We start from the raw sequence: 57195 nt of genomic DNA, 5'->3' as shown, positions 1-57195 counted from the left end.
CGGCAGAACATGCGCAAGCTGATGCTCGGCCACGCCGACAGTTTTCCCCTGGCGATCCATGAGGGCAGCACCTCGCTGTGGCATCTGGCGGAGGTTCTGAGCTGGCTGGACAGCAAGGGCGGTTACCCTCTCAAGCACCCGGTGATCGAGGTGGCGCGGGTGGCACAGCAGGTGAACACCGCCAAGGAGTCGAAGCGCATCGGCCCCCTCAGCGGTGAGCTGGTGGCCCTGCTGGGCTGACGGGGTAGGGCTTAGCGCCGGGCCACGTCGGAGAAGTAGAACTTGTCCAGGGTGTGCCGTGATTCGGTGTACTCGAACTGCCGTCCGTCCTGGAGAAAGGTCTGGTTGCTGACCACGATCACATGGCTCTGGCCGTCCAGGTCGAGCAGTTGCTGATCGTCCTTGCTCCGCGGGCTGGCCTCGATGGTGCGCTGGGCATAGCTGATGTTCAGTTGCAGGGTCTGTTCGATGTAGGCGTAGATCGAATGCTCGGCGATCTGCCGGTCCAGCCCCGGAATCAGCTCGGCGACAAAATGGTTGATGTCGAGAATCACCCGCTTGCCGTCGATTCGCCGCACGCGCTTGATCCGTGTGATCAGGCTGCCTTCTTGCGCCTGCAGATGGTTGCGCAGGGCGCCTTGCAGGGGGAACTGGCTGAACTCCACCACCTCGGTGCTGACGTCATCCCCCAGGCGTGGATAGGTTTCCTGGAAGCTGACGATGCCGCCCAGTTGGAACTCGATGGGATTGGGCGAGAGCACGAAGGTGCCCTTGCCGTGGATCTTCTGCGCGAAACCGCGCTCCTGCAGCAGTTCGATGGCCTTGCGCACGGTGCCGCGACTGGCCTGGTAGCTGTCCATCAGTTCGCTTTCCGAAGGCAGGCGGGCGCCACGCTCAAGACGTTCGGTGGTGATGCTGGCAAGCAGATCGCTGTAGATCTGGTTGTATTTGCTCATGGGATGGCTCTGTGCCGGACTGTGCTCAAGGCAGGCACCTTAAGGGCTGGACGGGGCATTTGTCCATGCGCCCTGGTGATGCTTTAGCGGGTGGAAAAAGCATGGGGCAGGGCCACGCCGGAAGAAAATTTCAAACTCGTCTGTACGAGTTATTGATTTAACTCGTACAGACGAGTAATTTGCCCCTCGGCGTGCTGCCAATAACAAAAATCTCAGGTGGAAGAACAAGCATGAGCCACGACTATTCAACGATCGCCAGCGAGTTGCTGCACAGCCTCGGTGGCGCCGACAACCTCGAACAGGCAGCCCACTGCGTGACCCGCCTGCGCCTGGCCCTCAAGGACCCGAGCCTGGTCGACAGCGCCACCCTCAACCAGATCGATCTGGTCAAGGGCTCGTTCTTCACCGGTGGCCTGTTCCAGGTGGTGATCGGCCCTGGCGAGGTAGAGAAGGTCTACGCGGCCCTGCGTGAGCAGACGGGGCTCGCGGTTTCCACCATTGCCGACGTGAAGCAGAAGGGCGCGGAAAAGACCAACGCCATGCAGCGTCTGGTGCGGGTGTTCTCCGATGTGTTCATGCCCATCCTGCCGGCCCTGATCATCGCCGGCCTGCTGATGGGGGTGAACAATCTGCTGGGCGCCAAGGGCATGTTCATCGAGGGCAAGACCCTGCTTGAGGCGTACCCGGGGCTGGATGGGCTCTGGAGCCTGATCAACCTGATGGCCAACACCTCCTTCGTATTCCTCCCGGCCCTGGTGGGCTGGTCGGCGGCCAAGCGCTTTGGCGGCAGCGAGATCCTCGGCATTGTCCTGGGGCTGATGCTGGTCCACCCGGACCTGCTCAATGCCTGGAACTATGGCAAGGCCGTGGCCGGGTTGGACGGCCAGAGCCTGCCGTACTTCGACATCTTCGGTCTGTTCCAGATCGAGAAGGTGGGCTACCAGGGGCAGATCCTGCCGATCCTGCTGGCGGCCTATGTGATGAGCGTGATCGAAAAATGGCTGCGCGCCCGGGTGCCCAACGCCATCACCCTGCTGGTGGTACCCATCACCACCATCGTGGTCACCGGCGTACTGGCCCTGGCGATCATCGGGCCGGTGACCCGGCACCTGGGAATCCTCATCACCGAAGGCGTGGTCACCCTGTTCGAGCTGGCGCCCATGCTCGGCGGCGCCATCTTCGGTCTGCTCTACGCACCGCTGGTGATCACTGGCATGCACCACATGTTCCTGGCCGTCGACCTGCAACTGATCGCCACCCAGGGCGGCACTTTTATCTGGCCGATGATCGTCATGTCCAACCTGGCCCAAGGCAGCGCGGCCCTGGCGGTGTTCACCATGAGCCGCAACGCTCGTGATCGCAGCATGGCCTCGACCTCGGCGATTTCCGCCTACTTCGGCATCACCGAGCCGGCGATGTTCGGCGTCAACCTGCGCTACAAGTTTCCCTTCTACGCCGCGCTGATCGGCTCGGCCCTGGGCAGCATCTTTCTCTCGCTGAACAAGGTCCAGGCCTCGGCCATCGGTGTCGGTGGGCTGCCGGGGTTCATCTCGATCATTCCCCAGTACATCCCGACGTTCGTGATTGGCATGGTCATCGCCCTGGTGGTGCCTTTTGTCCTGACCTGCGGCCTGAGCCTGAAGATCATCCGGCCCGGCTATCGCGTGGCCTGACCCGCCCTGTAGGCGCCGGCTCGCCGGCGAATGTCCTCGCACTTTCCAAAGGATTCCCCCATGCAAGACTGGCAGCGTTCGGTGATCTACCAGATCTACCCGAAAAGTTTTCACAGCCACCAAGGCCAGGCCACCGGTGACCTGCTGGGGGTGGTGGACAAGCTCGACTACCTGCACTGGCTGGGGGTCGATTGCCTGTGGCTGACCCCGTTCCTGCGCTCGCCGCAGCGGGACAACGGCTATGACATCAGCGACTACTACGCCATCGATCCCAGCTACGGCAGCATGGCCGACTGCGAGTTGCTGATCGCCGAAGCCGGCAAGCGCGGGATCAAGCTGATGCTGGATATCGTGGTCAACCACACCTCCATCGAGCACGCCTGGTTCCAGCAGGCCCGCAGCAGCCTGGACAACCCCTACCGGGATTTCTACATCTGGCGCGATGAGCCCAATAACTGGGAATCCAAGTTCGGCGGCTCCGCCTGGGAATACGAGGCCCAGACCGGGCAGTACTACCTGCACCTGTTCGATCACACCCAGGCCGACCTCAACTGGGACAACCCCCAGGTGCGCGCTGAAGTGTTCAAGATGATGCGCTTCTGGCGCGACAAGGGCGTCGGCGGCTTCCGCCTCGACGTGATCAACCTGATCTCCAAGCCGGCGGATTTCCCCGAGGATCAGAGCGACGGCCGCCGCTTCTATACCGACGGTCCCAACGTGCACCAGTACCTGCAGGAAATGCATCGGGAAGTGTTCGCCGGGCACGATCTGGTGAATGTCGGCGAGATGTCCTCCACCTGCCTGGAGCACTGCATTCGCTATTCCCATCCGGAGTCGAAGGAGCTGTCGATGACCTTCAACTTCCATCACCTGAAGGTGGACTACCCCAACCAGCAGAAGTGGCTGCGGGCCGATTTCGACTTCCTCGAACTCAAGCGCATCCTCTCCGACTGGCAAACCGGCATGCAGGCCGGTGGCGGCTGGAATGCGCTGTTCTGGTGTAACCACGACCAGCCGCGGGTGGTCTCGCGCTTTGGCGATGACGGCGAACACCGGGTGGTGTCGGCGAAGATGCTGGCCACCGCGCTGCACCTGCTCCAGGGCACGCCTTTCGTCTATCAGGGCGAAGAGCTGGGCATGACCAATCCGCATTTCGAGCGCATCGAGCAGTACCGCGATGTCGAGACCCTGAACATCCACCGCCTCAAGCGCGAGGCCGGTGAAGACCCGCAGGCCATCATGGCGGCGATCCAGCAGAAATCCCGGGACAACGGACGCACGCCGATGCAGTGGCATGCCGGGGCCAACGCCGGTTTCAGCAGCGCCGAGCCCTGGATCGGGATACCGGCCAACGCCAGCCAGATCAATGTCGAGGCGCAACTCGACGACCAGGATTCGGTGCTGCATCACTACCGTCGGCTGATCGCCTTGCGCCGCCAGGAAGCGCTGATCCAGCACGGCCTCTATCGCCAGCTGCTGCCGGAGCATCGGCAAGTCTGGGCCTATGTGCGCGAGGGCGAGGGCGAGCGCCTGCTGGTGGTGAACAACTTCTACGGCGCGCCGTGCCAGGTCGAGTTGCCGGAAGCGGTAATCGGCGCGGGCATGCAACAGCGCCTGCTGATCAGCAACTACCCGGACCACGAGCCCCGCAGCCGGCACGTGCACCTGCGGCCCTACGAATCCTTCGTTCTGCACCTGACCCTGTAGCAGCCGGCTGGCCGGCGAACCGGGCCAGGGGATCTTTCTGGCCCAGCGCATCCGCCGGCCAACCGGCGCCGACGAATTCGAACAACACAATAAAAATAATGGGTGGCTTATGAGAGCAACAATAAATCGCGGTCTGGCGGCGTCCTGCCTGTGCCTGGCCTTGCCTTTTCCGGCCCAGGCCCTGGAGTTTGCCGGCTACCTGCGCAGTGGCCTGGGCACCTCGGTCAACAGCGGCTCGCAGTCCTGCTTCCAGTTACCCGGCGCGCAGTCCAAGTACCGCCTGGGCAACGAGTGCGAGCAGTACGCCGAGCTGGAACTGCGCCAGGACCTGTACACCCTGGACGACGGCTCGGTGCTCAGCGTCGACGGCATGGCTTCGCTCTACAACCGCTACGACCGCAACCTGAGTTTCCAGGGCGAAAACGGCTCGGCGCGCATGCCGCAGATGTACGCCCAGTGGTCGAACCTGCCCAGCCTCAATGGCGGCTCGCTGTGGGCCGGGCGCCGTTACTACAAGCGTAACGACATCCATATTTCCGACTTCTACTACTGGAACCAGAGCGCCACCGGCGGCGGGGTCGAGGACGTGCGCATCGGCGATCTGAAGTACAGCTACGCCTTTTCCCGCAAGGACAATCTCTATCAGAAGCAGGCGGTGAGCCGTCATGACTTCAACGTCGCCGGCTTCCAGACCAACCCCGGCGGCGAGCTGGAGCTGGGCCTGAGCTACCTGGAAAAGCCCGATCGCCGTGGTGCCCACAATGGCTGGGCGATCACCACCCAGCATGTGCAGAAGGACTTTTTCGGCGGAAAGAACAAACTGGCCCTGCAATACGGCGAAGGCCCCGGTACCGGCCTGGGCTACACCGGCAACACCTACCTGGATGACAGCAACAAGAGCTATCGCCTGGTGGAGTTCTTCGACTGGCAACTGACCCCGCGCTTCGGCGGCCAGGTGGAGGCGGTCTATCAGAAGGACATTCGCCCCGACGGCCAGGATCAGAACTGGATCTCCCTGGGCGTGCGTCCGGCCTATGCCATCACCGAGCAGTTCAAGCTGGTGACCGAGTTCGGCCACGATCAGGTTGAGGCGCCCGGGGGCACCCGCAAGCTCAGTAAATTTACCTTCGCGCCCACCTGGTCACCCAAGGGACCGGACTTCTGGGCCCGGCCGGAGGTGCGGCTGTACTACACCTATGCCAGCTGGAACGAGGCCGCCAAGCGCGCGGCCAATGAGCTGGCGGCCGGTTCCGCGCTGTCCGACAGCGGTGTGTTCGGCAGCGCCCGGCACGGTGCGAACGTCGGTTTGCAGGTCGAGTACTGGTGGAAATAAGCGATGCTGTCGGGGCTCGCGCTCCATCGGCACTTCAAGGAATCATTAGCAGGTGACGTCATGGCCATAACCCAACCCTTGCAATTGCTCGCGCCCCTGTCCGGGGTGCTGCTGCCCCTGGAGCAGGTCCCGGACCCGGTGTTTTCCAGCCGGGTGATCGGTGACGGGCTGTGCATCGACCCGACTTCCCAGATCCTCTGCGCGCCGCTGTCCGGGGTGGTCAGCAACCTGCAGCGCAGCGGCCACGCGCTGAGCATCACCGGCGAGCAGGGCCAGCAGGTGCTGATGCACATCGGGCTGGACACGGTGAACCTGGCGGGCAAGGGCTTCACCTGCCTGATCGAGGAAGGTCAGCAAGTCACGGCTGGCCAGCCGCTGATCGAGTTCGACGCCGACTACCTGGCCCTGCATGCCCGTAGCCTGTTGACCCTGATGCTGGTGGTCAGTGGCGAGGCGGTGACGGGGCTGGTGTCCGGCAGCCTGCTGGTGGAGCTGGGACAGCCGGTGTTGCAGATCGAGCCCACCTCCGCAGAGGAAGGTGCCAAGGCCGAGGACGCTGAAGCTGAGGCGCTGTTTTCCAAACCGCTGATCCTCGGCAACCCCCAGGGCCTGCATGCGCGCCCGGCGGCTTTGCTGGCCCAGGCCGCCAAGGGCTTTGCCGCGAATATCTGCCTGCACCGGCGCCAGGACTCGGCCAATGCCAAGTCCCTGGTGTCGATCATGGCCTTGCAGACGGTGCAGGGCGATGTCTTGCAGGTCAGTGCCGCAGGTGCGGATGCCGAGCGGGCGCTCCAGGTTCTGGTGGAGCTGTTGGCCTCGGGTTGTGGCGAGAAAGTCAGTGCTGCGGCGCCGAGTCTTGCGCCGCTGGCGGCGCGGGATGAGTCGTTGGAGACGGTTCTGCGGGGAGTCTGTGCGTCACCGGGTTCGGCGGTCGGCCAGGTGCTGCAGGTGGCTGAACAGCGCCTGCAGATAAAGGAGTGGGCGGTGAACCCGCAGCAAGAGCGCGAAGTGCTTGAGCGGGCCTTGCGGGAGGCGGTCCGGGACCTGCAACAGCTGCGGGACAATGCCCGGGGGGGCGCGCAGCAGGAAATCTTTCGGGCCCACCAGGAGCTCCTCGACGATCCGAGTCTGTTGCAGCAGGCCGAGGCCCTGATCGTCACCGGCAAGAGCGCTGCCTTTGCCTGGAACCGTGCCATCGAGGCCACCGCCGAGCTGTTCAAGGGCCTGGGCAGTACGCTGTTGGCTGAGCGCGCGGTGGATCTGGCGGACGTCGGCCAACGGGTGCTCAAGCGGATGCTCGGGGTGCAAGAGCATGCCCTGAGCTTGCCGGATCAGGCCATTCTGATTGCCGAGCAACTGACCCCCTCGCAGACCGCCAGCCTGGACACGGCCAAGGTACTGGGGTTTGCCACCGTTGGCGGCGGCGCCACCAGCCACGTGGCGATCCTCGCCCGGGCCCTGGGCCTGCCGGCGATCTGTGGCCTGTCGTCCCGGGTCCTGTCCCTGGCCAACGGCACCCGGGTTCTGCTGGATGCCGATCGCGGCGAACTGCATACGGACCCGGACCCTCAGCGTCTGCAGCAACTGGAGTCCCTGCGTCAGCAGCAACGCCTGCGCCAGCGTCAGGACCTGGCCCAGGCCGCGCAACCGGCGGTGACCCGCGATGGTCATCATCTGGAGGTCACGGCCAACATTGCCTCTCTGGCGGAGGCCGAGCAGGCCATGAGTCTGGGCGGTGAAGGCGTGGGCCTGTTGCGTTCGGAGTTCCTCTACCAGGACCGCAGCCACGCCCCGAGCCCCGAGGAGCAGGCCGAAACCTATCTGGCCATTGCCCAGGCCCTGGGGCCGACGCGCAATCTGGTGGTGCGGACCCTGGACGTGGGCGGCGACAAGCCCCTGGCCTATGTGCCCATGGACAGCGAAGCCAACCCTTTTCTCGGCCTGCGGGGTATCCGCCTGTGCCTGGAGCGTCCCGAACTGCTGCGCGAGCAGTTCCGGGCGATGCTCGCCAGCGCCGGGCAGGCCCGCCTGCACATCATGTTGCCGATGGTCAGCCAGCTGGCGGAGCTGCGTCAGGCGCGCCAATTGCTCGATGACGAGGTCCGGGCCCTGGGCCTGGCGGAGCGGCCCAAGCTGGGGATCATGATCGAGGTGCCTTCGGCGGCCTTGATGGCGGATCGTTTTGCCCCGGAGGTGGATTTCTTCTCCATCGGCACCAACGACCTGACCCAGTACACCCTGGCCATGGACCGTGATCATCCGCGCCTGGCCAGTCAGGCCGACAGCTTCCATCCGTCAGTGCTGCGCCTGATCGCGCGCACGGTGCAGGCCGCCCATGCCCACGGCAAGTGGGTCGGCGTCTGCGGTGCAATGGCTTCCGAGACCCTGGCGGTGCCGCTGTTGCTGGGCCTGGGAGTAGACGAGCTGTCGGTGAGCGTGCCGTTGATTCCCGCCATCAAGGCCCGGGTACGGGAGTTGGATCTGAGCGAGTGCCAGGCCTTGGCAGCGCGGATCATCGATCTGGAAGACGCGGTTCAGGTACGTGAATGCCTGCAACGGCAGCAAGTCGCCGCCGACTCACTGATTCTGGAGAACTGAAGATGTTCGAGAAATTGCAACGGGCGTTCTGGAAGGCCCTGACTCCAGACCTGATCCCTGATCAGCCGAAGGCCCCCCAGGCCAAGGGCCGTGTTCTGAGTGACGCGATGCTGGCGGCACTGGGTGGTAGCGCCAACATCAAGAGCCAACAACCATTGGCCCTGACCCGCCTGCGCCTGGAACTGCATGATCCGCAGTTGCTGGACAGCAGCGCCCTGCGAGTGGCGGGGGTGCCGGCAGTGATGCCCCTGGCCGGTGGTGTGGTGCATCTGCTGTTGGGATTGCAGGGCTGAGGGGCTTGTTCGCCGGCAAGCCGGCTCCTGCAAGAGCAACGGGCTTGCCAGGGAGCAGGCTCCCGAAAACACCCATCGTTTCCCCGTCCCGCCTGCGTCCGGTCGCCGCGCCGGCCTTACTGTTTCTCAACTGCGGGTGTATCGTATTCGCCTTTTGCGGGCTTGGGCCCGCCGCGGATACGTGAGGTAGTTGAGTCCATGTCCTTTACCCGTCGACAAATACTCGGTGGTCTGGCCGGTCTGGTAGTGGTGGGCGTGGGAGCGGGTGGCGCCTCGCGCTACTGGCTGGGGAAAATGGCCGACGCCGAAGCGGGCCACGACTACGAGCTGATCGCCGCGCCCCTGGATGTGGAGTTGGTGCCGGGGCACAAGACCGAGGCCTGGGCTTTCGGGCCATCGGCACCGGGTACCGAACTGCGGGTGCGCCAGGGCGAGTGGCTGCGGGTGCGCTTTATCAACCACCTGCCCGTGGCCACCACCATCCACTGGCACGGCATCCGCCTGCCCCTGGAAATGGACGGCGTGCCTTACGTCTCGCAACTGCCGGTGCTACCCGGCGAATACTTCGACTACAAGTTCCGCGTACCGGATGCCGGTAGCTACTGGTATCACCCCCATGTGAACAGCAGCGAAGAACTGGGCCGCGGCCTGGTGGGCCCGCTGATCGTCGAAGAGCGCGAACCCACCGGATTCCAGTACGAGCGCACCCTGAGCCTGAAAAGCTGGCACGTGGATGAAGAGGGCGCGTTCGTCTCCTTCAGCATCCCCCGGGAAGCGGCGCGGGGCGGCACGGCCGGGCGCCTGTCCACCATCAACGGCGTGTCCCAGGCGGTGATCGACCTGCCGGCCGGGCAGATTACTCGGGTGCGCCTGCTCAACCTGGACAACACCCTGACCTACCGCATCAACATCCCCGATGTCGAAGCGCAGATCTATGCACTGGACGGCAACCCCATCGAGCCGCGTCCTTTGGGCAAGGAGTACTGGCTGGGGCCGGGCATGCGTATCTGCCTGGCGATCAAGGCGCCGGCGGCGGGGCAGGAACTGTCCCTGCGCAACGGTCCGGTGCGCCTGGGCACCTTGCGTTCGGTGGCCAACAACGATGCGCCGACCCAGTGGCCGCCAGCCCTGCCGGCCAACCCGGTGGCCGAGCCGGATCTCGACAACGCCGAGAAGCTCAACTTCAATTTCGAGTGGGTTGGCTCGGTCTCGGTGAACGTGGACAATGGCCAGCCGCCGAGCCTGTGGCAGATCAACGGCCAGGCCTGGGACATCACCGACAAGACCTGCGCCGACCGCCCGATTGCCACGCTGAAAAAGGGCAAGAGCTACATTTTCGAATTGAAGAACATGACTCAGTACCAACACCCGATCCACTTGCACGGCATGAGCTTCAAGGTCATCGCCTCGAACCGCAAGAAGATCACTCCCTACTTCACCGACACCTACCTGCTGGGCAAGAACGAGCGTGCCCGCGTGGCGCTGGTGGCGGATAACCCTGGGGTCTGGATGTTCCACTGCCACGTGATCGACCACATGGAAACCGGTCTGATGGCCGCCATCGAGGTGGCGTGATGCGTCAGATACGCCCGGCGCCGATCATCGACCGCAGCCGCGACCAGGACTTCATGCGCGAAGCCCTGGCCCTGGCCGCCCAGGGTGCCGCCCTGGGGGAAGTGCCGGTGGGCGCGGTGCTGGTGCTGGATGGCCAGATCATCGGCCGCGGTTACAACTGCCCGATCAGCGGCAGCGACCCCAGCGCCCACGCCGAAATGGTGGCGATCCGCGCGGCGGCCCAGGCAGTGAGCAACTATCGCCTGCCCGGCAGCACCCTGTACGTGACCCTGGAACCTTGCAGCATGTGCGCCGGGCTGATCGTCCATTCGCGCATTGCCCGGGTGGTGTACGGCGCCCTGGAACCCAAGGCGGGCATCGTGCAGAGCCAGGGCCAGTTCTTCACCCAGGGCTTTCTCAATCATCGGGTGCTGTACGAGGGCGGGGTGCTGGCCGAAGAGTGCGGCACGGTGTTGAGCGAATTCTTCAAGGCGCGCCGGGCGCGCTGAGCGCAAACCGGTTCGCGGCCTACACCAAACCGTAGGAGCCGGCTTGCCGGCGAAGAGGCCCTTGAGCCTTGCACCGCTTTGGCGGGCGCCTTCGCTGGCAAGCGGAACGCCGCCCGGCCAGCTCCTACAGGGGGAAGGCGGGGTTATTTTCTGGCGACAATCACCGCGCGCATCGGCGCCGGCAGGCCTTCGATGGTCTTGCTGTGATCGTTGGGGTCGAGGAAATCGCTCAGGGACTGGTACTTCATCCACTCGGTGCCGCGCTGCTCCTCGACGCTGGTCACGCTCACATCCACGCAGCGCACGTCGCTGAACCCGGCGCGTCGCAGCCACAGCTCCAGAGCCGGCACCGAGGGCAGGAACCACACGTTGCGCATCTGCGCATAACGGTCTTCCGGCACCAGCACCTGATGTTGATCGCCTTCCACCACCAGGGTTTCCAGCACCAGTTCGCCACCCTTGACCAGGCAGTCCTTGAGCGCCAGCAGGTGCTCGATGGGCGAACGCCGGTGGTAGAACACCCCCATGGAAAATACGGTGTCGAAACCTTCCAGGTTGGCCGGCAGGTCTTCGAAAGGAAACGGCAAGTGCCACACCGAGGGCTGCGACAGGTAGCGCTGCACCGCCTGGAACTGGCAGAAGAACAGCCAGTTGGGGTCCACGCCAATCACGCTGTGGGCGCCGGCGCCGAGCATGCGCCACATGTAGTAGCCATTGCCGCAGCCGACATCGAGGATGCGTTTGCCTTCAAGGTTCAGGTGCGGCGCGACCCGCGACCACTTCCAGTCCGAACGCCATTCGGTATCCACGTGCACGCCGAACAGGTCGAACGGGCCCTTGCGCCACGGTGACAGGCCCATCAGTGCGGTACGCATCTGCGCCCGGGTGGCGTCGTCGCAGTCGGTGTCCAGGCGCAGGCCGTTGATCAGGTCGACTTCGCTGGGCTGGATCTTCGGCAATGCGTCGAGGGCGCTCTGCCAGCGCTCCAGGTCGCCATGGCCCTTTTCCATCTTGGCATCGAGCTGGGCTTGCAGGCTGTTGGCCCATTCGGCCAGGGGCGTGCCCGCCAGACGGCGAGCGAGGGGAGACAGATCAATCATGGCAGGGCAATCAACGAGGCAAAATTAAGACACTGGAACCACGGCACGACTTTCGAGAACCCGGCGGCCAGCAGGCGTTCGCGGTGTTCTTCGAGGCTGTCGGGCTTCATGACGTTTTCGATGGCGCTGCGCTTCTGGGCAATTTCCAGTTCGCTGTAGCCGTTAGCGCGTTTGAAGGCGATGTGCAGGTCGGTGAGCAGGGCGTGTTCTTCGGTGTCGTTGAAGCGCAGCTTCTCCGAGAGGATCAGCGCGCCGCCGGGCAGCAACGACTGGCGGATGCGCCCGAGCAGGGCCAGGCGTTGCTCCGGGGCGATGAACTGCAGGGTGAAGTTCAAAGCCACCACCGAGGCCGGCTGGAACTCCAGGGCCAGGATATCGCCTTCGATCACCTGCACCGGCAGCAACTCCTGGAACATCGAATCCTGGCCGTTGAGGTATTCCCGGCAACGCTCGACCATGGCCGCGGAATTGTCCACGGCGATTACCCGGCAACCGTCGCTGCGCACATGGCGGCGCAGGGCCTGGGTCACCGCGCCCAGGGATGAGCCCAGGTCGTAGAGCACGCTGTTGGGCTGAGCGAACTGCGCCGCCAGCACCCCGAGGTTCTCGACAATGGTCGGGTAACCCGGCACCGAGCGCTTGATCATGTCCGGGAACACCCGCACCACATCCTCGTTAAAGGCGAAGTCGGGCACCTGGGCCAGGGGCTGGGCGAATAGGCGGTCGGGTTCTTTGCTCACGGCATTTCCAGCGATGGAGATAAAAAGAGGGCGGCATTGTAGCCGCTGGCGCAGGCTGCGATAAGGCCCGCAGGGCCTTCAGCAGAGCAAGGGCGACGCAAGGTGTGACCCTTTTCGCTGGCCAGCCGGCTCCTACAGCGAGTAGGGACCGGCTTGCCGGCGCAGGCTGATCAGCGCGGCTTCTGGCTGAACGCCGAAGCAGCGATACCCCACTGGCCCAGCCAGTAAAAAATGATGATCAAGTAGGGCGCGGCATCGAAGGCCACCACGAAGCGGCTGATGCCAATCAGGCTGTCGGAGAAGGCGAAGCTCAGGGCCCCCGCGGCCGCTAGCGCCGCCGAGCGTTTGGGCACCGCTGAGCCCAGGCGTGCCAGGGCGCGCCAGAGCATGGCGCTGATGGTCAGGGCGTAGACGATCACCGGGATCAGCAGCGGGCCCAGGCCGTGGGAAATCAGGATGCTCAACAGCCCCGCGCCAATGGCCAGTGCCACCACCAGCGGCAACAGTGCCAGGCGCCGACAGTCGCAGAGATAGGCCTTGAGGTAGGCCAGGTGCGCCACCAGAAACGCCCCGAGGCCGAACACGAACAGGTCCGAAGGCCAGGCCAGCAGCACGTCACCCAGCACTGAGAACAACAGGCCAATGGCGATCCAGCGGCGATAGTCCCCCGGCGGCGCATCGTGCAACCAGCCCAGCAGGGCCAGTACCGGCAGCGGCTTGACCAGCAGGCAGAGCAACGTGGCGTGCACGCTGATCCCGTAGATGAAGGTGGCGGCGCCCATCAGCGCAAGAATCAGCCAGCCCATGTCAGTTGACCGTGATCGAGCAGTCGAAGGCTTTTACCGGTGCTTCTTCCGGTGCCCAGGGTTGCTGATAGGTCAGCAGCAGTCGGCCCTGGCCGCTGGCGAACGCCTGGAAACGCCAGGTGGATTGACCACCGCTGCCCACCAGACCGGTGTTCTCGGGATTGCTGTAGACCTCGGGGCTGACCTTGCGCAGGATGCCGCCGGCCGAATCCTGGATTGCCCAGCGATAGCCCGTGGTGGGATTGCTAGGCAGGGTCAGGGTCAGGGTTTGCCCGTTGTGCAATTGCAGGGGGCATTGGCTCTGGTTTTCCACGGTGACGTTTTGCTTGGGCTGGCTGGCGCAGGCGGCCAGCAGGGCGAGGCTGAGCAGGGCAAGCAGGCGAGGTGCGGACATGGGTCAGGAAGCTCCGATCATTCGTGACGAACGGCGAGCATAACTGAAGATGATGGGCGGTGTGGGCCGGGGGACGGAGGTTGGCGCTTATGGCCTGTTCGCCGGCAAGCCGGCTCCTACAAGGGACAACCTGTAGGAGCCGGCTTGCCGGCGAAGGGATTTAGAACAGTACCTTGGCCACGTCGGCAAAACGCTTGGCGAAATGCACGGTGATGCCTTCCTTGAGGTAGTCCGGCAGTTCCTCGAAATGCCCGCGGTTGGGCTCCGGCAGGATCAGCTCAAAGATCTTCTGCCGCCGCGCCGCGATGACTTTCTCCCGCACCCCGCCAATGGGCAGCACGTGGCCGGTGAGGGTCAGCTCGCCGGTCATGGCCACGCCTTTTTTCGGCGGCTGGTTGCGCGCCAGGGACAGCAGGGCGCTGGCCATGGTCACCCCGGCGCTCGGGCCATCCTTGGGCGTGGCACCTTCAGGAACGTGCAGGTGGACGAAGGCTTCGTCGAAGAACTTGCTGTCGCCGCCGAACTGCTTGAGGTGCGAACTGACGTAGCTGTAGGCGATCTCCGCCGACTCCTTCATCACATCCCCCAACTGGCCGGTGAGCTTGAAACCACGGTTGTGGGTATGAATCCGCGTCGCCTCGATGGGCAGGGTCGCGCCGCCCATGCTGGTCCAGGCCAGGCCGGTGATGACTCCGGTGCCGCTCAGGACCTGCTCGTTGCGGAACACCGGCATGCCCAGGGAGGCCTCCAGGTCCTTGGGCCCGATCTTGATGTTTGCATCCGGCTCGTCCAGCAGCTTGACCACCGCTTTGCGCACCAGTTTGCCCAGTTGTTTCTCCAGTTGGCGCACCCCGGCTTCCCGGGCGTAACTGTCGATCACGGCGCGCAGGGCACTGTCGCTGATGCTCAGGCTGCTCTTGGCTACACCGGCTTTCGTCAACTGCTTGGGCCACAGGTGGCGCTTGGCGATGGCGAGTTTTTCCTCGGTGATGTAACCGGACAGGCGAATCACTTCCATGCGGTCGAGCAGCGGCCCGGGGATCGAGTCCAGGGTGTTGGCGGTGCACACGAACAACACCTTGGACAGGTCCATGCGCAGGTCCAGGTAATGGTCGAGGAAGTCGACGTTCTGCTCCGGATCGAGGGTCTCCAGCAGGGCTGAGGCCGGGTCGCCCTGGTAGCTCTGGCCCATCTTGTCGATCTCGTCGAGCATGATCACCGGGTTCATCACCTCCACTTCCTTGAGGGCCTGCACCAGCTTGCCCGGCTGGGCACCGATGTAGGTGCGGCGGTGGCCCTTGATCTCGGCTTCGTCGCGCATGCCGCCGACACTGAAGCGATAGAACGGCCGCCCCAGGGATTCGGCAATGGACTTGCCGACACTGGTCTTGCCCACGCCCGGCGGGCCCACCAGCAGCACGATGGAGCCGCTGATCTCGCCCTTGTAGGCGCCCACCGCGAGGAATTCGAGGATGCGGGTCTTGATGTCATCGAGCCCGGCGTGGTGCTGGTCGAGCACTTTGCGCGCGTGCTTGAGGTCGAGCTTGTCCTCGCCGTAGACGCCCCAGGGCACAGCGGTGGCCCATTCCAGGTAGTTGCGGGTCACGGCGTATTCCGGCGAGCCGGTTTCGAGGATCGACAGCTTGTTCATTTCCTCGGCGATGCGTTTCTGCGCCTGGGCCGGCAGCACCTTGCCGCTCAGCCGCTGCTCGAACTGCTCCAGGTCGGCGCTGCGGTCATCCTTGGTCAGCCCCAGTTCCTGCTGGATCACCTTGAGCTGTTCCTTGAGGAAGAATTCGCGCTGGTGCTCGCCGATCTTGCGGTTGACCTCGGCGGAGATCTCTTTCTGCAGGCGCGCGACCTCGACTTCCTTGCGCAGCATCGGCAGGACTTTTTCCATGCGCTTGAGCATCGGCACGCAGTCCAGCACCTCCTGCAACTCGTTGCCTGTGGCGGAAGTCAGGGCGGCGGCGAAGTCGGTCAGGGGCGAAGGGTCGTTGGGGCTGAAGCGGTTGAGGTAGTTCTTCAGTTCTTCGCTGTACAGCGGATTGAGCGGCAGCAGCTCCTTGATCGCGTTGATCAGCGCCATGCCGTAGGCCTTGACCTCATCGGTGGGTTCGCTGGGCTGGTGCGGGTATTCGACTTCCACCAGGTAGGGCGGCCGGTGGTGTTTGAGCCAGGTGCGGATGCGTACCCGGGTCAGGCCCTGGGCGACGAATTGCAGCTTGCCGTTCTCGCGGCTGGCGTGGTGGACCTTGACCAGGGTGCCGTACTCCGGCAACGCGGATGTATCGAAGTGGCGCGGGTCTTCCTGGGGGGTATCCATGAAAAACAGGGCCAGGGAGTGGTGGTCGGATTGGCTTACCAGCTCCAGGGTTTCGGCCCAGGGTTCTTCGTTGACAATCACCGGCAGTACCTGCGCCGGGAAGAAGGGACGATTGTGAATCGGCATGATGTAGACCTTGTCCGGCAGATTCTGCCCGGGCAGGGCCAGGCCGGTGCCATGGGCACTGGGCTGTTCGGTATTTTCCGGATCGAGGTACTCACGTGGATCTTCGGGAAATGCTTGCTGGTCGCTCATGAAGGCTCCTGCGCGATGGGCTATGCAGGTTAGATGGGGCAGGTCGAGACGGGTTTCAATGGGAAACTGGTTTCAGCTTTTTTCCGTGCGGCCCTCAACTGTCCCTCGAGGCTCTGTCCAGACGTGTGGTGTGGACGCTGTGGACGGCGTTGACGGATATCAAATGTCAATAAAATGACTTGGATATCACCTGTTTTATTGCGTGATCTTCTACAGTTTGAGGATTAATCTGAGTGTCCGGAATGCTGGAGTGAAATCGGCATTTATTTGACGCACGCATTCAGCTTCTTAGAGGGATGGGTATGAAGAACGGATTTTTCAGCTCTCGGCGGCTGTCACCCGCGCAGGTGCTTTTCCGGCCCGGCGGGCGATCGGAGTGGATGAGAGCAGCCCTATGAAGTGGCGCCGAACCTTTCAGGCAAGGATTGTCGGGGTGCTGGCGCTGTTGCTGTTGGTGCTGATTGGCGCGGTGTACTTTGCGGTGAAGACCGCTACTACTCACGCAGTGGAGAAGCAGGCGCAGTTGCAATTGAAGATCGGCACTCGCGTGTTCGAACGCCTGCTGGACCTGCGGGGCCGCAACCTGCAATACGGTATCGACTGGCTGGTGGTGGATTCGGAGTTTCACCGCGCTGTGGTCAGCGGCAAGCCGGTGGACATCCTCGCGTCCCTGGCGCAGTACCGTGGGGGCATCCGTTCCAGCGAGATGTTCGTGCTCAGTCCCGAGGGACGGGTAATCGCCAGTACGCTGGCGGACATTGCCAGGGGGCAGCCGTTTCCCTATGACCGGGCGTTGCGCCGAGCGCAGCGGCACGACACTCACATGCTGTTCGTTGCGATCAACGGCCGCCCCTATCTGTTGGTGCAAGGTGAAGTGCTGGATTCGCTGCCCGTTGCCCGGGTGGTGATGGGCTTTCCCATGGATGAGTTGTTCGCCCGGGAACTGCGTTCCATGAGCAACCTGGAAGTCTCATTCCTGACCGTCGACGGCGAGCACCCCGGAGAGTTGTTCAGCACCCAGCCTGAGTTCTTCTGGTCGCCGATCATCAATGCCCTGCGTGACTCGTTGTGGCAGTCCCTGCCACAGATGAGCCAAACCCATGGCCAACGCTTTCTCAACCAGGCACTGCAACTGGCCAATACCGGGGATGCCCAGGATCCGCGGGTCATGGTCTTGTTGCAGAGCCCCCTGGAACAGGCACTGCAAGCCTTTGCGCCACTGGACCGGGAGTTCCTGTGGATCGCCATGGTGGCGCTGGTGATTTCCCTGGTCTTCGCCCTGCTGATGGCTCGGCGGGTTTCGCGGCCCCTGGAAGACCTGGCCCAGGCTGCCCGACGTATCGGTGCCGGCAACTATCAGGCCACGGTGGCCATCAAGCGCAGCGACGAGTTCGGTGTGCTGGCGGATGCCTTCAACGCCATGCAGAGCGCCATCGCCACCCGTGAGCGGCAACTGGCCCACAACGCCCTGCATGATCCCCTGACCGGGCTGCCCAATCGGGCCCTGGCCATCGAGCGCCTGAGCCAGGCCATCGCTGCCCGGCGCAACGTGGTGTTGCTGTACCTGGGGATCGACAACTATCGGGCGATCAACGAAGGCTTTGGCAATGAAGGGCTGGAGCAGATGATGGGGGAACTGAGCCGGCGGCTGCGTGATGTGCTGTCCCAGGGCGATACCGCGGCGCGGATCACCGCCAGCGAGTTCCTCCTGCTGCTGGAAAACACCGAGCTCGATGGCGCCATTGCCATGGCCGACCGCCTCCATGACCTGTTGAGCCGACCCCAGCTGATTCAGGGGGATGAGGTACGGCGCCAGATCTGCATGGGCATGGCGGTGTATCCCGCCGACGGCAAGTCCGCCGAAGAACTGATCAGCCGTGCCGCGATCGCCCGCCACGATGCAGCGCTCAACCCCGGTTACCTGCAGGTCTACCAGCAAGACCGCGACCTGGCTCATCAGCGCCAGATCAGCCTGATCCGTGACCTGCGTCGCGCCGCCGCCGATGGCGAGCTGTTCCTGCTGTATCAGCCCAAGCTGGATCTGCGCCGGGATTACCTGCATCAGGCCGAAGCCCTGCTGCGCTGGCGGCATCCGGTATTTGGCGTGGTGTCGCCGGCGGAGTTCATTCCCCTGGCCGAGCGCACCGGCAGCATGCACAGCCTGACCTCCTGGGTCATCGAGGCTTGCATTCGCCAGTTGGCGGAGTGGAACCGCCGGGCTTTGCCGGTGCGCCTGTCGCTGAACATCTCTGCCAGCGACCTGGAGGACGACGGCCTGGAAGTCCGGGTCAGCCAGTGCCTGGAGCGCTATCAGGTGGCTGCTGAGCAACTGGTGTTCGAGATCACCGAGAGCGCCATCATGCGCCATCCGGAGCAGGCCCTGGCGGTGCTGCAGCGCTTGCGTGGCTGCGGCATCAGTCTGTCGGTGGATGATTTTGGCACCGGCTATTCATCCCTGGCCCAGTTGCAGCGTCTACCGGTGCAGGAGCTGAAGATCGACCAGTCCTTTATCCGCAATCTGGATGAAACCAGCGGTGACGCGGTGATCGTGCGCTCAACCATCGAAATGAGTCACAAGCTGGGGCTCAAGGTGGTGGCCGAAGGGGTGGAGTTCGAGCATTGCCTGAAACTGCTGGAAAGCTGGGGCTGCGATACGGTCCAGGGTTACCTGATCAGCCGGCCGTTGCCCGCCGAGGCCTTCGAGCATTGGATGTTGAAGTCTCGGGTCTCCAGCTGAAGGCTGGATGGCCGGCGGGGAGCCGGCATCCAGGGTTGGGGCTTTCAGAGGGTGGCCGACTCGGCCTTGGTCAGCAGGCTGTGCAGCTCCGGCTCGATACCTTCTTCACTGAGGTTGTCCATGATTTCCAGGATACAGGGCGCATAGCGCTGCTCGATGGCGGCTTGCGCCCAGTCCAGCTCATAGACCGCCATGACCCGCACATCCAGGTAAGGCGAGTCTGCCAGCAGGCGTTTCAACAAGGCGATGGCCGGTGCCGTTCGCAACTCGCCCAGGGAGACAGCGCAGCGGTGCTGCCAGTACTCGGGCTGGGACAGCAGTGTCTCGCCGAGCCGTTGCCATTGCGCCGGGGTAAAGGCGTGAAGCACGCCCTTGGCCACCTGTTCGGTGGTGTATTCGTTCCAGTTGGTGGCTTCCGAGTCACCGAACCAGTGGTGCAACCGATCAAATAGTTCATCACGTTCATCCGTATTCATGATGTTTTTCTCCTGCGTGGGGCGGCTGCGCGAGCACGCTGTTCCTGGCGTGCCGCCCAATGCCATGGCGTTTATACAGGCGTGCCAGGACCGATGCTGCCTCATTTGCGCCAAGCTTCCCAGTGTTAAAGGTGCAACCGGGGCAAACAGCCGGTGCAGCGCCGGAGACGACTCTCTGGCATTGGTGCGCGAGCCTGTCCCGGGTTACCAGGCCCCGGCGAACTTCACCGCAGCCGCTGCCCGTGAGGGCACTTTCAGGGTGTGCAGCAGGGATGAGACGTGGATGCGTACGGTGAACGGCGAGATATCCAGCTCCCGGGCGATTTCCTTGTTGGTCTTGCCCTGGGCGATCAGGCGCAGCACTTCTTGCTGGCGGGTGGTTAGCTGGCTGATCTCGGCACCGGCATCCAGGGGCAGCAGCAAGCCGGAAGGTGCGTACTTGACCACCACTTCGCCCTGGCGAATGGCCTGGATTGCCTGGCCGATCTCCTCCGGGCTGATGCTCTTGCCGATAAAACCGTCGGCACCAGCGGCCATGACTTCGCCGATCAGGTCCTGATTGTCCACCATCGATACCACGATGAGCGAGGTTCGGGGCAGCTGTCGGCGCAGGTCGGCAATCAGGCTGACCGAGGTCAATCCGGGGAAACGCAGGTCCAGAATCAGCGAGTCCGGCTCCTCGCCGGTCAGGGCCAGGGCCACTACCGCCGCCAGGTCGCCAGCCTCTTCGAGCAGGGCGTCGGGCAGCAGGCGCTGGAGGGTGCGCAGCATGCCCTCGCGGAATAGCGGGTGGTCGTCGGCGACGATAATCCGGCATGTCATGTCGTGAAACTCCTTGAAACATCCAGTCCTGCGCGCATGCTAACTTGACGCGCGGCGTTGTAACTGGCCGCTGGTCGTGTTCGATACGCGGTATTGCCGAGCGGCAAAAGACCACGGCAACACAGATTGCACAAGGAGGTGATTGCATGAACGTTGAGAAGGACAGCGAACTCGACCAGGCCACCCTGCGGATTATCGTGGCCGGTTGCGCCCTGGTCTGGTTTACCGTGATCGGTTTTCTCCCGGGGCAGCAGGTCGACCCTTATGTGCCGGTGATGATCTACATCGCCCTGTTCATGCTGGGTTCGATCCTGCTGCGCATGGCCATTGCCCGCTGGCCCGGGCATTACCCGGCGCGGCGCATCCTGGGCATGGTCTACGACTACACCGGCACCTGTTACGGCTTGGTGGTAGGCGGCGAGGGGGCGCTGCCGATTTATGCGGTGATGGTCTGGGTGAACCTGGGCAATGGCATGCGTTTCGGCTCGCGCTACCTGGCCATTGCCACCGTGTTTGCGCTGTTTGCGCTGTTCATGGTCTATCTGCTGACCCCGTATTGGCAGGCCCAGCCCTACATGGTGCTGATGCTGATGATCACCAGCACGGTGATTCCGGTGTACGCCCACATCCTGCTCAAGCGCACCCGCCTGGCGTCCGAAGAGGCGATTGCCGCCAACCTGGAAAAATCCCGCTTCCTGGCCCAGGCCAGCCACGACCTGCGCCAGCCGATCCACTCCATCGGCCTGTTCACTGCTTGCCTGCGCGAGGCCAACCTGGGGGGCGAAGAGCGGCGGCTGGTGGACAACATCGACCGTTCGCTGCTCAACGTGTCGCAGTTGTTCCGTTCGATCCTCGACCTTTACACCCTGGACAACGGACGCGTGCAGCCCAAGTACGAAACCGTGCACCTGGGGGAGTTGCTGCGGGATCTGGTGCGCCAGAACGCCGAAGCGGCGCGCTGGGCGAGGGTCGAACTGCGCTTGCGCCCCTGCAGTTACTGGGTGCGGGTTGATCCGGGGCTGTTGGCGACCATGGTGCAGAACGTGCTGTCCAACTGCTTCAAGTACGCCGCAGAACGGCCGGTGCTGATCGGTGTGCGCCGGCGAGGTGCGGGCCTGGCCATTGTCATTTATGACCAGGGCCGGGGGATTGCCGAGGAGCACCTGCCGAAGATCTTCGAGGAGTTCTACCGGGTTCGCCAAGTACGGGACAAGGACGTCGAGGGCGTCGGCCTGGGCCTGTCCATCGTCAAGCGCCTGGGGCAGTTGACCGACCTGCAGGTGACAATCCGTTCGCGGGTCGATCACGGTACTACCGTCAGCCTGCATGGCTTGGTATTGGCCGCGCCGCAGCGTTTGCACAGCCGTGACGAAGCGGTGCAGAACGGCTTGCTGACCGGGTTACGAGTCTGTCTGGTGGAAGATGACCGCAACGTCCTGCTGGCCACCTCGGCGCTGCTGGAACGCTGGGGCTGCGTGGTCCAGGCCGAGTCGAGCGGGGAAGACCTGCAGACCGACTGCGACATCATCGTCGCCGACTACGACCTGGGCACCCGCGCCTCGGGCATCGAGTGCATCGACAGCATCCGCGAGCAGCGGGGCTGGGAAGTGCCGGCGCTGATCATCACCGGGCACGACATCGAGAAAATCCACGCGGCCCTGCACGACCGCAACATCGCCATCCTCTCCAAGCCGGTGCGCCCGGTGGAACTGCGGGGCACCTTGCGCGCCCTGCGCGAAACGCCGCTGGCGTCGGCCCGCAGCGCTTCGGCGACAGAGGTGGTTACCAGGTCCGGCACGGGATAAGCAGGGGGTAGTTGGTCATGGTCAGCTTCTTGTTCTCGCCGCTGGCCACTTCGACGAAGTCATCCAGCATCCCTGAGTACGAAGAGATCGAACTGCGCTCGGTGTAGTAGTGGGTGGTCACCGGGCCGTAGTTGGTGTTGCTCTGGCCGGTGCCCACGTACTCGTTCCAGCGGCTGGTGCCGTACACCATGTCCTGGCCCTGGACGAAGTAGCGGCCCGGTTGCAGCCCGGTGAACTGGAAGATGCCGTTGCCGTCGGTACGGGTCACCCGGTGCACGGCCAGGGCCTCGGGGACCATGCTCACCGGGGCGCCTTCGGGCTGGGACGCGCGCAACTTATGCCAGGCCTGCAAGTGCGGGGTGACCGGGTAGAGATAGATCTTGACGTCGCGACTGTCCTCGATGCCGTCGTTGCCGACGATGCAGAACTTGCCGGTGAGCGTGGCGCTGCCGGGCTGCAGGGCGGCGCGCGCGGCCTGGGTGTTGAAGGGCACGTCGGGGTACTGCACGCTGGGAATCTTCACCGGCGGGTATTCGGCCAGGGTTCGCCCTTGGCGCGGCGCACAGGCCATCAGGGTACAGGCGAGCAGGGCCAGGCCTGTCACCATGAAGAGACGGGGTTTCATCAACTCGGGACCTTTTCAGGAGGGAGTGGTGCTCGCCCGACGCTGTCCCGCTGCTACACCGGGGCAGCCCGTCGTGGCGAACCAGGTTGGCCTTGGGGCTAGCGCTTTATTGCTTGCTGCACTCGGCCGGCAGCGCTACCGCTCCGCCCATGGTGGCGAAGGCGACCATGCCGCCGCTGGGCAATACGCAGTTGTATTCGCCGGCGCTGGTACTGGCGGTGAAGTAGGTCTGGGACGCGTCGCTGCGCACGTTGGAAACCGTGGAAACCGGCTTGCCGAGGGTAATTTGCGCGCGGTTCTTGAGGTCGTCGTTGCTCGGTTTGGCGATGGCGCAACCGCCCAGGGCAAGGGCCAGGGCGCTGAGCAGGGCGAGGGGACGAAGGCTGGATTGGAGTTTCATGATGGCTCTTCCTTGGTGTTGTTGTGTTTTCAACGGCGCAGCCGCTCCCGACACCGCAGAACGGCGGTGTTGGGGGAGAGCGGGTGGTTGCCCGGCACTATATCCCCGGGCTGGGGGAGGGTCGATTAGCACAAATGGGCTAATGTCGCTTTGCAATTACGGGGCGCAGGGGGAGGCGCACAGGGCCGCCGGATGGGACCGGCGAAGTGTTGCCGGTCCCGGATCATGCTCAGGTGAGCAGTTGTTCCTGCAGGCGTCGGCCCAGTACATCGAGCAGGTCGCAGCCGTCGCGCAGGGGGATGACGCAGAGTTGGGCGAAGTCCTGGAGCAGGGCCGGGTTGCTCTGCAGGTTGTCGTGACTGGCGATGTTTTCCAGCAACTGGGTGGCCGCGCGGATGCGGTGGGCGGCGGCCTCGTGGAGCGCGTCCAGCGGGGCGTGGGTGTCCACCAGCAGGGCGGGGATGTTGTAGTCGTTGCTGGTCAATGGCATGTGACGAGAGCTGGGCTCCGTCGCAGTGGTGTCAGATTTGTTGGGTTTGACCTTTTTCATTTGATCGAGCTCCGGGTAGGCATGAGAGCTGCCAACGGCCTTCCTACGGGCTTGGGTGGCAGCCGCGCGCGGGGTAGGAATACCGAATACCCTTGGACTCGGCCACGCCGAAGCGTGCCCGCGCACGGCCGCCGCGGCTGATCTTACGGATGCGACAAATGCTCCGCAATCAGACGGGCGCTTATGCGCCAAGGGTTCTCGAAGGGTTCCTACGCCCTGTCACTGAATTTGCAATGACCCCCAGACCTTAAGGGCATCGTCTTGGAGGGACAAGGTGATGCAAGTGGACGCGAGTTGTAGGAATTTTCGGTGATCGCGGCTGAGGGGAGGGGGGGAGTTTTTGGTCTTGATCGGTGGGGAAGCAGTCGTAAAACCTGGATCTTTTTGTGTACATATCCGTTGCTGCAGTCATGGCGGCTGGCTCGGCATCCTTGCCGAGCTGCCCCCTACGCAACGCCTACGCTCGGCCGGCTGGGAAGGGGCCTAAAGATCAAGATCAAAAGCCAAAGCCAAGGTGCGCAGGCCGGCTCTTTGTAGCCGCTGCCGAAGGCTGCGAAACCAGGCGACGCGATATGTCAGGAATATCGGGGAGGCAGGTTTCGCAGCCTTCGGCTATGCCAAGAGCAACGTCGCCCTGTGAAGGAGAAATGAAACAAGGCCGGCCGGCAGGCCGCCGTCTTGCTCTTGCTGTGGCTTTTGATCTTGATCTGTTAGCCCCGTTAACCACGATGGCCGAACGCAGGCATTGAGCCGTGGGTAACCCGGCAGGGATGCCGGGTTAGCCGCCACCCGGCCATGGATGGCCGGTGGCGGCGGCCCACGGATCAATGCCGGAGTTCGGGCATGCCTCGCTATGCGAGGCACCGAGTGGAGGGGCAGAGCGTTTTGCTTACTTTTGTCTGGGCCGGCATTCCGGATTTTCAAAAGTGAGTCGCTGTAAGAGCGAAACCATAAGCCGCCACACCCGCAGCACCGGATATGCACCCCAACCCCCACTGTAAAAGCGCAACCACAAATGCCCCCCCCCCCGTATCACCGGATATACACACCATCCCCCTCTACCCAGAGCACAAAAAAAGGCGGCTACCCGTAGGTAGCCGCCTTTTTCATCCCTGTCGGTAACGCTTATTCCGCCAGTTTGTAGGCAATGATGTAGTCGCCCATCTTGGTGCCCAGGGAGCCGTGGCCGCCCACGACCACCAGGACGTACTGCTGGCCGTCCTTGCCGGTGTAGCTCATCGGCGTGGCCTGGCCGCCCGCTGGCAGGCGGGATTTCCACAGTTCCTTGCCGTTTTTCACGTCATAGGCGCGGATGTACTGGTCCAGGGTGCCGCTGAGGAAGCCCACGCCACCGCCGGTGACCATGGAGCCGCCCATGCTCGGCACGCCGATTGGCAGGCCGATCGGGATCGGCGAACTGTCGCGGCTGGTGCCGTTCTTGTGCTTCCACACCACTTTGTTGGTGGTCAGGTCGATACCGGCCACGTAGCCCCAGGCCGGCGCTTGGCAAGGTACGCCGAGCGGCGACATGAACGGGTGCATGATCACCGCGTAAGGCGCGCCGGTGTTGGGTTGCACGCCCGAGGTTTCGCTTTCGCGCTTGCTGTCGGCGGCGACTTCGGCACGCGGCACCAGCTTGGAAACGAAGGCCATGTAGTTCGGGCTGGTGAACAGCAACTGGCGCACCGGGTCCAGCGAGACGCTGCCCCAGTTGAACACGCCGACGTTGCCCGGGTAGATCAGGCTGCCCTGCACCGACGGCGGGGTGTACTGACCTTCATAGCGCAGTTCCTTGAACTGGATGCGGCACAACATCTGGTCGAACGGCGTGGCGCCCCACATGGCTTTTTCGTCCAGTGGCGGCGGCAGCAGGTTCAGGTCCGAACGGGCCTGGGTCGGGGCGGTGTGGTCGCCTTCGACTGCGCCGGTCGGGGCCGGTACTTCACGGATCGGCACGATCGGGGTGCCGTCGCGACGGTCCAGTACGTACAGGCTGCCTTGCTTGGTCGGCTGGATCAGCGCCGGCTTGACGCCGTCCGCGGTCTTCATGTCGAGCAGGGTTGGCTGGCTGCCCACGTCCATGTCCCACAGGTCGTGGTGGGTGAACTGGTAGTTCCAGCGCAGCTTGCCGGTGTCGATGTCCAGGGCCACGGTGCCGGCGCTGAATTTCTCGGCGCCTGCGGTGCGGTTGCCGCCCCACTGGTCAGGCATCTGGTTGCCCAGTGGCAGGTAGACCATGCCCAGTTTCTCGTCGACGCTGGCCAGGGACCACATGTTCGGCGAGTTGCGGGTGTAGGTCTGGCCTTCCGGCAGGGGAGCGGTTTCGTCGGGGTTGCCCGAATCCCAGTTCCACACCAGGTGACCGTCGTGCGCGTCGAAGGCGCGAATCACGCCGGACGGTTCATTGGTCGATTCGTTGTCGGTGACGTGACCGCCGATGATCACCAGGTTGCGGGTGATGGCGGCCGGCGAGGTGGAGTAGTAGCCACCCGGAGTGAACGGGCCGATGCCGGCCTTGAGGTCCACGGCGCCTTTGTTGCCGAAGTCTTCACAGACTTTGCCGGTGTCGGCGTTGATGGCGATCAGGCGCGCATCGGCGGTGGGCAGGAACAGGCGGCGCGGGCAGCTGGCGGCGATGGCCTGGCCCGCGGGGGACAGGGTGGCTGGCTGGCTGATGGCGTCGGCGTTCTTGAAGTTGGCTTCGTCGTAGTACGACACGCCACGGCAGGTCATGTGCGCCCAGCCACGGAAGTCGTCGCCGTTGGGGCCCTGGATCTGCGGGTCGAAGCGCCAGATTTCCTTGCCGGTATCCGGGTCCAGGGCCAGCACCTGGCTGTGGGCGGTGCAGGCATAGAGCTTGCCGTTGACCTTCAGCGGGGTGTTCTGGTTGGTGATTTCCACCGGGTCCTTGGCGGTCGGCATGTCGCCGGTGCGGATGCGCCAGGCTTCCTGCAGCTTGCCGATGTTGGCCGGGGTGATCTGCTTCAGCGGCGAGTAGCGGTCGCCGAACTCGGTGCGGCCGTAGGCCTGCCAGTCGCCTTCAGGCATGGCCGGCGCAGTGCTGGTCATGTCGGTGCTGTCGCGGCCCAGGTCACCGGAGATTTCCCCAGGCTGGGTGAACTGGCTGCCGATGGCGGCGCCACCGGCCAGGACCACGGCCACGCTCAGGGCCGCGGTGCCCATCGGTGCCGGGCCATCGCGCAGCAGCGGACGGCGGAACCAGGGCAGCAGCAGGACCACGCCGAGGGCGAACCACAGCGACAGGCGTGGCACCAGTTGCCACCAGTCCAGGCCGATTTCCCACAGCGACCAGAGGGTACTGGCGAACAGTACCAGGGCATAAAGGCCCAGCGCGGCGCGTTTACCGGCCAGCAGCAGGAGGCCGGTCAGAGTCAGGCCGATACCGGCCAGGACGTAGTACAGCGAGCCGCCGAGCATGCTCAGCTTGATCCCCCCGGCCAGCAAGGCCAGGCCCATTAACAGCAGCAAGACTCCGAGCAGGCTTGGCAGCCGGCGGCTCGGACTTGAAGCACCCTCAGTGCTCATAGTGTGGTTCTCCGTGACGTTAAGAGTGTTCCCGCGCTTGTTCACTGTAGATGACGATCAGGCGCGGGCTTGGTTCAGCTGAAAACTGTGAATGGCGTCGTTTCTGCCTCGCGGCTTTAGAACGAACTCTGGATCTTGATCCCGCCGATCAGGGCGTCGTCGACCTGGCTCACGCCACCGGGATGGCGGATGTATTGCAGGTTGGGGCGCACGGTCAGCCAGTTGGCCAGGTGCACGCCGTAGTACAGCTCGGCGCTGTACTCGGTGTCCTGCGGCGGCAGGTAGCCGGGGTTGTCGTAGGCGTAGATCGCGCGGGCCTGGTTGCGGGCCTGGGCGTTCTTGCGGTACGCCGGGTTGACGTGGACCCGGGCCAGGGCAAAGCCGATGTCGTCCTTGGCGCGGGCATCGAACAGGCCCTTGTAGACCAGGCCGGCCTGGACGTAGTTGTCGATGGCGTTGGTCTTCTTGTCATGGGCGGTGACGTTGGCGAACAGGCTCAGGCCGCGGGAATGGTCACTGGCCAGGCTGGTGACTTGCTGTTGCGCGCCGAACCACAGGCCGTGCTTGCTTGAGCTGCTGCGGTAGGCTTCGCCGCTCAGGGCCGCGCTCTGGCCGTTGCTGTCCTTGTACAGGTCGCTGGCCTTGGCGCTGCTGTAGTAGTAGCCGGCGCGGTACTCACCAGCCAGACCGTTGAGCTTGGGCGTCCACACCAGTTCCACCGGCAACAGGGTGCCCTGGGTGCCGCTGCCGCTGAGCTTGAAGCCGTTGTCGCGGTCCAGGTTCGATGGGTTCTGCTCATAGGCGCCGATCTGCGCGTAGACCTCGGGCGAGAGGTGGTATTTGACCCGCAGCGCCCACTGGCTGACCGGCCAGTTGTACCAGACGCTGCCGGCCCAGTTGCCCACCTGGGAGCCGCAGAACGCCAGGTTCTGGAAGTCGCAGGGGAAACTGTTGAAGTCTTCGCCCTGACCGAAGCGGCCGGCCTTGATGTCGAGCTTCTGGTCGAAGAATTTCTGCTGGTACCACATCTGCGTCAGGCGCCAGGTCTGGCCACGGCCCCAGACTTCCTGGGCCGAGGTGAAGCCGCCGACCCGTGGATCGTTGATCCGGTCGTTGCTGATGTTGTCGCCGTCGCGCTTGGTCACGGTCAGTTGGAACTCGGCGTCATCCCAGCCAAGGATCTTCTGCAGGTCCAGGTGGCTGCCGAAGGCGAACTGGTCGCTGTAGCGCGCGGTGCGGTCATGGTCGTAGCCGCCATGCAGGTTGGCGCCCATTTCGCCGACGTAGTCGACCTTGAAGTCGTAGCCCTTGTTCGCCAGTTCCGTGCGGGTGCCGTTCCAGTCGCCGAGCATCCAGGGCGAGTCGCTGTCGAAGGCCGGGGCGGCCTGGGCGCAGGCGGCAAACCCCAGGGCGCCGAGCAGGCTCAGGGTCTTGGGCAGGGCAGCGGGAGTCAGGACAGCGCTGTCTTTTAGGCGCTGAAAAGTAGGCATAGGCATTCGAGTCAGGTCTTTTTCTAGGAATAGGCAGAAGCAAGGGCGCGGCACGTGGCATCGATACGGGTTGATCGAGGACGGCAGGCCACTGATTTCAAAGGGAAAGATGAAACGGTTCAGCTTTATTAGGGGGCTAAGGATAAAGCGCCGTCTCATCAAGAGAAAGCGCTTTTATTGACATGAACCGTTTCGGATTCGGTAACAGTTACCGGGCCCGGGCAGGTTCAGCGCGGGGCGCTGGCCCCGGCGAGGGATTGTTTCTGCCGGGTGTAGCTCAGGGCGAAGTGCGCCACCAGGCCGAAGATCAACCCCCAGAACGCGGCGGCCAGGCCGAGAAAACTCATGCCCGAGGCGGTGACCAGGAAGGTGATCAGCGCGGCTTCACGCTGTTTCTCATCGGCCATGGCGCCGCTGAGCCCGGCGCTGATGGCGCCGAACAGGGCGAGGCCGGCCAGGGCCGCGATCAGCTCCTTGGGCAGGGCGGCGAACACCGAGGCCAGGGTCGCGCCGAAAATCCCCATGAGGATGTAGAACAGGCCGCAGGCGATCCCGGCGATGTAGCGTTTGTCCTTGTCTTCGTGGGCTTCGCGACCGGTGCAGATGGCGGCGGTGATGGCGGCAAGGTTGATGCCGTGGGAGCCGAAGGGCGCTAGCAGCGCCGAGGTGATGGCGGTCCAGGACACGATAGAGCGCGCCGGGGTGGTGTAGCCGGCGCTGCGCATCACCGCCATGCCCGGCACGTATTGCCCGGTGAGGGTCACCAGGGCCAGGGGCAGGCCGATGTTGATGATGGCGTGCCAGTTCCACTCGGGGGCGGTGAAGATCGGTTTGGCCAGCGCCAGGGTGATGGAGCCGCCATTGAAATTGCCGAGGCCGGCGGCCACGGCGCAGCCCACCAGCAGCACTGCCAGGATCGCGTAGCGTGGCGAGAAACGTTTGCCCAGCAGATAGGCCGCGATCATCGCCAGCACCAGGGCCGGTTGCACGGTGACCGAAGTGAACAGATCGGCGCCGAAGCGGAACAGGATGCCCGCCAGCATGGCCGCGGCAATGGCTTTGGGCAGGCGGCTCATGAGTTTGTCGAAGGCCCCGGACAGCCCGACCACGGCAATGATCAGCGAGGCGACTATATAGGCACTGATGGCCTGGGGCAGCGACACCGTGGGCAGCATCGATACCAGCAGCGCCGCGCCGGGGGTTGACCAGGCGGTGATCACCGGCACCTTCAGGCGCCAGCTCAGCAGCAGGCCGGTGAGGCCGCTGCCGATGGAGATGGCCCAGATCCAGGACGACACCTGGTCACTGGGCAAGTGGGCTTCGCGGGCGGCCTGGAACACGATGATCAAGGGGCCGGCGTAGGAAATGATCACGGCGATCAGGCCGGCGATCACGGCGGAGAGGGACAGGTCCTTGCTGAGACTGTGCATGGCATCTCGACTGGGCATGGAGTGGAAGAAGGATTGAGTCGATTGGGTTGGTGCTGGCTGAGTGTATTTCAATGAATTGAATCGATTCAATTGTTTCTCTAGAAAGATTTCTTTGGGAAGTCCTTTGTTTTTATATAAGTGACTGATTTAAAACTATTTATATTGATCATGAATAAGGCTTTCGAGTCGCCTGCAGTTTTTTCATTTGTCTTTTCATCGAATCAATAGCTCGATTGAGTCGACGTTAAAGGCGAGTGCAGGCCTGTGATATGCTCCGGCCCACTTCAATGCAGCCGATGGTGATCAGCCTCCATGTGGGTTCCCCAGTTAAGCGAGTTCAATCAGCCGGTCTACCTGTCCATTGCCGACGCCTTGGCGCGGGACATCAGCAGCGGCCTGTTGAACGACGGTGACCGCTTGCCGACCTTGCGCGAGCTGGCGGTGACCCTCAATGTCACCCCCGGCACCATCAGCCGCGCCTATAGCGAAGCTCAGCGGCGGGGACTGGTGCAGGGCGAAGTCGGGCGCGGCACTTATGTGCTGGCGCAGCCGCCGCTGGTGTTGCCGGAAGGTTCCAGTGCACCGTCGCTGTCCCTGGGGCAGTCCGAAGCCCTGGATCTGTCGATCATCAAGCCTTACAGCGAAACCCTGGAGTACTGGTTGCGCGGCGCGTTGGTGGGCATGGCCCGCAGCAGCGATTTCGGTCGTGCCCTGGACTACGCCCCCGACGGTGGTCATCCGGCCCATCGTGAAGCCGGAGCCCAGTGGCTGCGCCATTCCCTGCCCGAAGCCCATTGGCAACAGGTGGTGATGACTGCCGGTGCCCAGCACGGCTTGATGGTGGCCATCAGCGCCTTGAGCAATGCCGGCGATCTGCTGTTCTGCGAATCCTTGACCTACCCGGGCATCATCTCCGTGGCCCACGGCCTGGAGCGGCGCCTGCGGGGCGTGGCAATGGACGAGCAGGGGATGATTCCCGAGGCCTTGCGCGAGCAGTGCCTGCGGGAAAAACCGGCGCTGCTGGTGTGCGTCGCCAGTTGCCAGAACCCCACCACGGCGATCATGTCACCCCAGCGCCGGGCGCAGATTGCAGCGATTGCCGAAGAGTTCGACTTTTTGATCATCGACGACGATATCTACGGCTTTCTCGCCACCGATCCGTCGATCAAACCGCTTTCCAGCTATGCGCCGCAGCGTTCGGTGTACCTCACCAGCCTGTCCAAGGCGATCATGCCGGCGTTGCGCGTGGGCTATCTCTACAGCCCGCCCAAGTTGCTGTCGCGCCTGAGCTCGATGGTCCGCAGCAGTGTGTGGATGCCCTCGCCCCTGACCGCGCAATTGGCCAGCAACGTGATTGTCGAGGGATTGGACCGCAAGCTGGTGCAGACTCAGCGCAACGAAGCGGCGGCGCGTCAGGCGATTGCCCGGGAAGTGTTTGCCGGCTTGGAGATCGAGACTCAGCCCCACAGCTATCACCTGTGGCTGACCTTGCCGGAGCCCTGGACTGGCGATGAGTTCGCCACCCTGGCCCGAGCCAATGGCGTGCTGGTGATGAGCGGCAGCCAGTTCCAGGTGGAACGCGGTGCCAGCTCCCGTTGTGTGCGGGTGGTGCTGATGTCGCCGACGACCCAGGACGAGTTGCGTTTTGCCCTGACTCAGTTGGCCAGCTTGATCGAGGCTGATCCGCGACGTTACCGCTGAGGCCGCTTCGCCGGCACCTGCCTCTTGTAGGTGCCGGCTTGCTGGCGAACGGGGCCTTAGAAGGTGGTACGCAACCCCACTTCCACACTGCGCCCGGCGGCCGGGGCGATATCCCGCAGAATCGAGCTGGCGTAGCGCACGGTCTGGTTGGTCAGGTTCTCGCCCTTGACGAAGGCCAGCCACTGGCTACGGCCAATATCGAAGCGATAACCGGCACTGGCGCCAAAGGTGGTGTAGCCATCGGTGCTGCTTTCGTGGTCCGGCACTCGGCCCTGGCCGGCGGCATGCTGCACATCCAGGCGCGCCTGCCAGCGATCCAGTTCCCAGAGCAGGCCGCTGTTCAGGCGCAGCGGGGCAATGCGCGGCAGGTACTGGCCATTGTCGAGGTTCTTGGCCCGGGTGTAGTCGCCGGACAGATCCAGGGCGAACTTGCCGTAGGCGCTTTCTCCCAGGCTCCAGCGATCCTGGGCTTCGATCCCGGTGAAGCGTGCTCGTACTCCGCTGTAGGCGTATTCCGGAATTGCGCCTGCCTCTTCTTCGCCTTCATCGTTCAGGGTGCGCCCCGTGCCCAGCAGGCCGATGTAGTTGGAGAAGTGGCTGTAGAACACCCCGACGCTGCCTTTGTGGGTGCCGTTGTCAAAGCGCAGGGCCAGGTCGCTGGACACGGCCTTTTCCTTGGACAGCTTGGCGTTGCCCAGCTCATAGGTGCCGGTGGCGACGTGGGCGCCGTTGGCATACAGCTCATAGAAGGTCGGGGCGCGTTCGGTGTAGCCCAGGGTCGCGGCCAGGGACCACACCGGGGTCAGGGTATAGACCGCGCCGGAGGACAGGCTGCCGGCAGTGAAGCTGCTGGACTTGTCGGCCTGGGCAAAACGCTCGTTGCCTTTGCCGTCCGGGTCCACGGTGGTGTGTTCCAGGCGCCCGCCGAGGCTGAGTTTCAGGCGCTCGGTGGCTTGCAGTTCTTCAAGAATGAACAGGGCGCCGCTGTTGGTATCGGTCTTCGGCACGAAGGCTTCTTCACCCAGGGCGGAAAACTCGTTGCGATTGACCTGGGCGCCGACCACGCCTTCCAGCGGGCCGATGGGCAGGTGCCGAGCCTCGACCCGCGCCTCGTAACCCTTGTTCTTGAAGGTGGTGCCGGTTTCACCGCCTTCGATCTCCCGGTGCTCATAGTCGGTGTAGCCGGCGTTGAACTTGAGCGAGCTGAACGGGCCTTGCAGGTTGCGCAGCTCCGAGGCAAAGGCGTAATGATCCTGCTTCATGCGGATACGCACGTCGTCTTCGGCGGGTGAGCCGTAGTTGGCGTCGTAGTTGCTGTAGGACAGGCCGGCATAACCGTCGTCCCAGGTGTAGGAACCGCCGATGGCGCCGCCGTCCTGGCGTCCGTCGCTGTTGCCCAGGCGGCCTTTCTTGCCGTCGCCATCTTCGCTCGCTGGCGCGTGGCGGCTGCGGGCGTAGCCGGGAATCTTCAGGTCATTGAACTGCCGGGAGTTGGCGTCCAGGTGCAGAGCGAAGGTGCCGTCGCCGGCTTCCAGTTTTCCGGCGCTGCTGCGGGTGGTGTCGGCGCCGCCGTAGCGCAGTTCACCGGCTCCGTGAATACCCTCGATGGCTTCGGTGGGAATGCGGTTGTCGAAGCTGTTGATGACCCCGCCAATGGCGTTGCCGCCGTATAGCAAGGCGGCCGGGCCACGAACGATTTCGATGCGTTCAACGTTGACCGGGTCCAGAGGCACGGCGTGGTCGTAGGACAGCGACGAGGCATCCAGGGCGCCGACGCCATTTTGCAGGATGCGGATGCGGTCACCGTCCAGGCCACGAATCACCGGGCGGCTGGCACCGGGACCGAAGTAGGACGAAGACACACCCGGCTGCTTGTTCAGGGTTTCACCGAGGCTGCCTTTCTGTTGCAGGGTCAGTTGATCGCCTTCCAGCACGGTGGTGGGGGCGGCCAGCTCAGTGCTGCCCAGAGGATTGGCGGTGATGACTTGCTGGGGCAAATCCAGGGCCTGGGCCTGGGAGGCAATCAGCAAGGCGGCGGACAGCGGCGACAGGCGCCACAGTAAAGAGCGGGAAGGGCGAGGGACTGAAAGGGACATCGGTCATTCCTTGGCAAGCGTTGCGCAGCGCGCTTTGAGTCAGAAAACAGGCAGGACACGGGGGTGCCCAGGATGCGGGTGAGTTGTTATTGATTGATACAATATAACATCTCTTTTATCGCGAAAAGCCAGGAACTTTTTGCTTCTCATGCTCAATCGCCGTGGTTGTCTACGGCGGCTACAGTTAAAACAGCGCTCTGGCGCGGGCGCATGGCCTCGGCTAAGGTGCGCGGCTTTCCCTATTTTCTTCCCGCAAAGGCCTGGCATGACCGACACCCACACCGACCCGCTGCATGGCGTAACCCTGGAACAGATCCTCAAGGCGCTGGTGGAACACTACGAATGGTCGGGGTTGGCCGAGCGCATCGATATCCGTTGCTTCAAAAGTGACCCGAGCATCAAGTCGAGCCTGACCTTCCTGCGCAAGACACCCTGGGCACGGGAAAAGGTCGAGAAGCTCTACGTGAAGTTGCAGCGCACCAAGCGTCCGCTCTGAGGAATTCCATGGCCGGTGTATCGCTGCAGGGGCTGTTCAGCCGACGCGGGCTGATCGCCATTGCCGCAGTGCTGGGTTGGCTGGGGCTGACGGTTCAGCTGTACCTGATTCTGTTGTTGCGCTGGGAGGCCGGGGCCAGCCTGCTGGGTGGGCTGGTGAACTTCTTCAGCTTCTTCACCGTACTCAGCAATACCTTGGTGGCCAGTGTGCTGACCTGTGCCCTGAATCTGCGGATTTCCCGGGGGCAGGCGTTCATGCTGCGTCCGGCGGTCAGTGGCGCGGTAGCGGCGAGCATTGTCCTGGTGGGGTTGGCGTACAGCCTGCTGTTGCGTCATCTGTGGCATCCCCAGGGCTGGCAATGGCTGGCGGATGAGTTGCTGCACGACGTGATGCCGGTGCTGTTCCTGATCTACTGGTGGTGCTGTGTGCCCAAGGGGGGGCTGCGGCTGAGGCACGTCGGCTTATGGATGCTTTATCCGATACTGTATTTCGCCTATCTGCTCTTGCGCGGGAATGTGCTGGGGCTGTACCCCTATCCTTTTATCGCTGTGGACAAGCTCGGCTATCCCCAAGTGCTGCTCAATGCCCTGGGCATATTGGCGGGATTCGTCCTGGTGTCGTTGTTGTTGCTGGGCCTGGATCGCTGGCTGGGCAAGCGCCCGGCGCAACCCCGGTAGGCCTCGGCTTGCCAGCGAAGGGGGCCTTGAGACCGCTTTCGCTGGCAAGCCAGTTCCTAGCGTGAGGCGGGGGTTATTCTGCTTCGCTGCCGTCCAGGCGCCAGTAACCGGCAGCCTTGACGAATTCGTCGTTGAGCCGGTGCTCATCCAGCAGCACTCGACGAACCTGGCGCGAGACCTTGCTTTCGGTGGCCACCCAGGCATACAGCTTGCCTTGCGGGACCTGCAACTGACGCACAGTGCTGATCAGGTCCTGCGCGCCGCCATCACGCTCCACCCAGATCACCTCGACCTCGGCGGCGCTATGCAGTGCCTGGCGCTCCGCTCGATCCTGAACCTCGATCACCGCCAATACCCGGCGTCCGGCCGGCAGTTCTTCCAGGCGTCGGGCTATGGCGGGCAGGGCCGTTTCATCGCCGATCAACAAGTAGCTGTCGAAGATGTCCGGCACGATCATCGAACCTCGCGGACCGCCGATGTGCAGGTACTGCCCCGGCTTGGCCTGCTCGGCCCAGGTCGAAGCGGGGCCGTCGCCATGGAGCACGAAGTCGATGTCCAGTTCGCCCTGTTCCAGGTCGTAGCGGCGCGGGGTGTAGTCGCGCATGGCGGGCATCGGTCCGCTGTCCTTGCCTGGGCCCAGCACCAGGGTTTCCAGGGCGGCTTGCTGTTCGGCGTTCTGCGGGAACAGCAGCTTTACATGGTCGTCGCTGCCCAGGCTGATGAAACCGGCCAGCTCCGGCCCGCCGAGGGTGATGCGGCGCATGCGTGGGGTCAGGTCGACGACGCGCAAGACTTCCAGGCGCCGGCGCTTGATCTCGTGCATGACCCGGTGAATGGATGGCTCTGGGGTTGCAGTCATTCGGATTTCTCCTGGGCAGTGTGGCTGACAGGACCATCGACAATGGCCTTGGCGGTGTTGTTCAGCAGGTCACGCACCCGGAGGATTTCTTCCGGGCTCCAGCGCCCATGGTGCATTTGCAGGGCGTGGCGCAGGTTGTGCACCGCCTCATGGATTTCTGCAGGGCGGTCGTGGCCGCGCAGGGAGCGCTTGCTGACCTCGATGCGCATGTGCACACCGTCCAGGGCAATGGCCTGCTCCTGAAGGGAAAGACGACCGGCGTCGGTGACGCTGTAGCGCTTTTTTCCGCCTTCGGCGTCGCCCTGGATCATTTCGCTTTCTTCCAGAAAGGTCAGGGTCGGGTAGATCACTCCGGGGCTCGGGCTGTAGGCGCCGTCGAACATGCCTTCGATCTGGCGGATCAGGTCGTAGCCGTGGCAGGGCTGCTCGGCGATCAACGCCAGCAGCAGCAACTTCAAGTCGCCGGGGGCAAACACCCGGGGGCCGCGGCCGCCGCGTTCACGAGCGGGGCGGCGCTCGAAACTGTCGTGGCCGTCACCCTGTTCGCGGTGGTGAGAGGGCTCTCTCATTTTCTCTTTCTCCTGTTCGGTTCAGATATAACTTAAGATATATCTTAACGATTGCGCAAGCACTTCTACGCCATCCAAAGCTGCCGTTGGTCTGAGATGGAAAATCACAATGGGCGGGCGCTCCACGCCATGGAGTGGCGTGGAGCGGCTAGTAACCGGAGGGATTCAGCGTTGCGCGAGGCTGCCCAGGCACTGGGTGCTGCTGCCAGGCTGCAGGTAGGGCATGAGAATCGGCGCCATGCCCTTGAGCACCTGCACCGGCAAGGCCGAGGTGAACTTGAAGCCCTGGGCCGAAGCCCCTGGCACGTAGGCTGTGAGGGTGCCGAAGTGGTGATCGCCGATGTAGAACACGAAGGTTGCGGTGCGGTTGATGGACTTGGAGCTCAGCACCCGGCCGCCGGCACCAGTGGCCTCGATGCGGTTGTCGCCAGTACCGGTCTTGCCGCCCATGGCCAGTGGCGTGCCGTCCGCCAGTTTGAAACTGCCGGACACCCGTTTCGCGGTACCGGCATCCACCACCTGTGACAGGGCCCCGCGCAGCGCCGTGGCGACCTCCGAAGGCATCACGCGCTTGCCCTTGCCAGGGTCGTTGCTCAGGCGGGTTTCGTAAGGCGTGCCGGCGGCAAAGTGCAGGCTGTCGATACGCAGGGACGGCAGGCGCACGCCGTCGTTGAGGATGGTGCCCACCAGTTCGGCGAGCGCCGCCGGACGATCGCCGGAGCTGCCGATGGCGGTGGCCAGGGAGGGCACCAGGTGGTCGAACGGGTAACCGACGCTCTGCCAGCGCTGGTGAATATCCAGGAACGCCTCGACTTCCAGCATGGTGCGGATGCGACTGTCCCGGGCGCTGCGATGGCGACTCTTGAACAGCCAGCTGTAGACCTCCTGGCGTTCGAATTCACTGGCCTTGACGATCTGGCTGAAGGTCGCGTCGGGGTTGTTCATCAGGTAGCCCAGCAGCCACAGGTCCAGGGGATGGACCTTGGCGATGTAGCCCTGGTCCGGCAGGTCATAGGCTCCCGGGCCATAGCCGGCATAGAGCTTGTCCAGGCGCTCGTCGGTGAGTTTCTCGGCGGTCTTGGCGTTTTTCATATGGGCCCGGACAAAGCGATTGAAGCTGTCCTGGCTGGCGTCCGGCAGCAGGTAGCGGTGCACGGCAGCCAGGCGGATCGCCGTGGGGTGCATGCCGTCGAGAAAGGTGTCCAGGCGTGCCTGGGTGTCCTTGTTGCGGTACTTCTTCCAGAACCGCAGCAGGAACGAGGTGCCTTCGTGGTCGGCGAAGCGTGCCAGGTATTCCTGGCGTCGCGGGTTGGCGTCGTCCTTGAGCAACTCGGCACTGCTGCTGTCGCCGCCGTAGGTGCTGTAGCGCACCAGGTCACGCATCAAGCGAATGAACGGCAGGTTGATGGATTCGCGCAGGGCATCGCGCAGGGTCGGGCTGCGGCCGTTGTCCTCTTTGCGGAAGTTGTTGAAGTGATGCAACCCGCCGCCGGTGAAGAAGGCTTCGCCGGGGCTGGCGGAGTAGGTGCGGTCCAGGGCCGCGTCGAGCATCTTCGGCAAGCTGCGGTCGCTATTCTGCATCAGGTAGTCGAGGGCCCAGCGGCTCAGTCGGTCCTGGTCGTTGACCACAAATTTCTTCAGCTCGGCCGGGGTTTTCCCAGCGTGCTTGTCGTGCAACTCGGCAATGATCTGCAGGTAGGTGGTCAGCACCCGCAGCTTGGCGGTGGAGCCCAATTCCAGCTTGCTGCCTTCGTTGATGTCGAAAGGCTGGTCGGTGCTGTCGGTCTGCACCCGCACCCGCGAGCCGTCGGGGGTGAGTTCGAACAGGGTGAAGCTGTAGCGCACCTGCGTGGTGCTGGTGGGGGTCAGCAGGCGCTCGCCGAGCACACCGATCTGCGCGGCGAAAGCCGGGTCGGCGAGGTGCTTGAGGTACTCGGTGGCCTGGCGCTGCAGGTCGCTCTGCAAGGTGCTGGTGGCCGACAGGTCAAGGCGGTCCAGGTCGTACAAGGGGCGGTTGAGCAGCGCTGCCAAACGGCGGCGGGCCACGCTGATGCCCTTGTTGGTTTCGATCGGCTGGATCGTCGGCTGCTGCTGCCAGTCGCGGTAGCTGACCTTGCTGGCCAGGGCCGCGGCGGTCAGGGCGGGATCGATGACATTGTTCTGCGCCAGCAGGCGGATATGGCTGTCGGTGAGGTCCGCCAGCTCGGCGTGCCTCTTGACCAGATAATAGGAAGGGCGGCGTTGCGCGATCATCAGCGACAGCACCTGGCGCAGGGCCAGGCCGCGCTGGGCCAGGCTCCTGGCATCGGTGGCGTTGCTGGACAGGGCCTGGTTGACCTGATCGAAATCGGCGCCGTACCAGACCCGCAGGCCCTCGGCCATGCCATGTACCTCGCCGTGCCCCGGAACTGCCGACAGCGGCACGCTGTTGAGGTAATCGCGGACGATCCGGCGCCGGGCCTCCAGGGTTTGCGGGCCATCCTGATAGGCGCGCACGCTGGCGGAAATCATCTGGCGGATCTTTTCGCCGCCGGACACCGTCAAGCCATCGGGGGAGTGGCGGTATTTTTCCAGTTGGGTGGCCAGGGTGCTGCCGCCGGCGGTCTGCCCGGGCAGGTGCAGAAGCTTGGCCACCTGGGACCAGGCGGCCTTGGCGAAGCGCGGCCAGTCCACCGCCGGGTTGGCCTGGGCCAGCTTGGGGTCCAGCAGATCGCGGTTCTCGATGAACAGCAGGCTGTGCACCATCAGGGGCGGAATATGGTTGAAGCTGGCATACAGCTGTTGTGGGTAATTGAATTGATACAGGGGCGCGGCGCGGCAATCGGTGATGGACAGGCCGGCCTGGATTTTCTCGGTATAGGGCACGAAAAAACCGTTTTTGCTGTAGTCCATCAATGCCGGGGAAAACCGTGTCTGAGCGTCGATCAGGTAGCCGCGCTTGAGCAGACGCGGCAGGAACTCGCCCAGGGCGCTATAGCCCAGACGCCGGTCGAAGGGGCCGGCGCCGGGATAGAGTATGGCGTCGCTGGGGCCTGGTTGCAGGGAATAGCTCAAGTCTTGAGCCAGCTTGCTGAACTCCCGCGCCTGGAGCTTGGAGGTACGCATTTCCCGGCTGGCGGCGACACCCAGGGCGATCAGCGTGATCAGCAGTAGCAGCCAGAACAGGCGCCAGGCATAACGGCGGGACCTGGGTTTTTTGGGTAAAGGCGCTTCGTCCTCGCTGTGGTTTGGCACTGCGTTTTTACGCGAATCGGTCTGCCACAGAGCGCCCATAGTCGATTGATCCATTCACGCAGATTGATCGGACTTGTCTGAAGCTTAGTCGGTGGTAGCCGCGGCAGAAGAAATTGTGAAAGCAATGGGTCCTGGAACCGGGCCGCGGCCCCGGGGCTGATCAGGAACCGGTGGGAAAGGGCTGTGATAGAGCCTTCTTCCAGGTAAATACGCCCTAGGTAGGGGCATGACGATGCACCAGGGCTGTGCAATACTCCGGGCCCTTTCCGAGTGAGGTTTAAGGGCAAAAAGCAGGTAATGCTTCTCCGCGAAAGCGGTATTTGCCGAGATTTCTCTCTGAATTTAGCTACTTATAGAGTGAAAAGCCCTGTCGGGAGCTTTTTATACTGCGCACCCCGCTGATCTGGCAGGTCTTGTCCTACAGACGCGCCGCCCCACAAGGCCGGTACGGTTGAGCAAGCTGCGGCTATCCGCCACGGCTTCGCAGACTCGGTGGTTCATATCCAATAACAAAATGAGGTTGTATCTCTATGTCAGTTGGCAACCAACTGCCCCACGGCGAGACCGCTCAGGGCGGCCCGCTGAAACGCGAACTGGGCGAACGGCATATTCGCTTGATGGCCCTGGGTGCCTGTATCGGCGTCGGCCTGTTCCTGGGCTCGGCCAAGGCCATCGAAATGGCCGGTCCGGCCATCATGCTGTCCTACATCATCGGCGGCCTGGCGATCCTGGTGATCATGCGCGCCCTCGGCGAGATGGCGGTGCATAACCCGGTCGCCGGTTCCTTCAGCCGTTACGCACAAGACTACCTGGGTCCGTTGGCGGGTTTTCTGACCGGCTGGAACTACTGGTTCCTGTGGCTGGTGACCTGTGTCGCGGAGATCACGGCGGTGGCGGTGTACATGGGCATCTGGTTCCCCGATGTGCCGCGCTGGATCTGGGCCCTGGCGGCCCTGGTGAGCATGGGTTCGATCAACCTGATCGCGGTCAAGGCCTTCGGTGAGTTCGAGTTCTGGTTCGCCCTGATCAAGATCGTCACCATCATCGCCATGGTGATCGGCGGCGTTGGCATCATTGCCTTCGGCTTCGGCAACGACGGCGTGGCGCTGGGCATCTCCAACCTGTGGACCCATGGCGGCTTCATGCCCAATGGCGTGACCGGCGTGCTGATGTCGCTGCAGATGGTGATGTTCGCCTACCTGGGCGTAGAGATGATCGGCCTCACCGCCGGTGAAGCGCGCAACCCGCAGAAGACCATTCCCAACGCCATCGGCTCGGTGTTCTGGCGCATCCTGCTGTTCTACGTGGGCGCGCTGTTCGTGATCCTGTCGATCTACCCGTGGAACGAGATCGGCACCCAGGGCAGCCCGTTCGTGATGACCTTCGAGCGTCTGGGCATCAAGACCGCCGCCGGCATCATCAACTTCGTGGTGATCACTGCTGCGCTGTCCTCCTGCAATGGCGGCATCTTCAGCACCGGGCGCATGCTCTACAGCCTGGCGCAGAACGGCCAGGCCCCGGCCGGCTTCGCCAAGACCTCGAACAACGGTGTGCCGCGTCGCGCGCTGCTGCTGTCGATCTTCGCCCTGCTGCTGGGCGTACTGATGAACTATCTGGTGCCGGAGAAAGTGTTCGTCTGGGTGACGTCGATCGCCACCTTCGGGGCGATCTGGACCTGGGTGATGATCCTGCTGGCCCAGCTCAAGTTCCGCAAGGGCCTGAGCCCGAGCGAACGGGCTGCGCTGAAATACCGCATGTGGCTGTACCCGGTCAGTTCCTACTTCGCCCTGGCGTTCCTGGTACTGGTGGTGGGGCTGATGGCCTACTTCCCGGACACTCGTGTGGCGTTGTATGTCGGCCCGGCGTTCCTGGTGCTGCTGACGGTGCTGTTCTACCTGTTCAAGCTGCAACCGACCAATGTCCAGCAAGGGGCGGTGCGTTCGGCGTCGTGATCCCTCGCTCGGCAAGCTCTTGTCTTGAGCATCCCGGGCCAACGGCCTGAACAGAAGAATCCGGCGTCCCGCCAGGGCCGCCGGATTTTTTTTGTCGCGGTTCAGCCTCCCAGGGTGCCGCTGGTATCGGCATCGAAAACCGCCTTGGCTTGTTGGGCCAAGGGGCTCAGCAGGCTCAACAGCGTCGCTGCGTCATAGAGCTGGTGGGCTGCCAGGTTCGCCGGGGTGGGGTCGATGGGAATCAGCACTTCGGCATCGGCTGCGTGCAGCCAGATCGCCGTCACCTGCAAAGCCGGGATGAACAGCAACCTCAACTCGCAGGATTTCCCCTGTAGCAGGGGTGCCTGTTCCGCCAGGTTCAGGGCACTGATGGTGGACGCCGCCAGAACGCCGTGATTGAGCGCCGCGAACTCGACCTTGCCGGCCACTTCCGTCAGTTGCGCATCGGCGATGGATACACCGCCGGCGAACACCAGGTAATGCCAGTCCCCCGTCTTGGCCTGGTCCAGGCCCTTGCCGTTGGCCAGGTCCTCCAGGCCGAGGGCGTAGCCGCGAAATGCCTGGGACAGGCTCAGGGTGCCGGCATTGGCAAAGGCGCGGTTGACGCCGAAACCCTGGGTGCGCAGGGCTGCCTGCAGTGCCGGGTGCAAGGTCTGGACGCCGTGGGTGGGCGCCTTGGGGTAAGTCAGTTGCATGACGCCTCCTAGTTTTTCCGGGTGAAGTAGGTGTGGGTCCAATTGCCGCCGCCGTTGTAGGAACCGGGGAAGCTGTTAAGGGCACGGGTCGAGTAACCGAAGATGGAGTCGGCGACCAGGATGTAGCTGCCATCGGTGCCGTAGATCGTCAGGAAATGCGCGCCGCCGCCATACCAGGCGCAACGCAGGCCGACGGGACGGCCCATGCCGAGCTGGTTTTCGATGGCCGGCATCTGCATCCGGTTTTCCCGCATCCCGCCATAACTGCGGGTGGTTCTGAGGGCCGAGTCCAGGTAGCCGTAGACGTTGCACGGTCCGGGCTGGCTGCAGCAGGAGTTGCGGCCCAATTCGGCATTGGCCACCCCGCACTGGGTCCAGGAGCCGGTGCCGTAGTAGTTGCCGACCGATGCCGACAGTGCCGCCCAGCACCAGTTGCTCTGGGTTTGCGGCTGCACGCTGAAATTGAGTCGGGCGCCGGCCTGGGGGGCCGCCTCGGCGCGTGGGTCGATTTCAGCCAGTTGCGGATCGATCAGCGTACCGGCCAGGCATTGGGGCAGGGCCTGCGGGTTGCCGGTGGGGGTCAAGGTCGTGCTTAACATGTTCATCCTCCGTGAGTGAAAACCAGCCTCCGGCTGGTGTCGCTGTGGCATCTGGGCTACAGCAAGTTGCCGGACCCGGCGCTGGGTGCTGCGCGGCGCCAGCCTCGATGGCGTGCGCTGGCCGGGTCTGCAAGCAACCTTAGATGAGATATGCGTCAATGCAATTTAATTATGCGTTTATGCATTGTGGCGGACGTGAATGTCCCTGATAAGGGGGGCGTCCACAGTCGGGCCCGGTCCGGGTTGTGACCCCTTGTCGAGTGCCGAGTGAGGCTAGACGTCGATGATCACCAGGGTGCCGTGGCTGCCGGGCAGTACGCTATGGGCCTGGCCGGCTTGTACCAGGTACATCTGGCCGGCCAGCACTTCGACAGTGGCCTGGCCAATGCCCAAGCGCAGGCAGCCCTGGGTCACCAGCAGGCCTTCGTTGTAGTCGTGGATTTCTTCCGGGTAGGGCGCCTGGTCCATGCGCAGGACCTTGATACGGGCCGCGCCGACCTGGCCCACCAGCGAGGATTGCCAGGGACCGGGCAGTTGCTGGGACAGTTGCTCGAAGGACAGCAAGGGCATGGTGGAACTCCGAAAGGTCAGTGGTGGTTCGCTCTGCTTTCGGTGGTCCGGTCAAGCATCGGGAGGATGTCGGCTTCTAGAATTCGTCCATCAGCAGTACGCGGCATTCGCGGGCTTGAAAGGCGTTGATCTGTGGTACCAGGCGGGTGAAGTGTTCGGTGTTGCAATGAGCGTCGAGGGCGGCGCGGTCCGGCCACTGTTCGACGAAGATGAAGTGCCCGGGGTCTTTCTGATCGACGAACAGATCGTAGGCGATGCACAGCGGCTCCTGGCGGGTTTTTTCCACCAGTTCGGCGTACCACGGGCGCACGGTTTCCAGGTGTTCGGGCTTGATGAAGTCTTCAGCGATAACCTTGAGCATTCCAATCTTCCTTGTGAGTCGCCAGGCTCCCCAGGTAGCCGGGGAGGCCTGGACAGGCGTGCTTAAGCGGCGGCTTGGGTATTGGGTTCGAAGCTGTCGGCCCGGGCCAGTTGCCACATGCGCGAGTAGAACTCGCCGTTGACTTCGCCGGTGAGCAATTCGCCGGGCTTGAGGAACACATGCAGTTGGGAGAACAGCTTGATCTCGGTGGCCGACATGCGTCGCACCAGGTGCTTGGCTTCCAGTTGCGACGGGTGCTGCAGGCCGGCGGCGGCCAGCATCTCGGCCAGGGCCTTGAGGGTGTTGCGGTGGAAGCTGTACACCCGCTGGGCCTTGTCCGGCACCACCAGGGCACGCTGGCGCAGGTTGTCCTGGGTGGCGACACCGGTGGGGCATTTGTTGGTGTGGCAGCTTTGTGACTGGATGCAGCCGATGGCGAACATGAAGCCCCGGGCCGAGTTGGCCCAGTCGGCGCCGATGGCCAGGACGCTGGCGATGTCGAAGGCACTGACGATCTTGCCGCTGGCACCGAGCTTGATCTTGTCCCGCAGGTTCAGGCCCACCAGGGTGTTGTGGACGAACAGCAGGCCTTCGCGCATGGGCGCGCCGATGTGGTCGGTGAACTCCACGGGGGCTGCGCCGGTGCCGCCTTCCTTGCCGTCGACCACGATGAAATCCGGGAGGATGCCGGTTTCCAGCATGGCCTTGGCAATGCCCATGAATTCCCACGGGTGGCCCAGGCAGAACTTGAAGCCCACCGGCTTGCCGCCGGACAGCTCACGCAGTTGCTGGATGAAATGCATCATTTCGATCGGGGTGGAAAATGCACTGTGGCTCGACGGCGAAATGCAGTCCTCGCCCATGCGGATGCCGCGGGTGTCGGCAATTTCCTGGGTCACCTTGTGCTTGGGCAGGATGCCGCCATGGCCCGGCTTGGCGCCCTGGCTCATCTTGATCTCGATCATCCGCACTTGCGGGTTCTGCGCCTGGGTGGCGAAGCGCTCGGGGTCGAAGCGGCCGTCGGCGGTGCGGCAGCCAAAGTAGCCACTGCCCAGCTCCCAGGTCAGGTCGCCGCCGTGTTCACGGTGATAGGGGCTGATGCTGCCTTCACCAGTGTCGTGGGCAAAGTTGCCGAGCTTGGCACCCTGGTTCAGGGCACGGATGGCGTTGGCACTCAGGGAGCCGAAGCTCATCGCCGAGATGTTGAATACCGAGGCCGAATAGGGCTGGGTGCATTGCGGGCCGCCGACGGTGACCCGAAAGCTGCTGGGGTCGCTCAAGGGCGCCGGGCGCATGGAGTGGCCGATGAACTCGAAGCCCGACTGGTAGACATCGATCAGGGTGCCGAAGGGTTTGTCGGCGCTTTCATTCTTGGCCCGCGAGTACACCAGGGAGCGCTGGGCGCGGGAAAAGGGCAGGGCGTCGCTGTCGGATTCCAGCAGGTATTGGCGGATCTCCGGACGTATGCCTTCCACCAGGTAGCGGATGTTGCCCAGGATCGGGTAGTTGCGGCGTACCGCGTGGGGACTTTGCAGCAGATCGAAGATCCCCAGCAGGCTCAGCAGGCCGGTGACCAGGGTGAATGGCCAGAGCCAGTCGTGTTCGAGAAAGGGCAGGCTGGCGAGGGTGAATATCACGCAGGCAGCAAAGAAGGCGTAGCGGCTCAGAAGTGACAGGCTCATACGGTTTCCTTGGTTCGGACTCATCAGGTCAATCAGGCACCGGGTGCCTTGATAACGGGTAATCGACAGCGACACCGAACGGCTGAGGCGGTGGGCTGCACAGGCATTTCTTATAGGAATTCACGGCTGTGTCAGAGCGTTGCAGCCCAGCATACTGGCCCGCTGGGGCCTTACGGGCAAGCCTGAATCGGGGGATCGAGGCAGGACTTAGACCATTGTTGCAGAATCTTATTGCGATAAGTTCTCGTTTAAAGAGGGTTTTATTGTTACTGTATAACACTGTTTTTCACCCCAGCCGCTGGAGACTCCGATGAAACCCAACATTCACCCTGACTACCGCCCCGTGCTGTTTCACGATACTGCCGCCGACGTGTTTTTCCTCATTGGCTCTACCGTCGATACCGACCGCACCTACCAGCACAGTGATGGCCAGACCTATCCGTACGTGACCCTGGATGTGTCCAGCGCTTCGCACCCGGTGTACACCGGCCAGCAACGCAAGACCCAGTCCGAAGGCCGTATCGCTGGCTTCAACAAACGTTTTGCCTCCTTCGGTTCCAGCGGTAAAGCCGCTGCCAAGTGAGGTCATTGGCCTCCATTCTCGCCGCCGTCCGTTGGAGCTCTTCCAGCGGACGGATGGTATTAAAAAGCCATCATTCCCCTCGGAAATGCTTCTACGCTTGAATCAGGCAACAAGGATCAGTGTTGCCAGTGAAAAGAATGAAGGACATGTGCATCGATGTTGACCCGAGGTGTCTCATGGGTGAGCTGAACGTTGCCACAGTCACACGCCAGTCCGAGGTTCTGTTGGTAGACAGCCAGGACGCGATCCTGCAACGCCTGCACCAACTGCTCAGTGCCCATTCCTACGTGCTGCACCTTGCCCACGACGCCAGCGAAGCCCTGAAGGTCATGGCCACTCGGGAGGTGGACCTGGTCATCAGCGCCGCCCATCTGCCGCAGATGGATGGCCCGTCCCTGCTGGCGCGCATTCATCAGCACTATCCGGACACTACGCGCATCCTGCTGACCGGTGACCCGGACCTGAAACTGATCGCCAAGGCGATCAATGAAGGGGAAATCTACCGTTACCTGAGCAAGCCCTGGGATGACCAGGAACTGCTGCTGGCCCTGCGCCAGGCCCTGGAGCACCAGCATTCCGAACGTGAGCGCCAGCGCCTGGAAGCTCTGACTCAAGAGCAGAACGCTGAGCTCAAGGCCCTCAATGCCCTGCTGGAAAAACGCGTCGCATCGCGCACCGCGGAGCTGCAACAAACCGCCGACATGCTGGACCTGGCCTATGAGGAGCTCAAGCACAGCTATGCCACGGGCGCCGAGCTGTTCTCGCTGCTGGTGAACCAGCGTCTGCCGAGCGACAAGCAGACTAACCGCCGGATCATCGATTTGGTGCGTGCCTACTGCAAGATCCACGGCATCGACGCCGTGGCGCAGCGCGACCTGGCCATGGCCGCGGCCCTGCACAACATCGGCAAGCTGAGCTGGAGCGACAGCATGATGGTCACTCCGGCCGATTGGTTGCACCACCATGAGCGTGAACGCTATCGGGCCTATCCGGCGCAAAGCGAATCGCTGCTGATGACCCTGGAACCGGTGCAGGATGCGGCGCGCCTGATCCGCCATCACCAGGAACACTGGGATGGCAGCGGCTTTCCCGATCACCTCAAGGGCGAGGCGATTCCCCTGGGCTCGCGGCTGCTCAAGCTGGCGGTGGATTTTATCGAACTGCAGTGCGGGCTGATTCTCGAACGGCACATGAACAGCGACGAGGCCCTGGTGTTCATCCGTAAATACGCCGGCCGGCTGTACGACCCCGAGTTGGTGGAGGGGTTTATCCAAGTGTGTTCTGTGTACCTCAGCGATGTGACCCTGGGCGACCCTTCGGTCAAGGTCCTGGGCACCCGGGAGCTGGCGGCGGGCATGCTGCTGGCGCGCAACCTGAATGCCGACAACGGCATGCTTCTGCTCAACGCCGGCAAGGTGCTGAGCCAGCCTCTGGTGGACAAACTGATCGCCTTTGAAACCATGGAAGGCGCCCGTTACAGCGTGTTCGTCAAGCTGGCGCGAGAGCCGCAGTCGGGCACCTGAGAAACGCCCTGGAACGACGGGAAATATACCGCTGGCGGATGACGACCCGCTGCCGGGCATGTGATCCTTGCGCCTTCGTTCTCAAGGTGTCCAGGTCCCCATGTCGCTGCCCTCCGCCGTTGCACCCTCCGTCATTCGTATCGCCGCCGCCCTGTTGCTGGGGGCCGATGGCCAGACCCTGCTGGTGCGCAAACGCGGCACCCAGGCCTTCATGCAGCCTGGCGGCAAGATCGAAGCCGGCGAGCCGCCGGTGCTGGCCCTGGTCCGAGAGTTGGAAGAGGAACTCGGCCTGCGCATCGATCCGAGCCAGGCCTGCTATCTGCAACAGTTTTGCGCACCGGCCGCCAACGAGCCCGGCCATGTGGTGCAGGCGGAGGTCTTTCTTGTTCGCATCGACATTGCGGTGACTCCGGCGGCGGAGATCGAGGAGGTGCGCTGGATCGATCCGGCCAGCGATGGTGGTTTGTTTCTGGCGCCGTTGACACGGGATCTGATCTTGCCGTTTTATCGTCAGGCCCAGGCGAGCCTCGCCTGACCTCCCGTTGCCAAGGACTGCCATGATCCCACTTCACGACTACCTGATTTTCGCCGCGGCCTCGTTGCTGATGGTGCTGACCCCAGGCCCGAACATGATCTACCTGATTTCCCGTTCGATCTGCCAGGGGCGCAAGGCCGGGGTGACGTCGTTATTGGGCGTCGTGATGGGCTTTTTCGTCCACCTGTTTGCCGCTGCACTGGGCCTGACCGCGATCTTCATGGCGGTGCCCATGGCCTATGAAGTGCTCAAGTGGGCCGGTGCCCTGTATCTGCTGTGGCTGGCCTGGCAGGCGCTCAAGCCTGGCGCGCGATCGCCGTTCGAAGCCCAGCAGTTGCCGCTGGACTCGCCCCGCAAACTGGTGATCATGGGGTTTCTGACCAGCGCCCTGAACCCCAAGATCGCGGTGTTCTACCTGTCGATCTTTCCGCAGTTCATTCATCCCGAGCACGGATCGGTGTTTTCCCAGAGCCTCATTCTCGGCCTGACCCAGATCAGCGTGAGTTTTTCGGTGAACCTGCTGATTGCCCTGTTCGCCGCAGGCATTGCCTCCTGGTTCGCCAGCAACCCCACCTGGCTTTCGGTCCAGCGTTACTTCATGGGGTTCGTGCTGGCGGGGCTGGCGGTGCGCTTGATGTTCGAACAACGCCGTACCAACTGAACATGACGGACTGACGATCCCGCATGAACCAGCAGATCCGACACCTGACTCCTGACGATGCCGCGCAATACCGGGCCTTGATGCTCGAAGCCTATGAGCGCCATCCCCAGGCGTTCACTTCCAGTGTCCGGGAGCGCGAGAAGCTGCCCCTGGCCTGGTGGGGTGCCCGTCTGGATGGGGAGCTGGACCTGATGCTGGGAGCCTTTGACCGAGGGCGGCTGGCGGGGATCGTCGGCCTGGCCTTCGAGCTGCGGGAAAAGGCCCGGCACAAGGCGACCCTGTTCGGCCTTTACGTCACGGCCGAGCAACGCGGCAGCGGCCTGGGTCGACAGTTGGTGCAGCATCTACTGGCCGAGGCGGCGGGGTACGAAGGCCTGCGCCTGGTGCAACTGACGGTGACGGCGGGCAATGACGCAGCGCTGTCCGTGTACCAGCGCTGCGGCTTTGTCCAGTTCGGGCTCGAACCCCAGGCGGTGTGCGTGGGGGAGGACTATCTCGACAAGATCCACATGTGGCGCGAAGTGCCACGCTGATCCTGCTCGCTGGCCTGCCGGCGCCGCATGAGGGTGGCGCTCAGCGTACAGCGCTGACGCCGTCCAGGGTCGAGAACGAGGTGTCCTTGGCGGTCAGCAGGAAGTCACGCATGTAGGGCGCGTCCAGCATGTCGGCGCGAATCGCTGCGTACAGGGTGGCGAACAGTCCCTTTTCACCCAGTCGCTTGGCCTTCACATAACCCCGTGAGCTGTATTCATGCAGGGCCCAATGAGGCATGCCGCACACCCCGCGGCCGCTGGCCACCAGCTGCATCATCATCACCGTCAGTTCCGAGGTGCGGACCTGCGCCGGTTCGATGTCCGCCGGTTCCAGGAAGCGGGTGAAGATGTCCAGACGATCCCGCTCCACCGGATAGGTGATCAGGGTTTCGTTCAGCAGATCTTCCGGGACTATGTAGGGCTTGCTTGCCAGGGGGTGCTGGTTGGCCACCGCAAGCATGGCTTCGTAGGTGAACAGCGGCACATAGGTGATGCCGGCCAGTTCCAGGGGATCGGAGGTCACCACCAGGTCCAGGTCACCCCGGGCCAGCGCTGGCAGCGGTGCAAAGGAGAAGCCCGAGGCCAGGTCCAGTTCCACTTCCGGCCAGGCGTCGCGGAACTGGTCGATGGTGGGCATCAGCCACTGGAAGCAGCTATGGCACTCGATGGCCATGTGCAAGCGGCCGGCGGTGCCGCCGGCCAGGCGGGCAATATCCCGTTCGGCGCCGCGCAGCAGCGGCAGGGTGGCATCGGCCAGTTGCAGCAGGCGCAGGCCTGCGCTGGTGAAGCGCACCGGCTTGGTCTTGCGCACGAACAGCGGCATGCCCAGGCGCTCTTCAAGTTCCTTGAACTGGTGGGACAGGGCAGACTGGGTCAGGTGCAGGCGTTCGGCGGCTTCAACCAGGCTGTCGGCTTCGCGCAGGGCGTGCAGGGTCTTCAGGTGACGGATTTCGAGCACCAGGATCTCCATGAGTAAATTTTGTGATCAACACGAAAAGGTTGAGTTTGTCTCATGTTGCCAGAGCTGTCGACAATAGCGCCATCTTTGACAAGGAGGCGCTTTCCCATGGCACTGGCCCACACCCTCGGTTTTCCCCGCATCGGCGCTGACCGCGAACTGAAAAAAGCCCTCGAAGCCTACTGGAAGGGCGACCTCGATCAGGCTGCATTGCAAGAGGTCGGTCGCGAGCTGCGGGCTCGGCACTGGCAAGTGCAAAAAGACGCCGGCATCGACCTGCTGCCAGTGGGTGACTTTGCCTGGTACGACCAGGTGCTCGGTCACTCCCTGACCTTCGGGGTGATTCCCGAGCGTTTCGACGGTCTTCGCGATGCCCAGGGCCGTCCGACCCTGGACACTCTGTTCGCCATGGCCCGTGGCGCCAATGCTGGCTGCTGCGGTGAGCAGGGCCAGGCGCAATACGCCCAGGAACTGACCAAGTGGTTCGACACCAACTACCACTACCTGGTCCCCGAGTTCAGCGTCGACCAGCCGTTCCAGCTGAGCTGGGAGCAACTGTTCGACGAAGTCGAGCAAGCCCATGCCCTGGGTCATCAGGTCAAGCCGGTGATCATCGGCCCCTTGACCTACCTGTGGCTGGGCAAGGCCAAGGGCAATGGATTCAACAAGCTCGACCTGCTGGAGCGCCTGTTGCCGCTGTACGGCGAGATCCTCAACCGGCTCAAGGCCCAGGGCGTGGAGTGGGTGCAGATCGACGAGCCGATCCTGACCCTCGACCTGCCCCAGGAGTGGAAGAGCGCCTTCGAGCGGGCCTACCACATCCTCCAGTACTCGCCGCTGAAAAAACTGGTGGCCACTTACTTCAGCGGTTTGGAAGACAACCTCGGTCTGGCGGTGGGCCTGCCGGTGGACGGCTTGCACATCGATGCGGTGCGGGCGCCGGAACAACTGGGCCAGGTCCTGGACCGGCTGCCGACCTACAAGATTCTTTCCGTGGGCCTGGTCAATGGGCGTAACGTCTGGCGCTGCGAACTGGAACAGGCCCTGCAGCAGTTGCAGGTGGCCCAGGAGCGTTTCGGCGACAACCTTTGGGTCAGCAGCTCCTGCTCCCTGCTGCACAGCCCGGTGGACCTGTCCCGGGAAGACCAGCTGGATGCCGAACTGAAAAGCTGGCTGGCCTTTGCCGTGCAGAAGTGCGGCGAGATTTCGGTCCTGCGTGATGCCCTGAACGATCCCCAGGCCCCGGCGGTGCAAGCGGCCCTGGCGCAAAGCCGGAAGGTCCAGGCCAGTCGTGCCCAGTCCCCGCGGATTCACAAGGCCCAGGTCCAGGCCCGGATCAAGGCCATCAGCGCCGCCGACAGTCAGCGTCAGTCGCCCTTTGCCCAACGTATCGAACAGCAGCGAGCGCGCCTGCAATTGCCGGTCTTTCCCACCACCACCATCGGCTCTTTCCCGCAGACTGCATCGATCCGCCTGGCGCGCCAGGCCTACCGGCAGGGCAAGCTGTCGCTCAACGACTACACCGATGCCATGCACAGCGAGATCCGCCACGCAGTGCAGATCCAGGAGAGCCTTGGCCTGGACGTGCTGGTCCACGGTGAAGCCGAGCGCAACGACATGGTGGAGTACTTTGCCGAGCAACTCGACGGCTACCTGTTCACCCGCTTCGGCTGGGTCCAGAGCTACGGCTCGCGCTGCGTCAAGCCGGCCATCATCTACGGCGACCTGAGCCGGCCCCGGGCCATGACCGTGGACTGGATCCAGTACGCCCAGAGCCTCACCGACAAGGTCATGAAAGGCATGCTCACTGGCCCTGTGACCATGCTCATGTGGTCTTTCCCCCGGGAAGACGTATCGCGCAAGGTCCAGGCCCAGCAACTGGCGCTGGCCCTGCGCGATGAAGTGCAGGACCTGGAACAGGCCGGGATCAAGATCGTGCAGATCGACGAGGCGGCGTTCCGCGAAGGCCTGCCCCTGCGCCGCGCGCAATGGCAGGAATACCTGGACTGGGCGGTGCAGGCCTTCCGCCTGAGCGCTTCGGGTGTGCGGGACGAAACCCAGATCCATACCCACATGTGCTACAGCGAGTTCAACGATGTGATCCAGTCGATTGCCGCCATGGATGCCGACGTGATCACCATCGAGACTTCCCGTTCGGACATGGAGTTGCTGCAAGCCTTCGAAGCCTTCGACTACCCCAACGACATCGGCCCGGGGGTGTATGACATCCACTCGCCACGGGTGCCGGACACTGCCGAGATGGTCAAGCTGATGAGCAAGGCGGTCAAACGCATTCCCGCCGAGCGACTGTGGGTCAACCCCGATTGCGGCCTGAAGACCCGCGCCTGGCCGGAAACCGAAGCGGCCCTGGTGAACATGGTGGCCGCGGCCCGCCAGCTGCGCAGCCAACTGGCCTGAAAGCCGGTAGAAACCTGCTTGCCGACGAAGGCGATCATCAGCTCCACCTCGTCGGCAAGCGAGGCGTCGCCCGAGCGCCCCTAAGCGATGACCGCTGGGCGGGCTTCATCAAACTGTCACGCAACTGTGGCAGCGCGAAACATCGAAGTTCATCAGACTCGCGCTCTACTGGGGTTCTGCGTTTCGGTGTTTTCCATGCGGGCAAGATTGTTTTCCACTGTCATCCTGCTGGCCGGGCTTTTGCTCGGCCAGCTGTCTTTTGCGGCCGCGCGCTGCGATGTCAACGTACCCACGCAACGGGTCGACCTGGCGCAGGTGAGCCTGGCCTACCAAAGCATCGGTCGAAGCTCCGATCCGGCATTGCTGCTGGTCATGGGCCTGGGTGGGCAATTGATCCACTGGCCGGACGAAGTAGTGGAGGCCTTGTGTCAGCAAGGGTTTCGGGTGATTCGATATGACAATCGCGACGTCGGCCTGTCCACCTGGCGCCAGGCTCCGGCCAGCGCCAACCTGACCTTCGAAGTGCTGCGCTACAAGCTCGGCCTGCCCGTGGCTGCGCCTTATACCCTGAGCGACATGGCCGATGATGCCCTGGGGCTGATGGATGCCCTGCACATCGAGCAGTTCCATGTGCTGGGGGCGAGCATGGGCGGCATGATTGCCCAGCATCTGGCGGCCATGGCGCCACAACGAGTCGAGAGCCTGACGCTGATCATGACCAGCTCCGGGGCCCAAGGCCTGCCGGCGCCGAACGAGGCGCTGGTGCAATTGCTGTCCCGGCGCAATGCACCGAACCGCGAAGCGGCCCTGGAGCAGCAGGCGGACCTGCTGGCGGCCCTGGGCAGCCCGAAGGTCGCGGATGACCGTCAGGTTCTGCTGCATCAGGCTGCGTTGTCCTATGACCGGGCGTTCAACCCGGAGGGCGTCAAGCGTCAGATCATGGCGATCCTCGCCGAGCCGAGTCGGGTGGCCTTGCTCAAGCAACTGCGGGTGCCGGCCCTGGTGGTGCACGGCACCGCCGATCCGCTATTGCCGGTGATGCATGGGGTGCACCTGGCGGCGCAGATCCAGGGCAGCCAGCTGAAGCTGATTCCGGGGTTGGCCCATCGTTTCCAGGACGCCTTCAAGGCGCCTTTGCTGGCGGCGGTGCTGCCATACCTGCAAAACCATCGCGAAGACACTTCCCACTGGGCCCAGATCGAACCGTTGGAAGTGGGGCGCATGCTCTGAGCCAAGTCTCAGCGGATAGATTTTCGCTTGCAGCTTGTCGCTGTTCGCGTCAGCGAACAATCTTGTCTACCTGAATGCCGAGCTTTTTCAGGCGGTACCAGAAGCTGCGTTCGGAAATGCCGATCATCTGTGCCGCGGCCGCCTGGACGCCGTTGCTCTGGTGCAGGGCCGCGAGGATGTAGGCCCGCTCCACTTCGGCCAGGGCCGCGTCCAGGTCGCTGGGCACTTGTGGGCCAACGCTGAGGGCCACGCTGCCCTCGGTGCCTGCTGGCGGGGTGTCGAACAGATAGCCTGGCAGGTCACTTTCTTCGATGACCGGGGCGCGGGCGACGATGGTGGCTCGCTCCACGCAGTTCTGCAGTTCGCGGATGTTTCCTGGCCAGCTGTAGCAAGCCATGGCCTGCAGGGCTTGTGGGCTGAAGCCCGTGATGCGCTTGCCGGCGGTGGCCCCCAGGCTGTGGGCGAAGTGGCGGGCCAGTGGAGCGATGTCCTCGACCCGCTCGCGCAGCGCTGGCAAGGGAATGGGGAAGACATTGAGGCGGTAGTACAGGTCCTCGCGGAACTCCTTGTTGGCCACGGCTTCCAGCAGGTTCTTGTTGGTCGCGGCGATCACCCGCACATCGACCTTGCGCTCCCGGGGATCGCCCACCGGCTCGATCACGCGTTCCTGTAGGGCGCGGAGGATCTTGGCCTGCAAGGCTAGGGGCATGTCGCCCACTTCATCGAGAAACAGGGTGCCCTTGTCGGCCTGCTGGAAGCGTCCGACCCGGTCCGCCACGGCGCCGGTGAAGGCGCCCTTGCGGTGGCCGAACATCTCGCTTTCCAGCAAGCCTTCGGGAATGGCCGCGCAATTGACGGCGACAAAGGGTTTGTCCGCGCGATTGCCGTGCTTGTGGATGGCCCGGGCGACCATCTCCTTGCCGGTGCCGCTTTCTCCGGTCAGGAGAATGGTGGCGCTGCTCTCGCGTACCGAGTCCACCGCCTGCAGTACCTGGCGAAAGGCCGGGCTGTCGCCTACCAGGCTGTCGAACTGCTGGTGCTCGTCGAGCTCGGCGCGCATGCGCTGGTTGTCTTTGAGGATGTCGCGAAACTGCAGGGCCTTGCTGACGGTGATGTCCAGCTCATCGATATCGAAGGGCTTGGCAATGTAGTCGTAGGCGCCGTTGCGCATGGACTGCACAGCGTTCTTCACCGTGCTGTAGGCGGTCATCACGATCACCGGCAGGTTCGGGTAGCGCTGCTTGATTTCCGCCAGCAGCTGGGGCCCGTCCATGCCCGGCATGCGCCAGTCGCTGATCACCAGGTCGATGTCTTCCTGCTCCAGCACCTTGAGGGCGTGCAGGCCATTGCTTGCCGTGAACACCTGGATGCCGTTCTGGCTCAAGGCCGAAGACAGCAGGTCACAGAGTTTGGGTTCGTCATCGACCACCAGCAGGTTATGCGTCATCAGTGTCCTCGTCGTCCTCTTCACCGTTGGCCGGAATGTACAGGCTGAAGGTGGCGCCGGCATCTTTTTCGCTGACGCACTCGATGTGGCCGTCATGGCTTTCCATGATCGAAAAGACTTTCGCCAGGCCCAGGCCGGTGCCCGAGGCCTTGGTGGTGACGAAGGGGGTGAAGATGCGTTCCAGCATGTCCGGCTCGATGCCCTGGCCGGTATCGCTGACGCTGATGATGGTTTCGTCTTCCTGCTGGGCGATGCCCAGGGTCAGGCGGCCGCCCTCGGGCATAGCGTCGATGGCGTTGAGGATCAGGTTCAGGCAGGCCTGCTTGAGCTGCCGGGCATCGGCATGGATGGTCGCACCCGGTGCCTGGTCGTCGATCCGCGCTTCGATATTGTGGGTCGCCAGTTCCGGGGTGCAGAAGCCCAGCAGTTCCTCGACCAGCGGGCGTGCCGCCTGGGTGGCACGAATGGGCGCGCTGGGTTTGGCGAAGTCGAGAAAGTCGGTGATCAGGTCGTTGATCCGGCTGACTTCACTGATCACGTATTCCAGGTGGCGCTTGTCGTTTTCCGGCAGGTTGGCCCGGCGGTGCAGCAGTTGAGTGGCGGTCTTGATGATGCCCAGCGGATTGCGGATTTCATGGGCCAGGCCCATGGCCACCTCGCCCAGGGCGTGCAGGCGATCGCGACGGCGCAACTGGCCCTCCAGGTGCTGCAGTTCTCCCAGGCGCTCGCTCATGTGGTTGAAGGTGCTGCTCAGCTCCGCCAGTTCGTCGCCACCGATCACCGGCACCCGCTGCCGGTAGTCGCCGGCGATCACCGCCTGGACGCCCTTGGACAGGCCCCGCAGCGGCCGCGTCAGGCGTTGCGACACCAGCCAGCCGACACACAGCGAGGCGGCCGAGCTGAGGAGGAAGATCAGGATGAACAGGTTGCTCTGGTTAACCAGGCCCACCAGGCTGCTGTGGCGCAGCAGGCCACTGAAAATCACCCCCACCAGGTCGCCGCTGTCGTTGAAGATCGGCCGGTACAGGCCGCTGTAGCGGCTGGTGAACTGCTCGGTGGGCTGGCGGGTGGCGCGCAGGATGTCTTCGATCTTGTGCGGCACTCGGGGGGGATGGTCCTCGAAGCGCTGGGTGGCGAAGATCTCCGAAAAATCATCGGCCTTGGCCAGGTACAGGCGCAGGTCCAGGGAGTGCACATCGGCCACGCTGGTGAGGAAGCTGGCGTCCAGGTAGGTGGCGATCAACAGCTGGTAGTCGACCCCGTCGAGCTGGGTCTGGAAGGTCGAGACCACCGCCCCGGTGGCCACGCCACCCACCTGGATGGTCTGCAGGACGGCGTTGGAAGCGGTGCTGATCTGCCCTACCACGTCGTCCGCGGCGGTGGTGAACATCACCTTGTGGTCGCTCTTGCGGATCAGCGCCACCACGTCGATGCCCATGGAGTCGGCAATGTCGGCGGTGAGCTTGTCATGCTTGGCTGCATTGCGGTCCGAGGGCGGACGCGTATAGCGCAGGAACAGCTGGGCGATCCGCGCGTTGTCATGGAGGATCTCGGTGATCTCGTCCTCGACGATCTTGGTGGATTCCTGCAGCCAGATGCGCACGTTGCTGTCGAAAATCTCCGACAACGTGGTGGCCGCCAGCTCCGCGGCAATCATGGTGGGAATCACACTGACCAGCCAGAACGCCAAC

47 protein-coding genes (2 of these 47 cut by a window edge) are annotated in these 57195 nt (G+C 63.5%); 21 read left to right on the top strand and 26 right to left on the bottom strand.

Features of this window, described 5'->3' with window-relative positions; genetic code table 11:
- On the top strand, window positions 1–240 hold the final stretch of the coding sequence (locus tag ACMGF8_RS29570) for a helix-turn-helix transcriptional regulator (protein ID WP_102860416.1). Its footprint begins 282 nt before the window's first position; the window shows 240 of its 522 coding nt (coding positions 283–522); the start codon falls outside the window, past its left edge; the stop codon is at window positions 238–240.
- Between the two features lie 11 nt (window positions 241–251).
- Here the strand turns inward: ACMGF8_RS29570 and treR are convergent, their stop codons facing one another.
- Window positions 252–956, bottom strand: coding sequence for a trehalose operon repressor (treR, locus tag ACMGF8_RS29565; RefSeq protein WP_102860417.1), 705 nt, complete (start codon window positions 954–956; stop codon window positions 252–254).
- Window positions 957–1186: 230 nt separating this feature from the next.
- Here treR and treP point away from each other — a divergent pair, with 230 nt between their 5' ends.
- The 7 genes from treP to tadA all read left to right on the top strand — a co-directional run bounded on the left by treP (window position 1187) and on the right by tadA (window position 10623).
- Window positions 1187–2629: a PTS system trehalose-specific EIIBC component gene (gene treP, locus ACMGF8_RS29560; protein ID WP_102860418.1), complete on the top strand. Its 1443-nt coding sequence runs from the start codon at window positions 1187–1189 to the stop codon at window positions 2627–2629.
- A 60-nt stretch (window positions 2630–2689) separates the two neighbouring features.
- Window positions 2690–4336, top strand: a complete 1647-nt coding sequence (gene treC, locus ACMGF8_RS29555) for an alpha,alpha-phosphotrehalase (protein WP_416758138.1) — start codon at window positions 2690–2692, stop codon at window positions 4334–4336.
- Window positions 4337–4445: 109 nt separating this feature from the next.
- A complete protein-coding gene (locus tag ACMGF8_RS29550; protein ID WP_416758136.1) occupies window positions 4446–5669 on the top strand; it encodes a maltoporin in 1224 nt (407 codons plus the stop codon).
- A gap of 60 nt (window positions 5670–5729) precedes the next feature.
- On the top strand, window positions 5730–8267 hold the full coding sequence (ptsP, locus tag ACMGF8_RS29545; RefSeq protein WP_416758134.1) for a phosphoenolpyruvate--protein phosphotransferase: 2538 nt from the start codon (window positions 5730–5732) through the stop codon (window positions 8265–8267).
- 2 nt (window positions 8268–8269) lie between these two features.
- Window positions 8270–8560 carry a PTS transporter subunit EIIB gene (locus tag ACMGF8_RS29540; RefSeq protein ID WP_102860422.1) on the top strand — a complete coding sequence of 97 codons (291 nt, stop codon included), beginning with the start codon at window positions 8270–8272 and terminating at the stop codon, window positions 8558–8560.
- Between the two features lie 198 nt (window positions 8561–8758).
- The gene (locus ACMGF8_RS29535) at window positions 8759–10135 is read left to right on the top strand and encodes a multicopper oxidase family protein (RefSeq protein WP_102880792.1); all 1377 of its coding nucleotides are present in this window, start codon (window positions 8759–8761) and stop codon (window positions 10133–10135) included.
- Window positions 10135–10623, top strand: coding sequence for a tRNA adenosine(34) deaminase TadA (gene tadA, locus ACMGF8_RS29530; RefSeq protein ID WP_047305914.1), 489 nt, complete (start codon window positions 10135–10137; stop codon window positions 10621–10623). Before ACMGF8_RS29535 ends, tadA begins: the two co-directional genes overlap by 1 nt.
- A 143-nt stretch (window positions 10624–10766) precedes the next feature.
- Here the strand turns inward: tadA and cmoB are convergent, their stop codons facing one another.
- The 5 genes from cmoB to lon form a co-directional block, all read right to left on the bottom strand.
- Window positions 10767–11723, bottom strand: a complete 957-nt coding sequence (cmoB, locus tag ACMGF8_RS29525; RefSeq protein ID WP_207166480.1) for a tRNA 5-methoxyuridine(34)/uridine 5-oxyacetic acid(34) synthase CmoB — start codon at window positions 11721–11723, stop codon at window positions 10767–10769.
- Window positions 11720–12463 carry a carboxy-S-adenosyl-L-methionine synthase CmoA gene (gene cmoA, locus ACMGF8_RS29520; protein WP_102880789.1) on the bottom strand — a complete coding sequence of 248 codons (744 nt, stop codon included), beginning with the start codon at window positions 12461–12463 and terminating at the stop codon, window positions 11720–11722. The genes cmoB and cmoA overlap by 4 nt, the downstream gene beginning before the upstream one ends.
- Before the next feature lie 170 nt (window positions 12464–12633).
- A complete protein-coding gene (locus ACMGF8_RS29515; protein WP_115580814.1) occupies window positions 12634–13269 on the bottom strand; it encodes a lysoplasmalogenase in 636 nt (211 codons plus the stop codon).
- A 1-nt stretch (window position 13270) separates the two neighbouring features.
- Entirely contained in the window at window positions 13271–13663 is a 393-nt protein-coding gene (locus ACMGF8_RS29510) for a protease inhibitor I42 family protein (protein WP_102860427.1), read from the bottom strand.
- 160 nt (window positions 13664–13823) lie between these two features.
- Window positions 13824–16244 carry an endopeptidase La gene (gene lon, locus ACMGF8_RS29505; RefSeq protein ID WP_102860428.1) on the bottom strand — a complete coding sequence of 807 codons (2421 nt, stop codon included), beginning with the start codon at window positions 16242–16244 and terminating at the stop codon, window positions 13824–13826.
- A 394-nt stretch (window positions 16245–16638) separates the two neighbouring features.
- Between lon and ACMGF8_RS29500 the strand changes: the two genes are divergently transcribed.
- Window positions 16639–18981, top strand: coding sequence for a putative bifunctional diguanylate cyclase/phosphodiesterase (locus ACMGF8_RS29500; protein WP_102860429.1), 2343 nt, complete (start codon window positions 16639–16641; stop codon window positions 18979–18981).
- Window positions 18982–19025: 44 nt separating this feature from the next.
- On the opposite strand, the gene ACMGF8_RS29495 is transcribed toward ACMGF8_RS29500, so the two are convergent.
- Window positions 19026–19457, bottom strand: coding sequence for a hypothetical protein (locus ACMGF8_RS29495; protein ID WP_102860430.1), 432 nt, complete (start codon window positions 19455–19457; stop codon window positions 19026–19028).
- A gap of 204 nt (window positions 19458–19661) precedes the next feature.
- Window positions 19662–20279 (bottom strand): LuxR C-terminal-related transcriptional regulator, encoded by a 618-nt coding sequence (locus ACMGF8_RS29490; RefSeq protein WP_416758128.1) that lies wholly within the window; start codon window positions 20277–20279, stop codon window positions 19662–19664.
- Window positions 20280–20425: 146 nt separating this feature from the next.
- Here ACMGF8_RS29490 and ACMGF8_RS29485 point away from each other — a divergent pair, with 146 nt between their 5' ends.
- Window positions 20426–22084 carry a hybrid sensor histidine kinase/response regulator gene (locus tag ACMGF8_RS29485; RefSeq protein WP_416758126.1) on the top strand — a complete coding sequence of 553 codons (1659 nt, stop codon included), beginning with the start codon at window positions 20426–20428 and terminating at the stop codon, window positions 22082–22084.
- Here the strand turns inward: ACMGF8_RS29485 and ACMGF8_RS29480 are convergent.
- The 6 genes from ACMGF8_RS29480 to ACMGF8_RS29455 all read right to left on the bottom strand — a co-directional run bounded on the left by ACMGF8_RS29480 (window position 22062) and on the right by ACMGF8_RS29455 (window position 30125).
- Window positions 22062–22709, bottom strand: coding sequence for a carboxypeptidase-like regulatory domain-containing protein (locus tag ACMGF8_RS29480; protein WP_416758124.1), 648 nt, complete (start codon window positions 22707–22709; stop codon window positions 22062–22064). The genes ACMGF8_RS29485 and ACMGF8_RS29480 overlap by 23 nt on opposite strands.
- 106 nt (window positions 22710–22815) lie before the next feature.
- Window positions 22816–23109: a hypothetical protein gene (locus tag ACMGF8_RS29475; RefSeq protein WP_047305906.1), complete on the bottom strand. Its 294-nt coding sequence runs from the start codon at window positions 23107–23109 to the stop codon at window positions 22816–22818.
- 229 nt (window positions 23110–23338) lie between these two features.
- Window positions 23339–23599 carry a hypothetical protein gene (locus ACMGF8_RS29470; protein WP_416758122.1) on the bottom strand — a complete coding sequence of 87 codons (261 nt, stop codon included), beginning with the start codon at window positions 23597–23599 and terminating at the stop codon, window positions 23339–23341.
- A 1185-nt stretch (window positions 23600–24784) separates the two neighbouring features.
- Entirely contained in the window at window positions 24785–27205 is a 2421-nt protein-coding gene (locus ACMGF8_RS29465; RefSeq protein ID WP_416758120.1) for a glucose/quinate/shikimate family membrane-bound PQQ-dependent dehydrogenase, read from the bottom strand.
- A 116-nt stretch (window positions 27206–27321) separates the two neighbouring features.
- Window positions 27322–28695: a carbohydrate porin gene (locus tag ACMGF8_RS29460; RefSeq protein ID WP_416758118.1), complete on the bottom strand. Its 1374-nt coding sequence runs from the start codon at window positions 28693–28695 to the stop codon at window positions 27322–27324.
- 227 nt (window positions 28696–28922) lie between these two features.
- Window positions 28923–30125: a benzoate/H(+) symporter BenE family transporter gene (locus ACMGF8_RS29455; RefSeq protein WP_416758116.1), complete on the bottom strand. Its 1203-nt coding sequence runs from the start codon at window positions 30123–30125 to the stop codon at window positions 28923–28925.
- Window positions 30126–30437: 312 nt separating this feature from the next.
- Here ACMGF8_RS29455 and ACMGF8_RS29450 point away from each other — a divergent pair, with 312 nt between their 5' ends.
- On the top strand, window positions 30438–31826 hold the full coding sequence (locus ACMGF8_RS29450; protein WP_416758114.1) for a PLP-dependent aminotransferase family protein: 1389 nt from the start codon (window positions 30438–30440) through the stop codon (window positions 31824–31826).
- 56 nt (window positions 31827–31882) lie between these two features.
- Here ACMGF8_RS29450 and ACMGF8_RS29445 read toward each other — a convergent pair whose 3' ends face one another.
- Window positions 31883–33922, bottom strand: a complete 2040-nt coding sequence (locus tag ACMGF8_RS29445; protein WP_102860441.1) for a TonB-dependent receptor — start codon at window positions 33920–33922, stop codon at window positions 31883–31885.
- A 265-nt stretch (window positions 33923–34187) separates the two neighbouring features.
- On the opposite strand from ACMGF8_RS29445, the gene ACMGF8_RS29440 reads away from it, so the two are divergent.
- Together ACMGF8_RS29440 and ACMGF8_RS29435 are read left to right on the top strand one after the other, a co-directional pair.
- Complete coding sequence (locus tag ACMGF8_RS29440) at window positions 34188–34418, top strand: VF530 family DNA-binding protein (RefSeq protein WP_019093117.1); 231 nt, start codon at window positions 34188–34190, stop codon at window positions 34416–34418.
- Between the two features lie 8 nt (window positions 34419–34426).
- Window positions 34427–35095 (top strand): Pr6Pr family membrane protein, encoded by a 669-nt coding sequence (locus ACMGF8_RS29435; protein ID WP_416758110.1) that lies wholly within the window; start codon window positions 34427–34429, stop codon window positions 35093–35095.
- Window positions 35096–35168: 73 nt separating this feature from the next.
- On the opposite strand, the gene ACMGF8_RS29430 is transcribed toward ACMGF8_RS29435, so the two are convergent.
- From ACMGF8_RS29430 to ACMGF8_RS29420, 3 genes are all read right to left on the bottom strand, one after another.
- Window positions 35169–35954 (bottom strand): siderophore-interacting protein, encoded by a 786-nt coding sequence (locus tag ACMGF8_RS29430; protein WP_102880774.1) that lies wholly within the window; start codon window positions 35952–35954, stop codon window positions 35169–35171.
- Window positions 35951–36523 (bottom strand): PadR family transcriptional regulator, encoded by a 573-nt coding sequence (locus tag ACMGF8_RS29425; RefSeq protein ID WP_102860444.1) that lies wholly within the window; start codon window positions 36521–36523, stop codon window positions 35951–35953. Before ACMGF8_RS29425 ends, ACMGF8_RS29430 begins: the two co-directional genes overlap by 4 nt.
- Before the next feature lie 165 nt (window positions 36524–36688).
- Window positions 36689–39796: a transglycosylase domain-containing protein gene (locus ACMGF8_RS29420; RefSeq protein WP_102860445.1), complete on the bottom strand. Its 3108-nt coding sequence runs from the start codon at window positions 39794–39796 to the stop codon at window positions 36689–36691.
- Between the two features lie 491 nt (window positions 39797–40287).
- On the opposite strand from ACMGF8_RS29420, the gene ACMGF8_RS29415 reads away from it, so the two are divergent.
- The gene (locus tag ACMGF8_RS29415) at window positions 40288–41709 is read left to right on the top strand and encodes an amino acid permease (RefSeq protein ID WP_102860446.1); all 1422 of its coding nucleotides are present in this window, start codon (window positions 40288–40290) and stop codon (window positions 41707–41709) included.
- 101 nt (window positions 41710–41810) lie between these two features.
- On the opposite strand, the gene ACMGF8_RS29410 is transcribed toward ACMGF8_RS29415, so the two are convergent.
- From ACMGF8_RS29410 to ACMGF8_RS29390, 5 genes are all read right to left on the bottom strand, one after another.
- Window positions 41811–42404: a hypothetical protein gene (locus ACMGF8_RS29410; RefSeq protein ID WP_416758107.1), complete on the bottom strand. Its 594-nt coding sequence runs from the start codon at window positions 42402–42404 to the stop codon at window positions 41811–41813.
- An 8-nt stretch (window positions 42405–42412) separates the two neighbouring features.
- On the bottom strand, window positions 42413–43003 hold the full coding sequence (locus ACMGF8_RS29405; RefSeq protein ID WP_102860448.1) for a papain-like cysteine protease family protein: 591 nt from the start codon (window positions 43001–43003) through the stop codon (window positions 42413–42415).
- A gap of 273 nt (window positions 43004–43276) precedes the next feature.
- Window positions 43277–43573, bottom strand: a complete 297-nt coding sequence (locus ACMGF8_RS29400) for a cupin domain-containing protein (RefSeq protein WP_102860449.1) — start codon at window positions 43571–43573, stop codon at window positions 43277–43279.
- 76 nt (window positions 43574–43649) lie between these two features.
- On the bottom strand, window positions 43650–43934 hold the full coding sequence (locus tag ACMGF8_RS29395; protein ID WP_102860450.1) for a putative quinol monooxygenase: 285 nt from the start codon (window positions 43932–43934) through the stop codon (window positions 43650–43652).
- A 62-nt stretch (window positions 43935–43996) separates the two neighbouring features.
- Window positions 43997–45616: an FMN-binding glutamate synthase family protein gene (locus tag ACMGF8_RS29390; RefSeq protein ID WP_102860451.1), complete on the bottom strand. Its 1620-nt coding sequence runs from the start codon at window positions 45614–45616 to the stop codon at window positions 43997–43999.
- Window positions 45617–45926: 310 nt separating this feature from the next.
- Between ACMGF8_RS29390 and ACMGF8_RS29385 the strand changes: the two genes are divergently transcribed.
- The 5 genes from ACMGF8_RS29385 (at window position 45927) to ACMGF8_RS29365 (ending at window position 49451) form a co-directional block, all read left to right on the top strand.
- On the top strand, window positions 45927–46199 hold the full coding sequence (locus ACMGF8_RS29385) for a type B 50S ribosomal protein L31 (RefSeq protein ID WP_102860452.1): 273 nt from the start codon (window positions 45927–45929) through the stop codon (window positions 46197–46199).
- A 176-nt stretch (window positions 46200–46375) separates the two neighbouring features.
- Entirely contained in the window at window positions 46376–47722 is a 1347-nt protein-coding gene (locus tag ACMGF8_RS29380; protein ID WP_115580797.1) for an HD domain-containing phosphohydrolase, read from the top strand.
- Between the two features lie 100 nt (window positions 47723–47822).
- Window positions 47823–48257, top strand: coding sequence for an NUDIX hydrolase (locus tag ACMGF8_RS29375; RefSeq protein WP_102860454.1), 435 nt, complete (start codon window positions 47823–47825; stop codon window positions 48255–48257).
- Window positions 48258–48279: 22 nt separating this feature from the next.
- Window positions 48280–48918 (top strand): LysE family translocator, encoded by a 639-nt coding sequence (locus tag ACMGF8_RS29370; RefSeq protein ID WP_102860455.1) that lies wholly within the window; start codon window positions 48280–48282, stop codon window positions 48916–48918.
- Window positions 48919–48941: 23 nt separating this feature from the next.
- Window positions 48942–49451, top strand: coding sequence for a GNAT family N-acetyltransferase (locus ACMGF8_RS29365; protein ID WP_416758102.1), 510 nt, complete (start codon window positions 48942–48944; stop codon window positions 49449–49451).
- A gap of 40 nt (window positions 49452–49491) precedes the next feature.
- On the opposite strand, the gene metR is transcribed toward ACMGF8_RS29365, so the two are convergent.
- Window positions 49492–50409: a transcriptional regulator MetR gene (metR, locus tag ACMGF8_RS29360; RefSeq protein ID WP_102860993.1), complete on the bottom strand. Its 918-nt coding sequence runs from the start codon at window positions 50407–50409 to the stop codon at window positions 49492–49494.
- A 108-nt stretch (window positions 50410–50517) separates the two neighbouring features.
- Between metR and metE the strand changes: the two genes are divergently transcribed.
- Both metE and ACMGF8_RS29350 read left to right on the top strand, forming a co-directional pair.
- Entirely contained in the window at window positions 50518–52827 is a 2310-nt protein-coding gene (gene metE / locus ACMGF8_RS29355) for a 5-methyltetrahydropteroyltriglutamate--homocysteine S-methyltransferase (RefSeq protein ID WP_115580796.1), read from the top strand.
- A gap of 195 nt (window positions 52828–53022) precedes the next feature.
- Entirely contained in the window at window positions 53023–54057 is a 1035-nt protein-coding gene (locus tag ACMGF8_RS29350; protein ID WP_102860457.1) for an alpha/beta fold hydrolase, read from the top strand.
- A gap of 49 nt (window positions 54058–54106) precedes the next feature.
- Here the strand turns inward: ACMGF8_RS29350 and ACMGF8_RS29345 are convergent, their stop codons facing one another.
- Together ACMGF8_RS29345 and ACMGF8_RS29340 are read right to left on the bottom strand one after the other, a co-directional pair.
- Window positions 54107–55504: a sigma-54-dependent transcriptional regulator gene (locus ACMGF8_RS29345; protein ID WP_102860458.1), complete on the bottom strand. Its 1398-nt coding sequence runs from the start codon at window positions 55502–55504 to the stop codon at window positions 54107–54109.
- On the bottom strand, window positions 55494–57195 hold the 3' portion of the coding sequence (locus tag ACMGF8_RS29340; RefSeq protein WP_102860459.1) for a sensor histidine kinase. The gene runs 71 nt beyond the window's last position; only the last 1702 of its 1773 coding nucleotides appear in the window; its start codon lies beyond the right edge, outside the window; the stop codon is at window positions 55494–55496. Before ACMGF8_RS29340 ends, ACMGF8_RS29345 begins: the two co-directional genes overlap by 11 nt.

The organism is Pseudomonas sp. BNK-7, assembly GCF_048072025.1.
Classification (GTDB): Bacteria; Pseudomonadota; Gammaproteobacteria; order Pseudomonadales; family Pseudomonadaceae; genus Aquipseudomonas; species Aquipseudomonas danubii.
This window is presented reverse-complemented; position numbering and strand designations above follow the sequence as displayed.

Bases quoted from the DNA above. Each gene is read 5' to 3' on its own strand.
- treR (WP_102860417.1), bottom strand. From the start codon at position 956: ATGAGCAAATACAACCAGATCTACAGCGATCTGCTTGCCAGCATCACC.
- treP (WP_102860418.1), top strand. From the start codon at position 1,187: ATGAGCCACGACTATTCAACGATCGCCAGCGAGTTGCTGCACAGCCTC.
- treC (WP_416758138.1), top strand. From the start codon at position 2,690: ATGCAAGACTGGCAGCGTTCGGTGATCTACCAGATCTACCCGAAAAGT.
- ACMGF8_RS29550 (WP_416758136.1), top strand. From the start codon at position 4,446: ATGAGAGCAACAATAAATCGCGGTCTGGCGGCGTCCTGCCTGTGCCTG.
- ptsP (WP_416758134.1), top strand. From the start codon at position 5,730: ATGGCCATAACCCAACCCTTGCAATTGCTCGCGCCCCTGTCCGGGGTG.
- ACMGF8_RS29540 (WP_102860422.1), top strand. From the start codon at position 8,270: ATGTTCGAGAAATTGCAACGGGCGTTCTGGAAGGCCCTGACTCCAGAC.
- ACMGF8_RS29535 (WP_102880792.1), top strand. From the start codon at position 8,759: ATGTCCTTTACCCGTCGACAAATACTCGGTGGTCTGGCCGGTCTGGTA.
- tadA (WP_047305914.1), top strand. From the start codon at position 10,135: ATGCGTCAGATACGCCCGGCGCCGATCATCGACCGCAGCCGCGACCAG.
- cmoB (WP_207166480.1), bottom strand. From the start codon at position 11,723: ATGATTGATCTGTCTCCCCTCGCTCGCCGTCTGGCGGGCACGCCCCTG.
- ACMGF8_RS29515 (WP_115580814.1), bottom strand. From the start codon at position 13,269: ATGGGCTGGCTGATTCTTGCGCTGATGGGCGCCGCCACCTTCATCTAC.
- ACMGF8_RS29510 (WP_102860427.1), bottom strand. From the start codon at position 13,663: ATGTCCGCACCTCGCCTGCTTGCCCTGCTCAGCCTCGCCCTGCTGGCC.
- lon (WP_102860428.1), bottom strand. From the start codon at position 16,244: ATGAGCGACCAGCAAGCATTTCCCGAAGATCCACGTGAGTACCTCGAT.
- ACMGF8_RS29500 (WP_102860429.1), top strand. From the start codon at position 16,639: ATGAAGTGGCGCCGAACCTTTCAGGCAAGGATTGTCGGGGTGCTGGCG.
- ACMGF8_RS29495 (WP_102860430.1), bottom strand. From the start codon at position 19,457: ATGAATACGGATGAACGTGATGAACTATTTGATCGGTTGCACCACTGG.
- ACMGF8_RS29490 (WP_416758128.1), bottom strand. From the start codon at position 20,279: ATGACATGCCGGATTATCGTCGCCGACGACCACCCGCTATTCCGCGAG.
- ACMGF8_RS29485 (WP_416758126.1), top strand. From the start codon at position 20,426: ATGAACGTTGAGAAGGACAGCGAACTCGACCAGGCCACCCTGCGGATT.
- ACMGF8_RS29480 (WP_416758124.1), bottom strand. From the start codon at position 22,709: ATGAAACCCCGTCTCTTCATGGTGACAGGCCTGGCCCTGCTCGCCTGT.
- ACMGF8_RS29475 (WP_047305906.1), bottom strand. From the start codon at position 23,109: ATGAAACTCCAATCCAGCCTTCGTCCCCTCGCCCTGCTCAGCGCCCTG.
- ACMGF8_RS29470 (WP_416758122.1), bottom strand. From the start codon at position 23,599: ATGCCATTGACCAGCAACGACTACAACATCCCCGCCCTGCTGGTGGAC.
- ACMGF8_RS29465 (WP_416758120.1), bottom strand. From the start codon at position 27,205: ATGAGCACTGAGGGTGCTTCAAGTCCGAGCCGCCGGCTGCCAAGCCTG.
- ACMGF8_RS29460 (WP_416758118.1), bottom strand. From the start codon at position 28,695: ATGCCTACTTTTCAGCGCCTAAAAGACAGCGCTGTCCTGACTCCCGCT.
- ACMGF8_RS29455 (WP_416758116.1), bottom strand. From the start codon at position 30,125: ATGCACAGTCTCAGCAAGGACCTGTCCCTCTCCGCCGTGATCGCCGGC.
- ACMGF8_RS29450 (WP_416758114.1), top strand. From the start codon at position 30,438: ATGTGGGTTCCCCAGTTAAGCGAGTTCAATCAGCCGGTCTACCTGTCC.
- ACMGF8_RS29445 (WP_102860441.1), bottom strand. From the start codon at position 33,922: ATGTCCCTTTCAGTCCCTCGCCCTTCCCGCTCTTTACTGTGGCGCCTG.
- ACMGF8_RS29440 (WP_019093117.1), top strand. From the start codon at position 34,188: ATGACCGACACCCACACCGACCCGCTGCATGGCGTAACCCTGGAACAG.
- ACMGF8_RS29435 (WP_416758110.1), top strand. From the start codon at position 34,427: ATGGCCGGTGTATCGCTGCAGGGGCTGTTCAGCCGACGCGGGCTGATC.
- ACMGF8_RS29430 (WP_102880774.1), bottom strand. From the start codon at position 35,954: ATGACTGCAACCCCAGAGCCATCCATTCACCGGGTCATGCACGAGATC.
- ACMGF8_RS29425 (WP_102860444.1), bottom strand. From the start codon at position 36,523: ATGAGAGAGCCCTCTCACCACCGCGAACAGGGTGACGGCCACGACAGT.
- ACMGF8_RS29420 (WP_102860445.1), bottom strand. From the start codon at position 39,796: ATGGGCGCTCTGTGGCAGACCGATTCGCGTAAAAACGCAGTGCCAAAC.
- ACMGF8_RS29415 (WP_102860446.1), top strand. From the start codon at position 40,288: ATGTCAGTTGGCAACCAACTGCCCCACGGCGAGACCGCTCAGGGCGGC.
- ACMGF8_RS29410 (WP_416758107.1), bottom strand. From the start codon at position 42,404: ATGCAACTGACTTACCCCAAGGCGCCCACCCACGGCGTCCAGACCTTG.
- ACMGF8_RS29405 (WP_102860448.1), bottom strand. From the start codon at position 43,003: ATGTTAAGCACGACCTTGACCCCCACCGGCAACCCGCAGGCCCTGCCC.
- ACMGF8_RS29400 (WP_102860449.1), bottom strand. From the start codon at position 43,573: ATGCCCTTGCTGTCCTTCGAGCAACTGTCCCAGCAACTGCCCGGTCCC.
- ACMGF8_RS29395 (WP_102860450.1), bottom strand. From the start codon at position 43,934: ATGCTCAAGGTTATCGCTGAAGACTTCATCAAGCCCGAACACCTGGAA.
- ACMGF8_RS29390 (WP_102860451.1), bottom strand. From the start codon at position 45,616: ATGAGCCTGTCACTTCTGAGCCGCTACGCCTTCTTTGCTGCCTGCGTG.
- ACMGF8_RS29385 (WP_102860452.1), top strand. From the start codon at position 45,927: ATGAAACCCAACATTCACCCTGACTACCGCCCCGTGCTGTTTCACGAT.
- ACMGF8_RS29380 (WP_115580797.1), top strand. From the start codon at position 46,376: ATGGGTGAGCTGAACGTTGCCACAGTCACACGCCAGTCCGAGGTTCTG.
- ACMGF8_RS29375 (WP_102860454.1), top strand. From the start codon at position 47,823: ATGTCGCTGCCCTCCGCCGTTGCACCCTCCGTCATTCGTATCGCCGCC.
- ACMGF8_RS29370 (WP_102860455.1), top strand. From the start codon at position 48,280: ATGATCCCACTTCACGACTACCTGATTTTCGCCGCGGCCTCGTTGCTG.
- ACMGF8_RS29365 (WP_416758102.1), top strand. From the start codon at position 48,942: ATGAACCAGCAGATCCGACACCTGACTCCTGACGATGCCGCGCAATAC.
- metE (WP_115580796.1), top strand. From the start codon at position 50,518: ATGGCACTGGCCCACACCCTCGGTTTTCCCCGCATCGGCGCTGACCGC.
- ACMGF8_RS29350 (WP_102860457.1), top strand. From the start codon at position 53,023: ATGCGGGCAAGATTGTTTTCCACTGTCATCCTGCTGGCCGGGCTTTTG.
- ACMGF8_RS29345 (WP_102860458.1), bottom strand. From the start codon at position 55,504: ATGACGCATAACCTGCTGGTGGTCGATGACGAACCCAAACTCTGTGAC.